Below are 55,964 nucleotides of genomic sequence, written 5' to 3' on the forward strand. Positions count from 1 at the left end.
GACCGCACTCTCTGTCTTGACCATCTCTTTACGATAAGCCCGTACCGGCGGGTCGGGAAGTGCAGAGTTCATTCCCCGGCCGATTCGGCCGGGGGCGGCCGTCTGACGCTGAGCACCACGGAACCCGCCAGGACGACGACGATCACCGCGAGACTGACCGGCGAGGGGATCTCCGGGATGCTCGGGCTGATCATCTTGTGGGACGCCTGGAGGATGAGCTTGACGCCGATGAAGGCCAGGATGATCGCCAGCCCCTTGCTCAGGTACTGGAAGCGGTCCAGGAGCCCCGCGAGCATGAAGTAGAGGGCGCGCAGGCCGAGGATGGCGAAGGCGTTGCTGGTGTAGACGATGAACGCGTCGTCGCTGACGGCGAGGACGGCCGGAACGCTGTCGACGGCGAAGATCAGGTCCGCGGCCTCGATCGCGGCGACCACGGCGAGCAGCGGGGTCGCCATCCGGATGCCGGCCTCCTTCACGAAGAACTTCGCCCCGGCGTATTCCTCGCTCACCGGCATGATCTTGCGGAGCATCCGTACGGCGAAGCTCCTGCCGGGGTCGAAGCTGTCCTCCTCGTCCCTGAGGAGTTTGTAGGCGCTGTAGAAGAGCACCGCCGCGAAGGCGAACAGCACGGCGGTGAACCGGCTGACGACGGCCACGCCGAGGGAGAGGAAGATGCCGCGGAAGACGAGGGCGCCGATGACGCCGAAGAACAGCACGCGGTGCTGATAGGCGCGGGGCACCTTGAAGTACGCGAAGATCACGGCGAAGACGAACAGGTTGTCGACCGAGAGGCTCTTCTCCAGCAGCCAGGCGGTCGTGTACTCCGTACCGGCGTCCACGCCCAGCACGACGAAGACGACCCCGCCGAAGACGAGCGCGAGCCCCACCCACAGGCCGCTCCAGGCGGCGGCCTCCTTGAAGCCGATGACGTGCGCGGTGCGGTGGGCCAGCAGGTCCACCGTCAGCGACACCACCACGGTCGCGGCGAACGCCCCCCACAACCAGAGCGGAACCTCGAGCACGGCGGACACCTCACCACGGCCCGCGGGCTGTGTGTGCGGACCCCTCTACCGCAGTGTGCGGCATCCCGCCCACCCGGGCACGCGGAGCGGCGCCTCCCCGAGGGGTACCGCCGGGGCCGGTGACCCGGCGGCCGGGGGCGGGAGCGGGTTGGGCGCGCGGGCAGTCGGACGGTTGCCGTCGGCCGAACGGCTGCGTGCCGCGTCGCACCGGGGCGCCGGGTCCGGTTTCTCCTAACATCGGCGCAATCAATCCGATGTTCAGGGGCTCCGGAGCCGGCCAGGACCGCGCCGGAGCCTCCTGCCGTGAGGAGTTCCATGTCCCGCGCCCACCGGTCCGCCACCGCGACGGCATGGCTGATCGCCTCCGCCCTGGCCCTCACGGCCGCGGCCCCCGCCCGGGCCCTCGCCGCACCCGGCTCCCCGGCCCGCCACGAGGGGCCCGCCGCCGACGGGCACCCCGGCGTCGGCCACGGCGACGGGCCCGCGCCGAGGGCCGACGAGGCAGCCACCCTCGGCGCGGAGCACGCCCGCACGCACGCACGGCTCCGGGAGGCGGTGAAGGGGACCCAGGGCTATCCGCAGGCGAAGCGCACGGCGAGCCTTGCCGGGCACCGGGAGTCCCAGCTGAAGGCGAACAAGGCCTTCCCGGCGGCGCGGTACGGCCGCTTCACACGGTTCTTCCCCTCCCCCGATTTCGGGGTCCACGTGGCCCAGCTGCCCACCGGCAAGGTGCTGCTCTTCTCGTTCGAGCGGGTGGAGGCCGACCCCACGAAGGAGACCGGCCCCACCAGCACGGTGGGCCGGACGAACGCCGGCCGCGGCTACCTCTGGGACCCGGCCAGGGGGACCGGCGCCGACGCCTTCAAGAAGGTCGCGCCGCCCGTGGTCCTGGTGCCCGACGGCGGCCACGCCCCGCGCCCGGCGCCGTTCTTCTGCGCCGGGCACGCCTACCTCCCCAACGGCATGGTCGGCGTCTTCGGCGGCAACGTCGGCGGGAAGGGCGGCAGCGGGGCGAAGCTCTCGTTCGTGTTCGACCCGTGGACCGAGCACTGGTACCGCAACCGGGACATGGCCGTCGGCCGCTGGTACCCCTCGGCCGTGACCGCCGCCGACGGCCGCCAGATCATCATGTCCGGCCAGTCCGAGCGCGGTACGGGCACCCCGACCCCGGTAGTGGAACGCTTCCCCGCGCTGAGGCACCCGGTCCCCCGGAGGCCGTTCGACATCCCGGTGGACCTCTCGGCCGAACGGCTCCGCGCCGACGCGCCGTTCCGCAACGACTACCCCCACCTGTTCTCGCTGCGGGACGGAATGATCTACGGCCTGGGGCGCGACGCCGACCAGCAGTGGCTGTTCGATCCGGTCAGGGAGGTGCGCACCGACCTCCCGCGCCGGCCCGCCGACTTCCGGGGGTACGGCTCGGCGGTACCGCTGCCGGCCGGATTCCGCGGCCCGGACTCGGTGCTGGTCCTCGGGGGCGACCCGCGCGACCCCTCCACGTACCGGCTCTCGGGCGGGCGCTGGACGACCGAGGCACCACGGGCCTTCGGCCGCACCCAGGACGACACCCTGATCCTGCCGGACGGGACGCTGCTCACCGTCAACGGCGCCCTCGACACCCGGGACTACGGCCACGGGCCCTTCAACCCCCGGGCCGACCCCAAGTACCGGCAGGTCGAACTGCGGGATGCCGGGGGGCGGTGGCGGCTCGGGCCGGCGCAGCGGCTCCCCCGCGGCTACCACTCCAACGCGCTGGTGATGCCGGACGGCCGGGTGATGGTCACCGGCGACGAGCTCCAGCAGATCGCGAACGACCCGGACATCGACGACGCGATGGACGGCAGCATCGAGCTGTACGAGCCGGCCTACCTGCACCGGGGCACGCGCCCGGCGCTCGACCGGGTCCCGGCGCGCGAGCTCGGCCACGACGAGGCCTTCGAGGTCGTCAGCTCGACCGCGGCGGACGTGACGCGGGCCGTGCTGCTGGCGCCGTCGACGGTCACACACTCGGTGAACACCAGCCAGCGCCATCTGGAGCTCCGCCGCACCGGCACCCGGGGCACGGCGATCGGGCTCCGTACCCCGCCGACGGCGGCCGATGCTCCGCCGGGGTACTACATGCTGTTCCTACTCGACGCGAAGGGCGTTCCCAGCGCCGCGAAGTGGGTGAAGCTGGGCGTCCGCTGAGGTGGCGCCGCGGAGGGGAGCCCTTCCCCGGACGGGGCGAACGCAGCCGTCTATCGGGGAGCGGCGCCGGACCGCGCGAACCGCACCACCGCGGTACGCCCGTCCGCGCGGAGCGCGCCCTCGTACGGGCCCGCCACCAGCGCGGCGTCGTACGGAGCCAGCTCCTCGGCGCCGCCGGACCCGTCGGGCCGCTCCAGCGCGGCGGACCCGTCCAGCGCCACGACCAGGAGCGTCTCGTCCGGGTGAACGGCGAGGCCGAGCCGGCCCCGTACGACGGCGGTCTGCGCCCGCACGGCGTCCCTGCGGTACATCACGTTGAAGTTCACGACCGGGCCGGCGAGCAGCCTGCAGCCGGTGTCCTCGTCGCCCGCGAAGTCCTGCGGTGCGAACCGCTCGTCCACGACGCGCCGCACCCCGCCCACCGCGAGGTCCATGCCGGCGCCCTCGGCGAGGGTGAGGGTGCGGTCGACCCCGGGGAAGGCCGAGAACGGCCCGTCGGCGGCGACCTCGGCGAGGCTGACGCGCCAGGCGAAGTCGTCGGCGCCGGCCCCCTCGGGGCGCACCGCGATCTCCCGGGTGACTCCGCCGCCGTTCTTCCATGCGGTGGCCGTACGGCCGGCCGCCCTCAGGATCCGGACCCCGCCGCCGTTGTTCATGACGCCGACCCTATCGGGCGGCGTACCGCGCCTGGGGCGCTGCTCAGGCGTCCTGCTCCATGGTGGGGCGCAGGCGTTCGAGCAGGGCGTAGAGGGTCGCGCTCTCGGCCGCGTCGAGGGTGTCGAGGGCCCCGCGCGTCGCCTGCATCTCCTCCCGCACGCGGCGGATGACCTCACGGCCCTCCTGCGTGGCGACGACGTTCTTGACGCGGCGGTCGGTGGGAGCGGGCTCCCGGCGCACCAGCCCGCGGGCCTCCAGGCGGTCGACGATCCCGGTCACGTTCGAGGCGTCGCAGACGAGCAGCGCGGCGAGGCCGCGCATCGGCAGCGGGCCGTCGAGCTGGGCGAGGACCTTGGCCTGGGTGGAGGTGAGGCCGTGGCGGGCCGCTGCGGCCGCGAAGTCGCGCCACTGGGCGGTGCCGATGGCGGCGAGGAGCTCCAGCAGTTCGAGCTTGGAGGGCGCGTACGGGGCGGGGTGGCTCATGCCTGGAGCGTACTCAGGATCATTGACATTATCAATTGTTTACTTGACCACCTTAACTGTCGACGTCTACCGTCGGCCGAGTTGCTTGATGACATCAAACATCTGCGATCTGAAGCACTTAAGCCCCACCAGCCCTAAGAGGTCCCGCCCGCCATGAGCTCCCCCTCCCCCGCCGCCACGCCGGACTCCGGGCACCGGAACGAGACGGTCATCGTCTTCGCCCTGAGCCTGGCCGCGATGGTCGTGTCGATGATGCAGACCCTGCCCGTCCCGATCCTGGGGCTCATCCGCACCGACCTCGGCACCTCCACCGCCAACGTGAGCTGGGTGACCACCGCCACCCTGCTGTCCGCGGCCGTCTTCACCCCGCTCCTGGGCCGCTTCGGCGACCAGCACGGCAAGAAGCCGACCCTGGTCGCCGTGCTCGGCGTGATGGTCGCGGGTTCGGTCGTGGCCGCCCTGGCCTCCTCCCTGCCGCTGCTGATCCTGGGCCGGGTGCTCCAGGGAGCGGCCACCGCGATCTTCCCGCTGGCCCTGTCCGTGCTGCGCGAGGAGGTCCGGCCGCAGAAGCTGCCCGGCGCCATGGCCCTGGTCAGCGGCACGCTCGCGTTCGGCAGCGGTCTGGCGCTCGTCGCCACCGGGCTGCTCACCTCGGGGGCGGACGCGGACTACCGCAACGCCTTCTGGATGGCCACCGGCTTCGCGGCCCTCGCACTGCTCGCCGTCGTCTTCCTGGTCCCCGCCACCCGCCACAAGACGGGAGGGCGCACCGACTTCCTCGGCGCCCTGACCCTGGGCATCGCCCTCCTCCTGCTCCTGCTGCCCATCTCCCAGGGGCACGAGTGGGGCTGGGCCTCCGGCCGCACGCTCGGCAGCTTCGCCGGCGCCGCGGTGATGGCCGCCGTCTGGGTGCTGACCGAGCTCAAGGTCCGCGAGCCGCTCGTGGACATGCGGATGTTCGTCCACCGCCCGGTGCTCATGGCGAACCTGGCCGGCATCCTCGTCGGCTTCGGCATGTTCGCGAACTTCCTGGGCGTCTCCTACCTCGTCCAGATGCCGCAGGCCCTCACCGGCTACGGCTTCGACGCCTCGATCCTGCGCGCCTCCGTCCAGTTCCTGCTGCCCGGCGCCATCGTCTCGCTCCTCGCTTCGCCCATCGGCGGCCAACTGGTCCGCCACCGGGGCCCGCGCGTCGCCCTGGGGCTGGCGGCGGGGCTCGGCGCCGCGGGCTTCGGCTGGCTCGCACTGGACCACCAGCACAGCGCCTCGGTGATCGGGGCCGGTCTCGTCGTCGGCGCGGCCGTCAGCTTCGGTTACGCGGCCATGCCCGCCGTGATCATGGCCAGCGTCCCGCACCACCAGAGCGGCATCGCCAACGGCATCAACTCGATCTCCCGCTCCACGGGCAGCGCGATCGGCAGTGCGATCGTGACGACGATCCTCGCCTCCAAGACCATCGAGCACCTCCCGGCGGGCGTCCCGCCGCTGCCCGCCGAATCCGGCTTCACCCTCACCTTCGGCATCGGAGCGGCCGCCTTCGCCCTGGTCGCGCTGATCAGCTGGCTCGGCCTGCGGGGCGGGCACGGAACGGTGGCCGCCGGCTCCCCCGAGGCCGCCCCGGCCGCGAAGGCCTCCGCGGCGGCCACGAGCGCGCCGGCCGCGGCCGGCTGACCCGGCTGCCGGTCCGGCGAACCGGCCGGTCCCGGCTCGCTCACCCTCACCCGGGTGCCGACCGCCCCCGCGGCCGGCGCCCGGGTGTTCCGTTCACGCGGCCCAGGGCAGGACCCGGGTGCCCTCGGTGCCGGGCACCTCCACGACGCCGTCGGCGCGCATCGCGACGTACGCCTCCGCCCCCTCGGCGGCGCGCACCCGGCGGAGGACGTCCGGAGGAAGGATCAGGGTCTGACCGGCGGAGACCCGCTCGGTGCGGCCGGCGCAGGTGACGTCCAGGACGCCGGCGGTGACGGTCCACACCTGCTCGCGGCTGACGAGGTGCTCGGGGCCGGCGGAGCCGGCCGCCATCGCCACGTGCCAGGTGCTGAGCTCCGCGCTGCCGCGGCTGGGTGCGGCGTGGCCGGTCATGGTGGCGTTGGGCGAGACGGTGACGTTCTCGGCCGTCGGACGGACGACGTGCATTGGTGACTCCCGAAGGTGGATGGATACGGCTCGGACACTGAGTAAAGAAGCTTTACTTGAGACGAGTAAAGCACATTGACCCACCTGTGCCACCCTGTGTGTGTGGAGACCGACGAAGGACCCGAACTGACCTTCCTGCTCGGGCTGGGCTTCCAGCTGGTGCTGGCCGAGTTCACCCGGCGCGTGGCCGCGGCCGGATACCCCGACCTGAGACCGGTGCACGGCATGACCTTCCAGATCCTGAAGGGCCCGGGCGCCACCGGCAGCGAGCTCGGCGAGCGGCTGGGCGTCACCAAACAGGCCGCCGGGCAGCTGGTCGACGACCTGGAGAAGCGCGGCTACGTGCGGCGCGAACCGCATCCCGCGGGCGGGCGGCGCAAGCTCGTGGTGCTGACGGACTCCGCGTACCGGCACCTCGCGGTCGCCGGGCGGATCCTGCACGAGCTGGAGGCCGAACTCGCCGGGCAGACCGATCTCGCCTCGCTGCGCCGGGAGCTCGGACGGCTGGTGGGCGCACTGACCGACGGCCGCGAGCCGCCGCCGCTGCGGCCCGTCTGGTAGCGGCCGGCCCCCGGCCCGTCCCCGCGACCCCTCCCCCCGGCCCGTCCGCAGCCCGCCGCGGTCGCCCCCGGTGGGCCACCGCCGTGCACGACGTCCACGACGTGCACGACGGACCGCGCGCACCGAAGGTGGAAGGACCGGACGCAGGCCGTGCGAGCCGGAGAAGCCGCGCGAAGGAGGCCGTACGCGTGGATCACGAGGGCTCGGGGGCACTGCGGGGGTCGTCGCCGGACGAGGTCCGGCGCGGGGCGGCGCCGGACTCCGAGCCACCGGCCGCCCCCGCCGAACCGGCCGCCCAGACCGGCGCTTCCGGGGCGCCCGGCCCCACGGCTCCGGCGATCGTCGTGATCGTGACCGGCGTGGCCGGGTCGGGCAAGTCCACGGTGGCGCGGCTGCTGGCCGAACGGCTCGGCTGGACCTATCAGGACGCCGACGTGTTCCACACCCCGGACGACCGGGCCCGGATGGCGGCCGGCGAGCCCCTGACCGACGCCGACCGGAGCCCGTGGCTGGCCGCCGTCTCCGGCTGGATCGGCCGACGGGTCGAAGCCCGGGAGCCCGCCGTCGTCGCCTGCTCCGCGCTCAAGCACGCCTACCGGGACCAGCTGGTCGCCGGACGCCCCGGTGTACGCCTCGTGCACCTGCACGGCTCGCCGGACCTCATCCGCTCCCGGCTGCTGTCGAGGCACGGCCACTTCTTCCCTCCGGCGCTGCTGGACAGCCAGTTCGCCGACCTCCAGGAGCCCGGCCCCGACGAACGCGCCTGGGTGATGGACGTCGACCGGCCGCCCGGGGCCGTGGTCTCGGCCGTCGTCGCACGGCTCGCCGCGGACGCGCCCTTCCCTCCCCCCGTACCGAGCCGCGCGCCGAACACGCCCCGCACGGCCACGGCGTCCGGGGAGCAGTGGCGGCTCCACCACGGCGCCCAGGCGGCGGTCGTGGTCGAACTGGGCGGAGGGCTGAGGCTGTACGAGGTGGACGGGCGGCCGCTGCTCGACGGATTCGCCGCCGACGAACCCGTCACCGGCGGGCGGGGCCAGCTCCTGGTGCCCTGGCCGAACCGGGTGGCGGGCGGCCGCTACCGCTTCCGCGACGAGGACCGGCAACTCGCGCTCACCGAGCCCGAGAACGGCAACGCGATCCACGGCCTCCTGCGCTGGGTGCCGTGGCGGCTGCTCGCCCGCACCGAGGACACGGTCACCGTGGGCACCACCCTGTTCCCGCAGCCCGGGTACCCCCACCGCCTGGAGGTCGCCGCCACCTACCGGCTCGGGCCCGCCGGCTTGGAGACCACCGTCACCGCCACGAACTCCGGGACCACGCCCGCGCCGTACGGCATCGGCCAGCACCCCTACCTCACCGTGGGCACGGACGTCGTGGACACCGCGCTGCTGACCGTGCCGGCCCACTACCGCCTGCGTACCGACGCACACGGCCTGCCGGCGGGGCAGGAGCCGGTCGAGGGCACGGCCCACGACTTCCGCACCGCGCGGCCCATCGGCGCGGCGCGCCTGGACACCGCGTACACGGGTCTCGCCCTGGACCGCGCCGGTCACGGCGTGGTCCGCCTGGCGCACCCGTCGGGGCGGCACGGCATCGACGTACGGCTCGACGAGGGCGTCCGGTACGTGCAGGTGTACACCGGGGACACCCTCGCCGAGCCCGGGCGGCGGCGCCGGGGCGTCGCCGTCGAACCGATGTCCTGCCCGGCCGACGCCTTCCGCACGGGCACCGCGCTCACCGTGCTGGAGCCGGGCGGGCGCCACGTCTTCCGGTGGGGGCTGACGCCGTGGGGTGCCTGGTGACCGCGGACGCCGTGCCGCCGACGCCGGGCCCCATGAGCGCCGACGCCTTCCGCGTGCTGTACGAGGAGCTGCGCGAGCGCACGCCGCGCGCCCCCGGAGACACCCGCGGCACGCTCGCCCGGCTGACGCCCGAGCGCGTGGTGGCGGCCGCCGCCGAGATCCGCTCCGGGCTCACCGTGTCGCTGGCCGCCCCCGTCGAAACGCGGACCGGACCCGACAATCCCGACCCCGCACGCCACCGGATGCTCGCCCCCACCGCCGGTGAAGTGACGGCCGACGGGCTGCACTTCGCGCGGGACCGGTTCGCGATGAACGTGCACGGGGACGCCGACAGCCACCTCGACGCGCTGTGCCACGTGCTCTTCGACGGCGAGCTCTACAACGGGCTGCCGGCGAGCAGCGTCACGCCCGACGGCGCCCGCGCGCTCTCCGTCGAGGCCGCCCGGGACGGGATCGTCGGCCGCGGCGTGCTCCTCGACGTTCCGCGGCTGCGGGGCGTCCCGTGGCTGGAGCCCGGAACCCACGTGAGCGCCGCCGACCTCACCGCCGCGGAGGCGGCGCAAGGCGTCCGGGTCCGGCCGGGGGACGTGCTCCTCGTACGGGTGGGGCACCGCCCGCGGCGCCGCGAACTCGGGGCCTGGGACGCCTCGCGGGCCCGGGCGGGCCTGCACCCCACGGCCGTACGGTTCCTGGCCGAGCGGCAGGTGGCCGTCCTGGGATCGGACGGCAACAACGACACGGCCCCCAGCGCGGTGGCCGGGATCGGCTTCCCCGTCCACGTCCTGGCGGTGCACGCCATGGGCCTGCCGCTCATGGACTACCTGCAGTTCGAGGAGCTCACCCGGGCCTGCGCCCGCGCGGACCGGTGGTCCTTCTTCTGCGTGGTCGCGCCGCTCAGGCTCCCGTCGGCCACCGGGTCCCCCGTGAACCCGATCGCCGTCCTGTGAGGCGCCGTACCGGGATCCGTGCGGTCGCCGCCCGCGGGAAGGAGGGATAGCTTCGAAGAGGTGGGGTGGCCGTCGTGAGCGGGGCGGCGCGACGGCGCGCAGCAGGAGGGCCCGCCTCCAGGGCGCGGCCCGCGAGCACGAGGACGGTGGTCGCCGTGGGCGACTCCCCGCACTACGACGTCGTCGTCATCGGTTCCGGAGCGGGCGGCGGAACGCTCGCCCACCGGCTCGCCCCGTCCGGCAAACGGGTGCTGATCCTCGAACGGGGTGACTACCTCCCCCGCGAGCGGGACAACTGGGATTCCACGGCCGTCTTCGTGAAGGGCAAGTACCGCGCCCAGGAGTTCTGGCGGGACGAGCACGGCGACACGTTCCCTCCCGAGGTCAACTACTACGTCGGCGGGAACACCAAGTTCTACGGCGCCGCCCTCTTCCGGCTGCGGCCCGAGGACTTCGGCGAGCTCCGCCACCACGACGGCCTCTCCCCCGCCTGGCCGCTCCGCTACGAGGACCTGGAGCCGTACTACAGCCAGGCCGAACACCTCTACAAAGTCCACGGTCGCCACGGGGAGGACCCCTGGGAGGGGGCGTGGAGCGCGCAGTACGCCCACCCGCCGGTCTCGCACGAGCCGCGGATCCAGCAGCTGAGCGACGACCTGGAGAAGCGGGGCCTGCACCCCTTCCACCTGCCCATCGGTGTCGACCTGCTCCAGGACGAGAACGGTCGGGCCACCAGCTCCAGCGTCTGCATCCGCTGCGACCGCGTGGACGGCTTCCCCTGCCTGGTGCGCGGCAAGTCGGACGCCCAGGTGATCTGCGTGGAGCCGGCGCTGCGGTACCCGAACGTCGAAATGATCACCAACGCGCGGGTGGTCCGGCTGGAGACCGATCCGACCGGGCGCAGTGTCAGCAGGGTCGTCACCCGGGGCGAGGACGGGAGCGAGATCCCCTACTCCGCGGACATCGTGGTCGTGGCCTGCGGGGCGGTCAACTCGGCGGCACTCCTCCTGGCCTCGGCCGACGACCGCAACCCGCGCGGGCTGGCGAACCGTTCCGACGTCGTCGGACGCCACTACATGCGCCACAACAACCTGGCGCTGATGGCCGTTTCGAAGGAACCCAACGACACGAAGTTCCAGAAGACCCTCGCCCTGCACGACTGGTACCTCGGCGCCGACGACTGGGACTTCCCGCTGGGCGGCATCCAGATGCTCGGCAAGTCGGACGCCGAGCAGATCCACGGCGAGGCTCCCCGCTGGGCGGGCGCGGTGACCCCCGACATGCCGTTCGCCGTGATGGCCCACCACGCCGTCGACTTCTGGCTGTGCGGAGAGGACCTCCCGCTCCCCGACAACCGGGTCACCCTCGACGGCGACGGCACCATCCGCCTCGTGCTCGACGAGAACAACAACACCGCCGGGCTGAAGCGGCTGCGGCACAAGCTCCAGGGCATGCTCGGACACCTGGGCATGCACGAGCACCAGCTCCTGTCGCACAGCATCTACCTGCACAAGGGCATGCCGATCGGTGCCACGGCCCACCAGGCCGGCACGGTCCGGTTCGGCGACGATCCGGCCACCTCCGCCCTGGACGTGAACTGCAAGGCCCACGACGTCGACAACCTGTACGTGGTCGACACGAGCTTCTTCCCGAGCATCGGCGCGGTGAACCCGTCCCTCACGGCGATGGCCAACGCCCTGCGGGTGGGCGACCACCTGGTCGAGCGGCTCGGCTGAGACTCGCGCGCGTGAGGGCCGCGCATTGCCCCGACCGGGCGTTGCTGCTCGGCCGTGTGGCCCAAGGGCGCCGCGAGCTGGCCGGACGATCCGCGCCGGGGGTGCTTCCGTGACCTGCGGACCGGTCGGGCCGCGATCCGGCGGACCGGATCGGACAGTCGAGGAGGCAGTCGATCGTGAGTTCCACCGAGGGCGCACCCCGGGGAGTGATCCCCGCCGGCCTGCTGAAGGGCCAGAAGGCACTGGTCACCGGTGCCAACAGCGGAATCGGCAAGGCCACGGCCATCGGCCTGGGCCGGGCCGGCGCCGACGTGGTCGTGAATTACGTGGCCGACGCGGACGAAGCCGGGAAGGTCGTCGAGGAGATCGCCTCCTTCGGTGTGCGGGCCGCCGCCTACGAGGCGGACGTGTCCCGGGAGGACCAGGTCGTGGCGATGATGGACCGGATGGTCCAGGAGTTCGGCACGATCGACATCCTGGTCGCCAACGCCGGGCTCCAGCGCGACTCCGCGTTCGAGGAGATGACGCTCGCCCAGTGGCAGAAGGTGCTGGACGTCAACCTCACGGGTCAGTTCCTCTGCGCGCGCGAGGCGACGAAGGAGTTCCTGCGGCGGGGCGTGGTCCCGGAGGTGTCCCGTTCGGCCGGGAAGATCATCTGCATGAGCTCCGTGCACCAGGTCATTCCCTGGGCGGGACACGTGAACTACGCCTCGTCCAAGGGGGGCGTGCAGATGATGATGGCGACCCTGGCCCAGGAGCTCGCCCCCCGGAAGATCCGCGTGAACGCGATCGCACCGGGAGCCATCCAGACGCCGATCAACCGGAGCGCGTGGGAGACGCCGGAGGCCCGCAAGGACCTGCTCCGACTCATCCCGTACGAGCGCATCGGAGAGCCCGAGGACATCGCCCACGCGGCCGTCGCGCTCGCCTCGGACCTCATGGACTACGTCGTGGGCACCACGCTGTACGTGGACGGCGGAATGACCCTCTACCCCGGCTTCAGCACCGGCGGCTGATCCTCCCCCGACGTCTCCAGAGCGACAAAGGAACCCATGGACACCGTGGTCCACCTGCTGGCGGCAGACACACCCTCCCAACTGCTCCCGGCCAGGGAGCTCATGGCGTTCACCCTCGCCTCCCACATCATCCTGGTGCCGCTGGGAGTGGCGCTGCCGCTGATCACCCTCGTCATGCACTACCGCGGCCTGCGCCACAACGACGCCACGGCCCTGCTGCTCGCCCGGCGCTGGTCGGCCGTGATGGCCGTGCAGTTCGCCATCGGCGTCGTCACGGGCACCGTGCTGTCGTTCGAGTTCGGCCTGCTGTGGCCCGGTCTGATGGGCCGCTGGGGCGACGTCTTCGGCATCGGCTTCGGCATCGAGGCGTGGGCGTTCTTCCTCGAAGCGGTCCTCATCGCCATCTACCTCTACGGCTGGCGCAGGCTCAAGCCCCGCACGCACTTCCTCCTCGGCCTGCCGCTGCCGGCCACCGCGCTGCTCGGCACCTTCGGCATCCTGGCCGCCAACTCGTGGATGAACACCCCCCGCGGGTTCACCCTCGACGCACAGGGCAACCCGGTCGACGTGAGCGTCTGGAAGGCCCTGTTCACCCCGATGTTCGGGCCCCAGTACTGGCACTTCGTGATGGCGATGCTGATGACCGCGGGCTTCGTCGTCTCGGGCGTGTACGCCGTCGGATGGCTCCGCGGCCGGCGGGACCGCTACCACCGGCTCGGGTTCACGGTCCCCTTCACGGTCGCCGCGGTGGCCACCCCGGTGCAGCTCTTCCTCGGCGACTCGATCGCCCGGGCGGTATTCCAGAAGCAGCCGGTGAAGTTCGCCGCCATGGAGATCGTCTGGGAGACCGACAGCCACGTCCCGGAATACCTCTTCGGCCGGCTGCACGAGGACGGTTCGGTCAGCGGTGGCATCAAGGTCCCCCAACTCGACTCCATTCTGGCCGGGTTCAGTCCGGACACCGTGGTGCAGGGGCTGTCCTCCGTGCCGGCGAGCGACCGGCCCAACGCCACCCAGGCCACGATCGCCCACTGGGCCTTCGACATCATGGTCGTGATCGGGAGCGTGCTCATCCTGCTCGTCCTGTGGTACGGCCTGGTGTGGCTGCGCCATCGTCGGCTGCCCCGCTCCAAGTGGTTCTACCGCAGCGCCGCGTGCGCCGGCGTCGGCTCCGTGATCGCCGTCGAGTGCGGCTGGATCACCACGGAGGTGGGTCGCCAGCCGTGGATCGTCTACCAGAACATGCGCGTCGCCGAGGCCGTGACGTCGACGCGCTCCACCACCCTCTGGATCATGTTCGTCCTGGTGATCCTGGTGTACCTGTGCGTGTTCGGAGCCTTCCTCATGGTCCTGTTGAAGATGCGTGACCGCTGGCGCCTGGCCGACGGGGCGGCGGACGGGCAACCGGGCGAGGCCCCGGAAGCCGTCACGCCCTACGGGCCGCGCGCCGCGGTCCCGGCCGGCCGGGACCCGTCCCCGGACGACGGCGGACCCCCTGCGACGGGGCCCGACGGCTCCGCTCCGACCGGGTCCGGTGGAGCCTGATGGCCGGCCTCGTCGCCTTCGTGCTGCTGCTGGCCGTGGCCGCGTACGCCTGCGCCGGCGGGACCGACTACGGGGCGGGCTTCTGGGACCTGACGGCCGGCGGAGCCCGGCGCGGCAGGCGCCCCCGGTGGCTGATCGACCACGCCATGGCCCCCGTGTGGGAGGTCAACAACGTCTGGCTCGTCTTCGTCCTCATCCTCATGTGGACCGGGTTCCCCGTGCTGTTCCAGACGGTGTTCACCGCACTGTGGCTCCCGCTCGCCCTGGCCGCGCTCGGCATGGTGCTGCGCGGCGCCGGGTTCGCCCTGCGCAAGCCCAGCCGCGGGCTGTCCCGACGTCGGCTGTACGGCGCCGTGTTCGCCGTCGCCTCCCTGCTCACGCCGTTCTTCCTCGGGGCGGCGGTCGGTGCCATCGCGTCCGGCCGGATCGCTCCGGGCACCGAGGCTTCGAGCGACGCGTGGGCCAGCCCCGCCTCCCTCGTGTTCGGGCTCCTCACCGTCGCCGCGACCGCGCTCCTGGGCGCCGTGTTCCTGACCGCGGACGCCACCCGCTTCGACGCACCCGACCTCGTCGGGTACTTCCGGCTCCGTGCCCTCGTCAGCCTCGGCGCGGTCGCCGGGGCGGCCGTGGCCGCGCTCATCGTCGCCCGCGCCGACGCGCCCCACGTCTGGCACGGGCTCACGCACGGTGCGGGCCTCGCCCTCGCGGTCGTCTCGGCGGTGCTCTTCGCCGCGACGGCACTGCTCGTACTGCGCTCGAAGGCCCACTGGGCCCGCTTCACCTGCGTCGGTGTCGTGGGGGCGGCGGTCTTCGCCTGGGGCTTCGCGCAGCGCCCCTACCTCATCCCCACGTCCCTGACCGTGGCGGACGCCGCGGGCGCCTCGCAGACCCTGACCTGGCTCACGGTGGTCAGCGCCGTCGCGCTGCTGCTCATCGCGCCGGCCGTCTTCCTGCTCTACTGGATGGACACCCACGGCGAGCTGGAACCCCTCACCGACGCCGACCTGCGAAGGACCGTCCCCCCGCGCGGGGATGCGTCCGACACCACCTGACAGACGGCTTCCGCCCACCCGGTGACGGCCGCCCGCCGCCGCTGCGCCGGACTTCCGCACTCGAACAGTCACCCACCGCGCCCGCGGGCCGGGGAAGGAAAGCGCCGTGAGCGAGGACGACATCCTCCTGGGCATCGCCCTGATCGTTGCCCTGGCCGCCGTCTGCCAGATCCTCGCCGGCAAACTCCGCGTCCCCGCCCTGATCCTCCTCCTGCCCGTCGGGTTCGCCGCGGGCGCCCTCACCGACATCATTCATCCCGACCAGCTGATCGGGGAGGAGTTCTCCGCCCTGGTCTCCCTGTCCGTGGCGGTGATCCTCTACGACGCCGGACTCGGCCTCGACCTGCGCAACCTGACCGGTGACACCCGCGCCATCGTGGGCAGACTGCTCCTCTTCGGTGTCGCCTTCACCTTCCTGGCGGTCTGCGCCGTCGGCCCGGCGCTGTTCGACATGTCGCTCAGGGTGGCCTCGATGGTGGGCATGATCCTCGTCGTGTCCGGGCCCACGGTCGTGGGACCCCTGCTCCAGTACGTCCGGCCGACGGACAAGGTCAGGCGCCTGCTGATCTGGGAAGGCACGCTGACCGACCCGATCGGGGCCATCCTGGGAGCGCTCGTCTTCCACGCCATCGCCACCACCCACCAGATCGACATCGGCCGCGGCTACCAGTTGGGGCAGTTCCTCATCAGCCTGGCCGTCGGCTTCGCGGGCGGAGCCGTCGGGGTCGGCCTCCTGTGGCTGACCCTGCACGTGCTCCGGCTCGGCGAAGCGCTCGGCACGCTGGCCCAGCTGGCCACGGTCATCGCGGTGTCGGCGGGGTGCGACATCATCCGCGACGACACCGGACTCATCGCAGCCATCGTCACCGGCATGGCGGCCGCCAACGTCCGGGGCTTCGACATGCCCGCCCGCCGGCCCTTCTTCGAGACGCTGGTCCAGCTGATCATCGGGCTGCTGTTCATCTCCATCTCCTCCAGCGTCACCCCGGCCTCGCTGACGCCGGTGCTCCTGCCCACGCTCGCCCTCGTGGCGGTCCTCGTGCTCGTGGTGCGCCCCCTCGTCGCCTTCGCGTCCACGCTGGGCAAGGACATGACCAAGGGGGAACGGGCGTTCACGGGATGGATGGCCCCGCGCGGCATCGTGGCGGCCTCGACCGCTGCGGCCTTCGCCGCCCCCCTCGTCCAACTGGGGCTGCCGGGAGCGTCCAAGATCCTCCCCATCACGTTCCTGGTGATCGTCTCCACGGTCGTGCTGTACGCCCTGACCGCCGGCCCCGTGGCCCGGCTGCTCGGCGTCGCGCGGCCGAACCGGACGCTGCCCCTCCTGGTGGGCGGTGCCCCGTGGGCGGTCGGACTGGGCAAGGCGCTGCGGTCGGCGGGAGTCGACGTACAGATGTGGGCGGGACTGGGCGAGGAGAGGAAGCGGATCGAGGAGGCGGGCATCACCCTCGCCAGGGGGGACCTGCTGGCGACGGCCACCAACCCCAGGGCCCGGCTCGAAGGCGTCAACGCCGTCTTCCTGCTCACCGACGACGACGACTTCAACGCGCTCGCCTCGGTGCTCGTCGAGGACAACGTCGAAGGGCCCGTCTACCGGGTGGGACCACCGCACGAGAGCCACGGCGTCGTCGCGCCCTACACCGGAGGCGCCGTCCTGTTCGGCGGGTCGCTCGTCCGGCACGTCCTGGCGGACCGGTACGAGCAGGGCGCCCGGTTCGAGGTCCGGCCCGCGGCCGAACCCCTCCCGCCGGGACACGAAGCGCTGTTCCTCGTCGGGGACGACGGCCGGCTCGACCCCGTCGACGCGACCCGCTCCGACACCCCGCCGGCGAACGGCCTCGTCGTGGTGCTGGCCCCCGCCCCCGCGGACCGGCGGCAGCCGTTCCCGGACTCGCCCTAGGCCTTCTCTTTCGGATCTTGTCGGCCGAGCCCGCGGCGTCTGGCGCCGTGCCTGGTCGTGCTGTCGGGGCGCCCGTGTACTGGACGTACTCGGTTGCCCTGGCAGTGCGGCCGGGCGCGGTGCCAGGCGTCGCGGGCCCGGCAAGATCCGAAAGAGACGGCCTAACCGGCGTCCTGGCGGGCGCGGTTCAGGGTGGCGTCCAGCGTGATGGCCGCGTCGATGAGCGCCAGGTGGGTGAACGCCTGCGGGAAGTTGCCGAGTTGCCGCCCCGTCAGGGCGATCTCCTCGGAGTACAGGCCCAGGTGGTTGGCGTACGTCATCATCTTCTCCAGTACGAGCCGGGCCTGGTCGGCCCGGCCGGCGCGGGCCAGGGCGTCGACGTACATGAAGGTGCAGAGGGAGAACGTTCCCTCGGAGCCGCGCAGGCCGTCGGGCGAGGCCTCCGGGTTGTAGCGGTAGACGAGGCTGTCGCTGACCAGTTCCCGGTCCATGGCCTCCAGGGTGGACGTCCACATCGGGTCGTCGGGGGTGATGAACCCCACCGTCGGCATCCGCAGCAGCGCGGAGTCGAGCACGTCGCTGCCGTAGTGCTGGACGAAGGCGTTGCGCGCCGGGTCCCACCCCCGCTCCAGGACCTGGTCGTAGATGCGGTCGCGCTCCGCGGTCCAGCGCCCGCTCTCCGCGGGCCGCCCGTGGGCCACGGCCAGGCGCAGCGCCCGGTCGAAGGCGACCCAGGACATCACGCGGCCGTAGGTGAAGTCCTGGCGGCCGCCGCGGGTCTCCCACAGCCCCTCGCCCGCCTGGTCCCAGTGGTCCACGAGCCAGTCGAGCAGGGTGCGCAGCGAGGTCCAGCCGCGGATGTCGAGGTGGATGCCGTGCTCGTGGGCGAAGGAGATGCTGTCGAGCGCCTCGCCGTAGATGTCCAGCTGCAGCTGGTTCGCGGCTCCGTTGCCGATCCGCACCGGCGCGGATCCCTGGTACCCCTCCCAGTGGTCCAGGACCTCCTCGTACAGGTCCGAGGAACCGTCCACCCGGTACATGATGTTCAGCGGCCCCGTGTCGCCGTCGCTGCCGGCCTTCTCCTTCACGCGGTCGCCCAGCCAGCCGATGAACGCCCGCGCCTCCTCGGTGAACCCGAGCCCCAGCAGCGCGTACACGGAGAAGGAGGCGTCCCGGATCCAGGTGAACCGGTAGTCCCAGTTGCGCTCGCCGCCCAGCTGCTCCGGAAGGCCGGCCGTGGGCGCCGCCACCATGGCGCCGGTGGGGGCGTACGTCATCAGCTTCAGGGTGATCGCGGAGCGCTCCACCATCTCGCGCCACCGCCCCGTGTACCGGGACTGCCGCAGCCACGAGCGCCAGTGGTTCCGGGTCTCGTCGAACAGCTCCTGGAACTCGGCGACGCGGATCTCGCGCGGCGGCCCCGGCGCGGCCGACATCATGACCAGGCCGCGCTGCTGACCCGCCTCCAGTGCGAGCTCGACGCGCAGGTCCTGGTCACCGGTGATCGTGTGCACCAGCCGCTCGTCCTCGGGCTCCCGGACCACGCTCAGGGTGAGCTCCAGCGCGTCCGAGGAGAACACCGCACCGTTCTCGGTGGCGTGCAGGGTGTGCGGCATGCGCCCGTAGTCGAACCTCGGGGCGATCTCGATCAGGAAGGTCATGCTGCCGCGGACGCAGCGCAGCATGCGGACCAGGCAGTGGCGGTCGGTGGCCGTCCCGCCGGTGACGGGCATGAAGTCGACGACCTCACCGGCGCCGGACTCCGTCATGAACCGCGTCACGAGGATCGCGGTGTCCGGCAGGTACAACTGCTTGGTGGTGTACGTGTCGTCCGCCGGCCTGACGGTGAAGTGCCCGCCCTTCTCCCAGTCGAGGAGGGCGCCGAAGACGCTGGGGGAATCGAAGCGCGGACAGCAGAACCAGTCGATCGTGCCGTCCGTGGTCACCAGGGCGGCGGTCTGCAGGTCACCGATGAGCCCGTGGTTCTCGATCAGCGGATAGTCAGCCATGGAAGACCCCTTCCGACCTCACCCGATCAGCCTAAGCGCGGAACTCCCGGGGGGCCTTCCGAGCGGCGCGGCCCCGGGAAGATCCGGAAGAGACGGCCTAGCATGGAGGAGTCCGAACCGGGGGCCGGGCCGCCGTGCGGGGCCGAATCCGGGGAGCCGATGATGATGTCCTGGTCGGTGCGGTTCCGTTTGCGGCAGTACACCAAGGCGAGTCTGTGGATCGTCCCGCTGATCGGACTCCTGCTGGGCGCGGCGTTCGCCGAGTGGGTCTCCGGGCTGGACGCGGGCTTCCTGCCGGGTGACTGGCGCTACTCCGCGACCACCGCGAGCGGTGTGCTCAGTGCCGTCGTCGGGGCCATGGTCGCCCTGCTGGGGTTCGTCGTGACGATCGGCGTCCTGGTCATCCAGCAGGCCACGGGAACGCTGTCGCCCCGCTACATGCGCCTGTGGTACCGGGACCGCCTGCAGAAGGCCGTGCTGGCCACCTTCACGGGGACGTTCGCGTACGCCTTCTCCCTGCTGCGCAAGATCGAGTCGGACCACGTCCCCGATGTGGGGGTGACCCTGTCCGGGGTGGCCGTGTCCGTCAGCCTGCTGCTCCTGCTCGTCTACCTCAACCGCTTCACCCACAACCTCAGACCGGTGGCCATCGCCGACCTCGTGGGGCGCATGGGGGAAAAGGTGGTGGTCCGCTCGGCGGATCACCTCCGCCGCTCCCTGGCACCGGAGGACGTCGCCCCCCTGCCGCCCGCCGGTCCGGTGACCGGCATCGAGACCGCGCGGGGCGGAGTCCTCCAGGCGTTCGACGTGGCGGGGCTCGTCGAGGCCGCCGTCCGCCACGACTGCGTCCTCGTCCTGACCTGCCACGTCGGCGACTACGTGCCTCCGGGCACCGCGCTCGTCGAGGTGTACGGGGCCGAGCGGAGTCCCGACCCGTGGCGCGTGACGGGACGCGTCGCCCTCGGAGTCGAGCGCACGATCGAGCAGGACCCCGGCTTCGCCCTGCGCATCCTCGTCGACATCGCGATCCGAGCGCTCTCCCCCGCCGTCAACGACCCCACGACCGCGGTCCAGGTGCTCAACCACATCGACTCCTTCCTGCACGCGATCGGCCGGGTCCGGCTGCGCGAGCGGTACGTGCTCGCCGACGGCCGCGGACTGCCGCGCCTGGTGGTGCCCGGCCGCGCCTGGGACGACTACCTGCAGCTCGGAGTCACCGAGATCCGCGAGTACGGATGCACCTCCCTCCAGGTGTGCAGGCGGCTGCGCGCGCTGCTCCAGGACCTCCTCCGGAGCCAGCCGTCCGAGCACCTGCCCGCGATCCGCGCGGAACTCGCCCTCCTCGACGAGGCCGTCCGGCGGGCCTTCACCGACCCCGCCCGCCTCGCCGACGCCCTCACGCCCGACCGGCAGGGCATCGGCACCGGACGGCGCCCAGGGCTCTGATCCCGCCCGACCGGACGCGACTTTCACCCCTTCGGCCGTTCAACGCTCGCGCCCGGGCCCGCCGTGCGGTGCGCTGCAAGGTGACCCCCACCGGCAGGAGAGGACGCGCCATGACGCACGAAGGCGGAGCGGCCCCCGGTCCCGAGCCCTCCGAACTGGACCGGCTCCAGTCCCGGGTGACGGCGCTGGAGGCGGAGAAGGCGGCCCGGGAGCCCCGGCACCGGTGGAGAGCGTTCTTCGCCGCCGTCCTCATCGTCGCCGGCTGCGTACTGGCCCCGCTCGCGGCGGTCTCCGCGTGGGCGTCGAGCGTGGTGGGCGACACGGACCGGTACGTCCAGACGGTCGCCCCGCTGGCCTCCGATCCGGACGTGCAGGCGGCGGCGGCCACCCGGGTCACCGACGCCGTGATGGAACACATCGACATCCCGACGCTGCTGGAGGGCGTGGCGCCGAACGACCGCCCCCTCCTGGAGAAGGCGCTCGGCAAGCTCGGGGACTCCCTCGAAGGCGCCGTGCGCAGCTTCGTGCGGGACAAGGCGCAGGACGTCATCGCCTCGGACACCTTCGACCGGATCTGGACCGATGCCAACCGCCGCATCCACGCCGCGGTGGACAAGGCCCTGACCGGGAGCGGCGGAGGGGCGGTGAAGATCAACAACGACTCGGTGACCGTGGACCTGGGCCCGGTCGTCGACCAGGTCAAACAACGCCTGGTCGACGAGGGCATGACCGCGGCCGGCAAGATCCCCGAGGTCACGACCGACTTCACGGTCCTGCGCGCGGACGACATCGGCAAGGCCAAGACCGGCTTCCGGCTGCTGCAGATCGCCGGCAACTGGCTGCCGGTGCTCTCGGTGCTCCTGATCGCCGCCGGTGTGCTCCTCTCCCGCCACCGGCGCCGCGTGCTCGTCACGGCCGCGCTCGCCTTCGCCTTCGCCACGCTCATGCTCGGTGTGGCCCTGACCGTCTTCCGCGTGGTCTACCTGAACGCGCTGCCGGACAACGTCTCTCAGCCCGCCGCGGGCAGCGTCTACGACGCCTTGACGCACTACCTCCGTACGACGGTCCGGATGGCCGTGGTCCTCGGCGTGGTGGTCGCCCTCGCCGCCTGGCTGACCGGCTCCGGCCGCTCCGCCACGGTCGTCCAGCAGCTGTGGCACTCGGGCATCGGCGCGGTCCGCGGCACGGCGGACCACGCGGGGCTGCGCACCGGCCCGGTGGGCCCGTTCGTCCGGCGCCACCGGAGCTGGATCACCTGGATCCTGGTGGCGGCGGCGGTGCTGACCGTCTTCCTGTGGAGCTATCCGACCGGCTGGGTCATCCTCGGCATCGCCCTCGTGCTCCTCCTCGTGCTGGCCCTGGTGGAGTTCCTGGCGGCCGACGGGACCGACCGGGCGGCCGCGGCGCCCCGGCGAGCGGACGGCCCCGCCCCCGGGAAGTGAACGCGCCGATGATCCTCGACCTGGCCGTGATCGGGACGGCCATCACCCTGGGTCCCCTGCACAACAGCGCGTTCATCCTGCTGCTCGCCTCGCGCCGGGGTGCCCGCAAGGGCCTGGCGTTCCTGTTGTCGTGGCTCGCCGACCTGATCGCGGTGATCGCGTGCGTGCTGCTGCTCACCGGTGGTGAACCGCCGGCCCGCCACAGCGCCCCGTCGACCGCCGCGGCGTGCGTGAAGGTCGCGCTCGGCCTGGGGCTGGTGGTGTACGGGGTACACCGGCGGCGTCGGCCGCGCCGGCCGCACGGCCCGCCGCGGTGGACCGCCCGGGTGGACGGCGCCTCACTGGCCACGGCGGCCGGGCTGGCCTGGCTGCTGCAGCCGTGGGCGCTGGTGGGGGCGGGCGCCGCCACGGTCGTCGCCGCCGACCTCTCCTCCGTCGCCGACTGGCTCGCCCTGATCTGCTACTGCCTGCTGGCCACGCTCAGCCTCGCCGCCATGCAGGCGTACACGCTCCGGTCGCCGGCGGTCGCGGGCGCCCGGCTGAACGCACTGCGGACCTGGCTGGAGCGGCACCAGGAACAGCTGATCGTCGTCCTCTCCCTGGTCGTCGGCCTGTGGCTGCTGGCGCGGGGCGGTTACGAGCTCTTCGCCTGACCTCGCATCGACCGCGCGCACCCGCCGCCGCGGCGGCGGCCCGCCTCGCCTCCGCGTACCCGACCGGTCCGAACCGTAACCTGACCGTCGCGGCGCCCCGCCGCGGGCCGGCGGCCCGGGCCGCCACGGCGCTGCGGAGGACCCGGGCGATCGTCCGTGAGGATTCGAAGCGCGAGTCCGGGGCACCTGAACGAGGCGAAAGCGCCTTGCCAGTCCACACGAGGAGGCAGCAGTGACCACCTACGTCATCACCGTGCCCGGCACGTTCCTGACGGACGTCAGCGATGCGGCGCGCAAGGATCTGGTCCGGGGGCTGTCCTCGCACCACTCCGACCTGAGCGAGACCGAGGACCTGAACCTGCTGACGCTGGGCGACGGCGGAACCTTCTCCGTCCGCCTGGAAGTCGAGGCCCACGACCGGGCCGGCGCCGAGGCCGACGCCGTCCGGCTCACCGCCGGAGCCCTGGAACAGGCCGGGTTCTCCGAGAAGGACGCAGCACTGGGCCCCCCGGCCGTCACCGGCATCGACGGCGAGTTCTGATCCGGGGGGAGCAGCCGACACTCCCTAGGATCCGGGCAGCACCGTCACCTTGAGCACGTTGCACCGGAACGCCTCTTCGACCCGGACGAGCGCCGCCGCACTCACGCCGGCGCGCTGGCCCGGGGCCAAGTCGTTGCTGACCGCGGCCCCCTCCGCGAGGCGGCTGCCGTCCGGAGCGAGGAATTCGATGCCGATGAGGAAGGTGCGGGTCCGGTCGCCGGAGTTGGTGATGGTGAGCGCCGCCGTCGGCCAGCCGTTCGCCGGATCCACCGCACACGAGGTGATCTTCACGTCCTCGACGGGTCCCCGGTCCGAGGAGGGTTCCACCACGGCCGGGGTTCGGTGGGGGGACGCATCGGGCCGGGTCGGCGCAGCGCTCTCCCCACCCGTCGCCGGTGGGTCGGTGTCTGCGCCGAGTCCGATCAGGAGGCCGACGACGGCCGCCAGGCACAGGCCGCCGAACACGCTCAGGGCCATGACGAGGCCGGTGCGCCGGCGCTTCGCGGGCGGCGGCGCGAGGGGTCCGGGCGGCGGGCCCGATCCTGGCTGCGGAGTGGGCTGCGGCACGGGACACCCCCTGGGAATCGGGTGACGCGGTCGGGCCCCCGGCCCGTACAGCCGAGCATGGCATTCGCGGGGCCTTGCCACACTTCGGCCGGGGGCGGAGCGTTCGGCTCGCTCCGTCCGTGTTCGGCGAGCGAGAGGCTCAGGCGGGGCTCGGGCCGGATACCGGGTGCTCGATCAGGGTGATGCGGTTCCCGTCCGGGTCGTGGAGGGCCGCGAAGCGCACTCGCCCCGACCCGGGCTGGACCTCCCCGGCCCGGAGTCCGCGGGCGGCCAGTTCGGCCAGGACCCGGTCCAGGTCGTCGACGCCCAGGTTGACCAGGGCGGATCCGGCGTGATCCGGAGACTCAAAGACCTGGACCCAGGCGTCCGGTGAGACGTGCCAGTCCGCGAGCCCCGGCATGGGGGTGGTGTCGGGCGACCGGCCCAGGAGCCGTTCGTACCAGGCCACCGCGGGCCCGATCTCCCGGACGGGGGCGACGGCGAGTACGTGGGTGAACGCCATGGTGTGACCGTTCCTTTCGCTGACGGGGCCGCGGGGCGCGGGGCTCTCCGCTCCCCCGGCTGCTACCCCGTCCGCCGGGAACGCACCACCGGCCGCGGCGTGTCGCTCGCGGCGGCCGGGGCCGTACGGACTGCATGGTGGGGCGCATGAAGGCTACGGACGTCATCGCCGACGGGTTCGAACGCATCCACGAGATCGTGCACGAGGCCGTCGAAGGACTCTCCGCGGAGCAGCTCGCCGCGCGGGTCGATCCGGCCGCGAACTCGGTCACCTGGCTCGTGTGGCACCTGACGCGCGTCCAGGACGACCACGTGGCGGACGCCGCCGAGCGGGAGCAGGTCTGGCTGTCCCAGGGCTGGGCGGCCCGCTTCGCGCTCGGTCTGCCCACCGGCTCCACCGGCTACGGGCACACGGCCGGGCAGGCGGGCTCGGTCCGGGTCGACTCGGGCGAGCTGCTGCTCGGGTACTTCGACGCGGTGCACGAGCAGAGCCTGGGCTTCGTCCGCGGGCTGGCCGCCGCCGACCTGGACCGGGTCGTGGACGAGCGCTGGGACCCCCCGGTGACGCTGGGCGCGCGCCTGGTCAGCGTTCTGGCGGACGACCTCCAGCACGCGGGTCAGGCAGCGTTCGTACGGGGCGTGCTGGAGCGGCGCGCGTAGGCGGCGGGCCACCCGTACGGAGTCGCCCGGAAGGCGGTACGCGCGGCGATGCGCCAGGGTCGTTGCACGGGAGGTGCACGATGGAACCGCGTGTCACAGGGTTCGTCCAGTCGTACAACCGCGAGCGGGGCTACGGGTTCATCCTCCCCCTCGGCGAGACCACACCGGTCTACGTCGAGCGGGAGGAGATAGAGGCCGAGCCGAGGGTCCTCTCCGAGGAACAGCAGGTCACCTTCGCCATCGAGCTCGGCCGGGGCCGCATGGAGGCCCGCCGCGTCAGACCCTGACCCGGCGCACGAGCACAGCCAGCGCGGCCGCCCCGAGCACCGAGAGCAGGGCGGCGACTCGCAGGACGGACTCGATGGCGGGGCCGTCGGAGGCCGCGCTCCCCGCGGACCCGCTGATCACCTCCAGCACCGTGGAGGCGACGGCGACGGCCACGGCTCCGAGCAGCACCAACGAGGTCAGGACGAGGCCGGAGGCGGCCGCTAGCCGGTTCTCGGGCACGTAGGACTGGGTGGCGACGTTGGTCAGCGCCCAGCCGAGGCCCACTCCGACGCCGACCACGGCGAAGACCGCCGTGTACAGGACGAGCGGGGTGGCCCAGGTGAGGGCCATCAGGCTGATGCCGCAGAGCAGCATCCCGGCGGCCATCACCGCTTCGGGGCGCCGGTGCTCCGCGAGGTGCCCGGACCAGTAGCTGGCGGCCCCGGCTCCGACGGACAGCGACAGGAAGACCAGTCCGGATTCGAGCGGGGACAGCCCGCGCGCCTGCTGGAGGTAGAGCGCGGAAAGGACCGCGACCAGGCAGTAGACGATGTTGGACAGCGATCCGGCCAGCGTGATGACGACGAACGGGCGGTTGCGCAGCAGCGCGAGGTCGAGGAGGGGCTCGGCCGTGCGCCGCTCCAGGCGGACGAACGCCGCCAGCAGTGCGGCGCCACCGACGAGGCAGCCCAGGGTGGCCGGTGAGGTCCAGCCCCAGTGCCCGCCCTGGTCCACCGCGATCATCACCGCGCTCAGGCCGCCCGCGAGGGCGACGACCCCCGGGACGTCGAGGCCCCGGGCGGCCTCCTCGTCCCGGGTCTCGGGCACGTAGCGCAGCATGAGTACGGCGGCGGCGAGGCAGAAGGGCACGTTCAGCAGGAACACCGCGCGCCAGCTGACGTGTTCGGCGAAGGCGCCCCCGATGAAGGGGCCGAGGGCGGTGCCGATGGCGCTGAAGGCGAGCACCGTGGCGACGGCCCGGCCCTGGCGGGCGTCGCGGAAGTAGGCGGTGACCACCGCGACGGAGACGGGGAAGATCAGGGCGGCCGTGCATCCCTGGACGACCCGGCCGGCGGTCAGCCAGGCGGTGTTCTGGGCGGCGGCGCACACGACGGACACGGCGCCGAAACCGATCAGCCCGGCGACGAGGACCCGCCTGCGCCCGAGCAGGTCCGCGGCCCGTCCGCCCGTGATCATGAGGGCGCCCAGGGCCAGCATGTAGCCACTGACCAGCCACTGGAGGTCGGTGGTGGGGGTGGCGAAGTCGCGGGCGATGACGGGCAGCATGAGGTTGAGGGCGAACCAGTCCATCTGCACCAGCAGCATGGAGATGGCGGCGGCCGCGATCACGGCCCGGTCGCGCCGGGAGAAGAGACCCCGGCGCGGGTGCGCCCCTGCGGATGCGCTCATGCCACCGCCCGCCTTCGGTCACTGCGACCATCGTGGCACCGGCCGGAGCGGGGCGCCCGGCGTGCCGGACGGGGCGGGGGCGGCTCAGCCCCGGAAGCCGTCCGGGCGCTCGGGTGAAGCGGCGGCCAGGGCCTTGGTCACGCCCTCCACGCCGTCGCGGAGCCCGTAGACGGGGGTGTCGGGCTGCTGGCGCCAGGAGTCGTCGAGCCCGCCCGCGTCGACGGTGTCGAAGCCGATCTCGTCGATCAGGGCGCGGACGGCCGTCTTCGCCGTCTCGTCGTCGCCCGCCACCGGAAGGGCCATCCGGTCGGCGGAGCCCGCGGGGCGGTGCCTCTCCACGATGTCCTGGGCGAAGGTGCCGTTGAAGGCCTTGATCACCGGGTGGCCGAGGTGGCGCTCGGTCCAGCGGCTCTCCGTCAGCCCCTCGTCCTCGACGCCGGCGATCCGGCCGTCGCGCTGCTGCGGGTAGTAGTTGCCGGTGTCGATGACGGCGAAGCCGTCGGCGGCTCCGTCGAACAGGCCCGCGGGAAGGTCCGGGATGTTCTTGAACGGAATGGTGACCACGACGATCTCCGCGCCGCGCGCCGCTTCCGCGACGGTGACGGGGGTGGCGCCGGTCTCCTCGGCGAGGGCGGTGAGCGTGGCGGGGCCGCGCGAGTTCGCCACGGACACCTCGTGCCCGAGGGCCGTGAGCCGGCGGGTGAGGTTGCCACCGATGTTGCCCGCGCCGATGATGCCGATCTTCATGAGCTCTCCAGTGCAAGGGGGTCGGTCGGGTGTCGCGCCGGTGCCAACTCCGCCGGCCGGCCGCGCATTCCGTACGGAGCGGTCCGCGCCCCGGTGCGGACGGCTCCTTCGCGCCGGTGGACGTCCGCGCCTACGGACCGGCCACCGCTCTGACCTGCCCTGCTTCCCTGCCTGGGTTGAATTTCGGCCGTTTCCCACGGCGTGCGGACCAGCCCGCCGCCGCGCCCGGGCGCGGCGGACGGGACGCGCCGACGCGGTGGGGCCGGGACCCGCCCGGGTCCCGGCCCCACCGCTCCGTCACGACTCCGCGTCCGCGCGCTCACGCACCGCGCACCACGCACCACGCACCACGCACCGGCCCGCCGATCGGCTACGCGCCGCTCGCGTCGAGCATGCCCTCGCGGGAGACGATCTTCACGCGATCGCGCCCCTGGGGCTCGCCCAGGGCCTTCTCGGCGGCGTCCAGCCGGTACCAGCCCTCCCACGTGGTGTAGCGGACGCTCCGCTCGGCGAGGAAGGACTCGACGGCCTCCGGCTCGGGCGCGGCCGGCGTGAGCAGGCGGCCCTCCGCGTGGTCCGCGAGCAGGTTCGCGACGGTCTCGTTCGCGTCGCCCTTGGTGTGGCCGATGAGGCCGATGGGGCCGCGCCGGATCCAGCCGGTGACGTACGTGGACTGCAGGTGGGAGCCCGCCTCAATCACGCGGCCGCCCTCGTCCGGGACGGTGCCGGACTCGACGTCCCAGGGGAGCTTGGGCAGCTCGTCGGAGAGGTAGCCGACCGCGCGGTACACGGACTGGACGTCCCAGTCGGTGAAGGTGCCGGTGCCCTTGACGTTGCCGGTGCCGTCCAGCTCGGTGCGCTCGGTGCGCAGCCCGACGACCTTGCCGTCCTCGCCGAGCACCTCGGTGGGCGACTCGAAGAAGTGCAGGAAGAGCTTGTGCTGCCGGTCGCCGATGTCGCGGATCGCCCAGTTCTCCAGGGTCTTGGCGACCATGTCGGCCTGCTTGTTGGCGCGGCGCGTGGCGATCGAGCCGTCGTCGTAGTCGATGTCCTCGGGGTTGACGATGACCTCGATGTTGGGCGAGTGGTCCAGTTCGCGCAGCTCCATCGGGCTGAACTTGGCCTGGGCCGGGCCGCGGCGGCCGAAGACGTGCACCTCGAGCGCCTTGTTCGCCCGGAGGCCCTCGTAGACGTTCGCCGGGATCTCCGTCGGCAGCAGCTCGTCCGCGGTCTTGGCGAGGATGCGCGCGACGTCGAGCGCGACGTTGCCGACGCCGAGCACGGCGACCTTCTCGGCCTCCAGCGGCCAGGTGCGCGGTACGTCCGGGTGCCCGTCGTACCAGGACACGAAGTCGGCGGCGCCGTAGGAGCCCTCCAGGTCCACGCCGGGGATGGTGAGCACCCGGTCGGCGGTGGCGCCGGTGGAGAAGACGACGGCGTCGTAGAACGAGTGCAGCTCGTCGAGGCTGATGTCGTTCGGGTAGTCGACGTTGCCGAAGAGGCGGACCTGCGGCTTGTCGAGGACCTGGTGCAGGGCGGTGATGATCCCCTTGATCCGCGGGTGGTCGGGGGCCACGCCGTACCGGATCAGGCCGAAGGGAGCGGGCATCCGCTCGAAGATGTCGATGGACACACCGGGCTCGACGGCGGCCTCGGACTTCAGCAGCGCATCGGCGGCGTAGATTCCGGCGGGGCCGGCTCCGACGATGGCTACCCGCAGAGGGCGAGGCATGGCAAGGGTTCCCTTCGAGCGACGGCAAGGTCAATCAAGGGGAACCCTAAACTAAGGCAATCCTAAGTCGGCACCCGGTGTCACTTTATGGCCCCATAATCAAATCTTATGACCCCTCCAAGCCCGCCTTGGGTCTCCGGCACGGCGCGCCGCCCGAACCGGCTCCCGTTCCGACCCGGGGTACCGCACCCACCGAACTCGCTGGTCAGCGGGCACGCCACCTGACAGACTGAGACCGCTTGATCACCCCCAGGAGGACATATGGCAGACGAAACCGACACCCCCAAGGACGAGACTCCGGCCGACGAGGCCAAGCGCAAGTTCCGGGAGGCCCTGGAGCGCAACGCCGCGAATGCCCAGTCCCAGGAGTCGCACCAGAGCCGCGCGAAGGTTCAGGGCTCCAGCAGCGGCCCCGGCGGCAAGAACAAGAAGGTCCGCCGCAAGACCGGCTGACCCTCGGACCCGAGGAGCTCAGTCTCGCCGCCCGGGCGGCGGGACCGGGCCACTCCGCCCGGACCGGCCATTGGGCCACACGGGTGAGTGGGGATAACCCCGGGCACTGGATGCCGTTGATCAGCGCGTCCCGCCGAGGGCAGCCATCACGCGACAGTGCGACACGAAGGAATCCCCCACATGTTCAAGAAGTTCATGGCCACCGCCGCGGTCACCGCCTCCGTCCTGGGCGCGGGCGCCGCAGCTGCGTCCCCGGCGATGGCGATCGGCAACGACAACGGCATCAACACCGTCAACGGCAACGGTTCCGCGCAGGTCTACGGCAACCAGGAGACCGCGGGCGCGATGAGCCCGCAGCTCGGTGCGATCCAGGGCTCCCTGAACAAGCTCTGCGTGGGTCTCCCTGCCAAGGTCAACGCCCAGTCCCTGGTGGCGATCATCGCCAACGTCGGCGTCCAGGACGTCAACGTGCTGGCCAACCCGCAGAACCAGCAGTGCGCCGAGAACTCGACCCAGGCGAAGGGCGACGACTCCGCCTCGCACATCGCCAGCAACATCCCGATCCTCTCGGGCAACGCCTCCGCCGGCAGCTGATCCCGGCAGCTCCACCCGTTCCCACCTGCTCTTCACCCCGCCTCCGTGCCGACGTGTCCCGCTTCCGTCGGCGCGGAGGCATGTACATCGCCACACAATCTCCTTGGTCTAGACCTTGACAGGTCCAGACCACTTTCGCTTCAGTTGCGGTAGCTGTCGCCCCCACGGCAACTCCCCCCACTGAAGGAGCAGTTACGTGATACGTGCGCTTCGCCGCCGCGCCCTCTCCCTGGCCGCCGCCGCAGCCGTCACTCTGGGCCTCGCCATCGCCCTCCCCTCGACCCCCGCCGCCGCGGCCCCCGCCTGTGCGGGTGCCTGGTCCTCCTCCGCCGTCTACACGAACGGCAACAGCGCCTCGCACGGAGGCCGCAACTGGCAGGCCAAGTGGTGGACGCAGGGCGAGACGCCCGGCACCACCGGCCAGTGGGGCGTCTGGTCCGACCAGGGCGCCTGCGGTGGCGGCGGCGGTCAGGACCCCGACCCGGACCCCTCGGGATTCGTGGTCTCACGCGCCCAGTTCGACCAGATGTTCCCGAGCCGGAACCCCTTCTACACCTATGACGGCCTGGTCGCGGCGCTGTCCGCGTACCCCGGCTTCGCCAAGACCGGCGACGACACGGTGAAGCGACGGGAGGCCGCCGCCTTCCTCGCCAACGTCTCGCACGAGACGGGCGGGCTGGTGCACATCGTCGAGCAGAACACCGCGAACTACCCCCACTACTGCGACGCGACCCAGCCGTACGGCTGTCCGGCCGGCCAGGCCGCCTACTACGGCCGCGGCCCCATCCAGCTGTCGTGGAACTTCAACTACAAGGCCGCCGGTGACGCCCTCGGCATCAACCTGCTCGCCAACCCGTACCTCGTCGAGCAGGACCCGGCGGTCGCCATGAAGACGGCGCTCTGGTACTGGAACACGCAGAACGGCCCGGGCACGATGACCGCCCACGCCGCCATCGTCAACGGCGCGGGCTTCGGCGAGACGATCCGGTCGATCAACGGCGCTCTGGAGTGCAACGGCGGCAACCCCGCCCAGGTCCAGAGCCGCATCTCGAAGTACCAGAGCTTCACCCAGCTGCTGGGAACGACCCCCGGCAACAACCTCGGCTGCTGATCCCGCACCGGCCCGCGGCGCCGCACGGCGCGCCGCGGGCCGTTCGCGCACGGCGCCGGCTCCGGGCCGGTCGCCGGACCGTGACTACTGGCCCAGGCCTCCGGCGGCCAGGGCCGCCGCCAGTTGGGCCCGCGAGCGGACGTCGAGCTTCTGGTAGATGCGGGTCAGCCGCGCCTCCACCGTCTTGACGCTGAGGAAGAGCTTCGCCGCGGCCTCCTGGTTGCTCGCGCCCCGGCTGACGAGCACCGCCAGTCGGGTCTCGCCCTCCGTCAGCGCCCCGACCGTGGCCGCCGGACCCCCTTCGCAGGCGGCGGGTTCCCGGGCGAGTCCGGCCCAGGGAACGGCCCCCGCGAGGTCGAAGACCTCGGCCGCCGCGGCGAGCGCCGCTCGGGCCGGGGCGCGCCGCCGGCGGCGGCGTTCCACCCGGGCCAGGGCGAGCAGCGTACGGCCGCGCTCCAGCGGGAGTTCCAGGGTCGCGAACCGCCGGGCGGTGGTCTCCAGGAGGGTGACGGCGCCCTCCGCGTCGCCCTGCGCGGACAGGCACAGCCCCCGGGCCCGGTCGAGGGCGGCGACGACCCCGGTCCGGCCGAGGCCGACGGCGACGGGGCGTACGCAGCCGATGAGGCGGGCCGCCTCGTCCGGGGCGTCGGCGGCGACGAGCGCTTCGGCGAGCTCCCCGTGCCAGCGCAGGATCGAGGGGTCCACCACCTGCTGGGCGGCCTCCAGGTCGGCGACCCGGCGCAGGGTGGCCACCGCCTTCGTCGCCTCTCCGGTGGCGAGTTCGACCAGCCCGAGCGCGTGCAGGCTGCGGGACAGGAAGACCTGGTCGTGTTCCTCCTGCGAGGCCTGGATGCCGCGGCGGGCGTAGCCGGCGGCGCGGGCGAAGCTCCCGCCGGCCGCCTCCGCCATCGCGGCGACGTACCAGGCGGGGCCCGGTGAGAGGCCCGCCTCGATGGTCAGCTCCAGGGCGCGGCGGGCACGGGCGGAGGCGGCCGCGCAGCGGCCGCTGCGCAGTTCGACCTCGGTGAGGCTGCGGAGCACCTCGAACACGTCCTCCGCCGAGCCGGTGCGCCGGACGGCGGGCAGCAGGACCATCAGCTGGCGGCGGGCGTCGGTGAGCCGGTCGTCGAAGAGGGCGTGGCGGACCGCGAGGTACTGCGGCGCGTTGCGCATGCCCAGCGGCACCTCGGGCGCGGGCAGGGCGAGCGCTTCGGCGAGGATCGCCTCGGCGCCCGGGTCCCCGAGGATGCGGCCCATCCGGGCCCGTACGGTCAGGGCCATGGCCTCGGCGACCTGGTCGCCGCCGAGCGCGGCGAGGGCGCCGGCCGCGGCGGCGGCGTCGCGGGAGCGGACCGGGTCGCCGTCGCTCAGGTTGTGCTTCCAGGCGATCCGCAGCTGGACGGCGGCCCGCAGCGCGGGGTCCCCGGCGGCGTCGTCCATGGCGTGCGCGAACGTCTCCTCCAGCGCGCCGAGGTCCTGCCCGGCCGCGTCGATCACGGCGAGCCGGGCGCGGACCCGGTCGGCGGGCGAGGCGTCGCGGGCCAGGACGGCCCGGGTGGCGCGCCGGGCGAGGTCGGCGCGGCCGGCCCATCCCGCGTCCTCGGCGGCCGCGACGAGCCGGGCCAGTCCCTCGCCGGCCAGGTGGGGCGGCGTGCGTTCCGCCGCCAGGAGGCCGAGTTCGGCGGCGAGGGCCCGCTGCCCCCGGCGGCGGCAGGCCGCGGCGGCCTCGGTGACCTCGGCGGCGAGCCACTGGTCGGGGGTGTCCACGGCCAGCGCACGGTGGCGCACGGCCTGGACGGGGTCGTCCACGGCCTCGGCCAGGGCGGCGTGTCCGGCGGCCCGTTCGGGCCAGCCCGCGTCGGCGGCGAGCGCGGTGGGCAGGGCGCCCGCGGTGAACTCGACCGTGCCGTCCTCCCCCACCCGTACGAGCGCGGCCCGTTCCGCCTCGGCCAGTTCGGACTCGGCGTCGGGGCGTCCGGCGCGGCGCAGCAGGGCCGTGGTGGGGCGGGCCGCGAGGGCGGCGAGGAGCAGGGTGCGGCGGGCCTGGGCGGGGGCCTCCGCGAGGAGGCGGCGGGCCACCTCGCGGGCCTGCCCGGACACGGGGAGGGGGTCGGCGTGGTGGGCGCTCGCGTCGCGGGCCTCGGCGGCTTCGGCGAGGGAGTGGCCGAGGGCGAGGGCCAGGCGGGGGTTGCCACCGCTGGCCTGGTGGATGCGGCCGGCGAGGCGGGCGGGCAGGCCGTGGCGCACCAGCAGTTCCGCGACCTCGTCGGCGCCGAGCGGGGGCACCCGGATCGCGGGGGTGCCGGGGCCGCAGAGCGGTTCGCCGACCGGCGCCCCGCCGTGGACGCATTCGGCCACCAGGACGCGGACCCCGGGCGGGGTCAGGCGCAGCGCGAAGCGGAGCAGGTCGGTGCTCTCCGCGTCGAGCCACTGGGCGTTGTCGAGGACGAGGAGGACGGGGTTCCGGGCGGCGAGCGTACGGAGCACCTCGACGACGGCCAGGCGCAGCGCGACGTGGTCACGGCCGGTGCGGGGGGCGTCGGCCTCGCGGCGCAGCAGGGCGATGGCGGTGCGCTGGGGTCCCGAGAGGCGCTCCAGGCCGGCGCCGGGCACGGAGGCCAGGAGGGCGGCGGCCGAGGCCTCGGGTATCCACCGGTCGGCGGCGTCGGGGGCGAGGCGCAGCACCGTTTCGCGCCGCCCTTCCGCGGCGGCCGCTACGGCGCGCACCACCTCCGTCTTGCCCGCTCCGGCGGGTCCGGTGAGCAGGGCCCGGCCGTGCGTGGTCAGCGCGCGGTCCACCGCCTTAATCAGTTCACCGTGTCCCACGCCCGCCTCAGCGCGCCCCGTCGCCGCCCCCACGCACCGCCACCAGCCTTCCGCGTCACCGCTTCTGTGCCTTTCCTGTGAGACGCGACAATACGAGGTCGGATGCCGGGCTGACCCGGATTGTGACGCAGAAATCAGTCAGTGCGCGGGAAAGCCCTCCGGACCTGCCGATACGCGGTGTATTGGCAGGTCCGGAGGGGCGGCTTGGTCCGTACTATCGGCCCGTCAGCGCGGGTTGGGGGCCGGAAGCGGCGCCGGACCCCGGCCGGACCTAGAAGGTGAGGTTCCAGGCGTCGACGGTGCCGGTGTCGCCGTTGGCGTTGTCGTTGACGCGGAGCTTCCAGGTGCCGTTGGCGGTCTCGGTGGCGGCGTTGACGGTGTAGGTCTGGTTGATGTTGTCGGCGCTGCCCCCGGTGCGGTTGTGGAGGGTGTAGGCGGTGCCGTCGGGGGCGATGAGGTCGATCTTGAGGTCGCCGGTGTAGGTGTGGGCGATGGTGACGCCGGCCTTCAGGGTGGCGGGGGCGTTGCCGGTGATGCCGGTGACGGTGATGGGGCTTTCGACGGTGGTGTTGTCGTTGATGGGGTAGTCGGTGGTGTTCTGGAAGGTGGGGGTGGTGGGCGTGGTGGTGACGGCGTTGACGGTGGCGGTGGCGTCGGCGAGGCCGGTGCCGCAGCCGCCGGTGCAGGTTCCGGCCAGGGGGCGGGTGTTGTTCTTGATGGCCGCTTCGATCTGGGCGGGGGTCAGGGCGGGCTTGGCGGAGACGAGCAGGGCGGCGAGGCCGGCGATGTGGGGGGCGGCCATGCTGGTGCCCTGGTACGGCTTGTAGTTCTCGGCGGCGGGGGTGGTGGTGCCGGCGTTCAGGGTGGAGAGGATGCCGTTTTCGGGGGTGGTGACGGTGCCGGGGGTGTCGGTGGCGCGGCGGGTCTCGCCGCCGGGGGCGGCGACGTCGATGGAGCTGCCGTAGTTGGAGTAGAAGGAGCGGTCGCCGGTGCGGTTGCTGGCTGCGACGTTGATGACGTTGTTGCAGCTGGCGGGGGAGAATCCGGCGGCGTCGGCGTTGCTGTTGCCGGCGGCGACGACGACGGTGGTGCCGCGGGTGACGGCGGCGTTGATGGCGTTCTGGTAGCCGGCGGAGCAGGTTCCGCTGCCGCCGAGGCTCATGTTGATGACCTTGGCGGGGGCGGCGTTGGCGGGGACGCCGGGGACGGTGCCGCCGGAGGCCCAGGTGATGGCGTCGATGATGTCGGAGGTCGCGCCGCCGCACTTTCCGAGGACGCGGACGGGCTGGATCTTGGCGTGGTGGGCGATGCCGGCGATGCCCTTGTTGTTGCCGGTGGCGGCGGCGATGGTGCCGGCGACGTGGGTGCCGTGCCAAGAGGAGTCACTGGCTTTGGCGGTGGGGCCGCATTCCGCTGCGGCGCTCCAGTCGCCCTGGTCGGCGGGGTTGTTGTCGCGGCCGTTGCCGTCGCGGGCGGCGGTGGCGCTGCTGATGAAGTCGTAGCCGGCGACGGTGTTGGCGGCGAGGTCGCTGTGGGCGACGTAGCCGGTGTCGATGACGGCGACGGTGACGCCGGTTCCGGTGGTCTTGTCCCAGGCGGCGGGGACGTTCATGCCGGCGGTGGGCTCGAAGAGGTCCCACTGCTTGCCGTAGTCGGTGTCGTTGGGGGTGGCGGCGAGGGCATAGGCGCGGGTGTCGGGTTCGACGTAGGCGACGTCCGGGTCGGCGCGGAACTGGGCGATGACATCGGCGGCGTCGGCGGGTGCGGTGGCCTGGCCGAGGCTGACGAGGGCGGCTCCGGTGCCCAGGCGGCGGTCGAACTTCGCCTTCTTGCCGGCTTTTCTGCTCTTGGCGGCCGCGTCGGTGGCGGCGGCGGTGTTGGAACTGGCTTCGCTGGCGGAGGGCTTGTATCCGACGATGAGGTTCTCCACCGGCACCGCGCCGGCCGCCGCACCGGCCGCACCGGGGGCGGGGGTGTCGGCGGCGGCCGCGCCGGTGGTGGCGGTGACGGCCAGGAGGGTGGCGGAGAGTGCCACGGCCGATATGAGCCTGCGTCTCGTTGCGTGCACGGTGTTCCCTTTCGCGGGCCGTTTCCGGGCAGGCCGGAGCGGCCGGTCGGTGCATGTGGGAGGTGGGTGACGGTGGGGACCGGGGCGGGGTGGTCGGTCCCGTCCCGGTCTCCGCCGTGTGCCGTGTCGTCCCGTCCGCCCGCCCGGGTGGGCGTCGCACGGCGGTCGGGACGGGGCGGTACCGGTGGTTTCCCCTCCTGGTGGGGGGTGGTCGCGGTTCCACGCGGGGTGTGGGGTGGTGTGGGGCCGCGGGTTCCAGCAGAGGGGGTTCGCCGGTGGGCAGACAGTAGGCAACGCGGAGATGAACCCGGTAGGGGGAAAACCCTTGTCCGACCCCCTCGCCACCCCCACCACCACCCGCGGGAAGAGGGCTCGGCGCAGGTCAGCGGGCAGGCGCTGAGGCCGCCGGGCGCCGGGGCCGTCCCCTGCGGACCGCCCCGGCGGCGCCCGTCAGGGCTTGGCGAGCCTGCGGAAGTACGTCCAGCTGGTCTCGTTCGGCTCGGTCCACCGCTCCGGCGCGTGGGCGTACTCGGGGTGGTGGGCGGCGATGTACTCCCGCGTCCGCTCGGGCACCTCCGCGTACGCGCCCAGCTTGCGGCCCCGGCAGTGGAACGCGAGGCCCCCCGGGCGCTGTCCCTGCTCCATCCACGGCAGGTACGGGGACATCCGCATCCAGGACATCGTCGCGGGAACGCTCGCCGCGTCGGGATCCGGCCCTGCGTCCGCGTCGAGGACGCTCGCGGGCGCGAAGAACTGGAACAGCTCCAGCGCGCGGTAGGTGTCGTCCGCCGAGTTGGCCGGGAACTCCGCGACGGGCAGCGGCGAGGGGTAGGCCAGCGGGATCTCCAGGCTGAAGCAGACCTGGTCGCCGAGGGTGGTCACGGGGATCGGGAAGGGCCGCAGCCTCTGGTTGGCCGGGTCGTTCCAGACGTGGACCACCGGCTTGTCCTCCCAGGTCTCCAGGATCTCCCGGGAGAGCGGGTCCAGGTAGAACGCGGCCTCCCGGGTGAGCAGCCGGTACCCGCCGCCCTCTTCGTCCTCCGTGAGGCGGGCCGCGTTGATCCCCTCGAAGCCGAACACGCGCCGGTACGGCTCGCCGGGCGCCCAGGAGTACACGTCTCCGGTCCACCAGAAGAACACCTCGGCGCCGTCGAGCGAGGCACGGGTACGGACGAAGGCACGCAAAAGCTCGGACGGTGTCATACGCCGTACTCTGCGCGGTCGCGCCCCGGGGCGGCAAGCGGCCGTACGGACAACCGGGCCGCGGGCACGGCGCGTTCCGGGCGGACGCGCGGCGCACGCCCTTCGCGGTGGTGCCCGTCCCCTGCGGCCGCGCGCGGTGGCGCCCGTCCCGCCGGGCGGTAATCGGCGTGCCCGGGTGGGCGGTTCCCGCGTAGCGTGCCGCAGCGTGGACGTACGACGCTCCGAACACCAGCTCCGGCAGATCGCCGAGGTCCTCGACACGACCCGCGCGCTCGGCGTCCCGCTGTGGCTGCGCGGGGGCTGGGCCGTGGACTTCTTCCTCGGGGCCGTCACCCGCGACCACGGGGACATCGACTGGTTCGCCCGGGCGGACGACGCCGGGGTCCTGGCGGAGGGCCTGCTCCGGCTCGGCTACCGGCCGGTGCCCGGGCCGCCGCCCGAGCTGCAGCTCGACTTCGCCAAGGACGGTCTGGAGAGCAGCTTCACGCTCCTGGCCCGGGACGCCTCCGGCCGCCCGGTGGTCGCGGGCGGCCCCTGGGCGGGGGCTCCGTGGCCCGCGGGGATGCTGGACGGCGGATTCGGGCGGATCGGCACGCTCCGCTGTCCGGTCGTCAGTGTGCGCGCCCAGATCGAGATCAAGCGGATGACCCCGGTCTGGGATCCCGCCCGTCCGCGGCGGAGCAAGGACGCCGCGGACATCGCCCTTCTGGAAGCGGCCCTGCGGATACGCGGCGGCGGCTGACCGCGGGGCTCAGGCGCCGCCCATGCGCGCGATCTCGCGGGTGGCCCTGGGCGAGTGGACCCCGCGGTTGAGGGTCTGGGCCCGGCGCAGTTCCGCGGTCGCCTCGGCGCCGCGGCCGGCGAAGCGGTAGAGGCGGGCCCGCTCCACGTGGGTCAGCATGATCGCCCGCTCCTGCTGGGCCGGCCGGGCCGCGAGGGAGTCGTCCAGGGCCGCGTGGGCCGCATCGTGGTCGCCGAGCAGGCCCAGGACCACGGCGCGCTTGAAGTGCAGGGCGGCCGGCCGGTAGGTGTGGAAGGGGTCCGCGTCCGCGCGGGCCCCGCCCTGCAGGCGGTCCGCGGTCGCCAGCCAGGCGAGCGCCGGGTCCCGCCGGCCCAGGGCCGCCTCGACGTGGGCGGCCTGGGCCGCGACGAACGCCTGGACCATGGCGGGGGTGCGCGGCGCGACCTCCAGCGCCTGCCGGACGTAGGAGAGCGCGACGGCGGTCTGGTCCTGGTCGAGGGAGTCCTGGCTGAGCAGGCGCAGCGCGACCGCCCGGGTGGAGGGCTCGCCAGCCAGTTCGGCGAGGGAGGCCGCGCGGCCGAGACACCGGCGGGACGCGGCGAAGGAGCACTGGTCGGCGTAACTGCGGGCCAGGAGCAGTACGGTGCGCGCCGCGTGGCCCAGTTCGAGCGGGGTCAGGGCGTCCTCTCCCCCGGAGCTGAGCACCGCGTGGAAGGTGCTCTGGAGGTAGGCGAGGAGGACGGGGGCGGTGGCGTCGCCGCCGAGGGCGTCCACCTGCCCCGTGAAGAAGTCCTCGGCGGCCCGGCGCAGTCCGGTGCGCGGGAACTCCGGGGCGTACGCCCCGGGGGCGGCAGCGGGCCGGTCGCGCTGCTCCGGGACCCGGTGGTCCTCCCGCTCCGGCGCATGGTGGCCGTCGGCCTCCGGGGCCTGGCGGCCGACAGGCTCCGGCCGGTGGCGGCGGGGCGGCTGCAGTCCCGGAACTCCGGCCAGCAGCTTCGCCGCGGCGGTGGCGGGCCCGGCCGGTGCGGTGTGCCCCATCCCGATGTCCTCGGGGCCGACGGGACGGCCGAGCCGCTCCGAGAGGATCTCGCACAGCAGGCCGGGGACGGGATCCCGCGGCGTGCTGCCGCGCAGCCAGTGGGCGACGGCGGTGCGGTCGTAGGCGGTGGTGAGGCCGGCCGCCCGGGCCCTGGTGTTGAGCCGGCGGGCCAGGGCCTCGTAGGTCCAGCCGGTCTCGCGGATCACGCGGTGCAGGAGGGGGTTGGAAGGTGGCATGCCGGGGATTCCTTCCTCGCGACGGGGGTGCGCTCGAGAAGGGGTTGCTTTTACGTACAAACCGCCATCCGGGATGAAAAGTTGCGGGGCCGGAGCCCGCCGAACGGGCGCCAGGTTGACGCGGGTGGCGCCACCCGCGACCGTGACCGCCATGGGGAACGCGCGCCTACTGCTCACTCTCGTCGTCTGCCTGGTCCTGGGCGGAGGGCTCACCGCCGCCGTGCTGGGGGCCTCGCGGGCGGGTGGTCCGCACGCGGGCCCGGCGGCCGGCGGTCCCGCGCCCTCCGACTACGTGGACATCGGCGCGGTCGCGCCGGGTTCCGCGCCCCGCGACCTGCCACCGTCCGGGCCGGACGCCTCGGCCGGCTCGGTCGTGGTGGAGTGCGGGCGCAACGAGGAGGGCCACTACAACGAGGACAACCTCGTGGTCTCGCCGGGACTGGTGTCCGGCGCCCATCACACCCACGCGTACGTGGGGAACCTGTCCACGGACGCGATGTCCACCGACGACTCCCTGGCCGCGGCCGCCACGTCCTGCCGGGGCGGCGACCGTTCCACGTACTACTGGCCCGTGCTGCGCAGGCAGGACCGTCCCGGCGCACGCCCGCACGAGGGTTCGGCCGGGCACGGCAACACGGGCGAGATCGTCGCGGAGGCCTCGGTCCGGGTGGAGTTCCGCGGCAGCCCGGTGAGCAAGGTCGTGCCGATGCCCCGCTTCCTGCGCGGGATGACGGGCGACGCCGTGGCGTTCACGGCGGCGAGCGATGCCGACGTACGGGCCCGCTGGGGGTGCTCGGGCTCCCCCGACCGCGCCACCACCCGCTATCCGCGCTGCCCGGCCGGCGAGCTGGTGACCCGCACGCTCGTCTTCCCCAGTTGCTGGAACGGCCTGGAGACCGCGAGCGCCGGGCACCGTTCGCACCTGTTGTTCCCGTCGGGCGGCGGGGTCTGCCCGACGGGCACCTTCCCGGTGCCCGAGCTGCGCGTCTCCCTGGCGTACGAGGTCGCCGCGGGCGTGCCCGTCGCCCTCGACTCCTTTCCCGAACAGCGGCACAGTCCCCGGACGGACCACGGCATGTTCGTGAACGCGATGACCGAGGCGCAGATGGCCGCGGTCGTCGCCTGCCTCAACTCCGGCCGGGCCTGCCGCACCTGAGTGACGCAGGTCACCTGAACCCGGGGCGGCCGCGCAGCGTGTTCCGACCGCACCAGCCAGCAAGGAAAGACGGAGAGGGTGAGATGGCCGGACCACTGTGGCCCCGCACTCGGCGGGGCTCGACCGATGAGGCACTGATCAAGTCGGTGTACGAGGAGCACGGCCACGCCCTGCTCGCGTACGCCACCCGGCTGACGGGTGACCGGGCCGCCGCCGAGGACATCGTCCAGGAGACGCTCATCCGGGCCTGGCGGCACTCCGAGGTCCTGGTGAACGGGAAGGGTTCGGTGCGGGGCTGGCTGCTGACGGTGGCCCGCAACATCATCACCGACCGGTACCGCGCCAAGGCCGCGAGGCCGCCCGAGGTCTCCGGGGCCGCCGCCGCTCCCCCGGTGGAGATGGACCACGCGGACGCCGTCGTGGACACCATGACGGTCCTGGGCGCCCTGGACCAGCTCTCCCCGGAACACAGGGACGTACTGACGGAGTTGTACTACCGGCAGCTGAGCGTCGCCGAGGCGGCGGACAGCCTCGGCATACCGGCGGGCACCGTCAAGTCGCGTTCGCACTACGCGCTCAAGGCCCTGCGCGAGGTCTTCAGGGACAACAGCGCCAGGGAGCACGGCTCCAGAGAAGGAAATCGATCGGGCAGGCCGCCCCAGCAGCCGGCCGGACTGCGTGAGGTGGTGGCATGAACCGGCAGCGGCACGAGGAGGAACTGCTCGGCCCGTACGTGCTCGGCGTCCTGGACCCCGAGGAGAACCGCCGGGTCGAAGAACACATCGGCGGCTGCGTGCACTGCCGTGAGGAGGTGACCGCGTTGCGCGAAATGGAGGCGGCACTGGGCGAGGTGCCCGAGGAGGCGTTCCTGGACGGGCCGCCGCACGGCGGTGACCTGATGCTCCAGCGCACCCTGCGGCAGATGCGCGGGGAACAGGCGGCCGACCGGCGTCGGCGCGTGGGTCTGGCCGGACTGGCCGCGGCGGCTTCGCTGGCCGCGGTGTTCTGGGCGGGCGCCCAGCTCGGCGGCAGTGATTCCGGACCGGTGGCGCTGCCCCTGCCGCCGTCCGCGTCGGTGTCGTCGTCGCCTTCGGCGCCGGTGGCCGGGACCAGGCTGGGCTCGGCGACCGATCCGGCCTCGGGGGTGCGGATGACCGTACAGATGACACCCGCGGTGAAGTGGGTGCGCGTGCGCGCCGCGGTCACCGGGGTGCCGCCCGGTGAGCGGTGCCGGCTGATCGTGGTCTCCAAGGACGGCAAGCGCACCACCGCGGGCAGTTGGGTCGTGGGAGGCCAGGAGAAGGGCGAGGGCAAGGGCGCGGCGCTGGACGGTTCGGCGGCCGTGGACCCGGCGGACGTCAAGTCCGTCCAGGTCGAGAACGAGTCGGGCCGGACCTTCGTGTCCGTACCGGTGTGACGGCCCCCCGGCTTCCGGGCCGGGGACGTGACAGAGCCCGGGAGCATGTCCAGCTCCCGGGCTCCTGCTTGCCACCCATTTCGCACACCGGCTGCGTTTAAGGGCCGCGGATCATTCTTAGACCGACGTGTTCTGCCTTTGAACTACCGCGCCACGAGGAGAGGCGCAGAGGGGACTTGAACCCCCATCCGTCGGTGACCGTCCGCGCCCGGTCGATCCGGTGTTCGGCGGCGAATACTGAGACTGGAGCGAGAATCTGAGATTTACGGGACCGCCTCTGCCAGGCTTGGGCCACCCCGGCGCGCAGTGCCGGGAGAGGGATTCGAACCCCCAACTGTCGTCCCTTTTCAGCTTCAACATCAGTTTCAGCTTGCGCTCTCGCGCACCCCCCGCTCCAGCGGGGGGCGATCATGGGGCTACCGGAACAGGTAGCCGAAGACCGCGTCGCCGACCCGCTGGTCGGTGACCTCGGTGTTGTTGGCCTCCTCGCGGGCGAACTTCACGGCCTGCTGGAGCTTCTCCACGCGGTCGAGCAGCTCGTTGACCCGGCGGGCCGGGAGCGCTCCGGAGAACTTCACGGTCGTCCAGTAGCCGACCGGGACGTCCTCGTAGTAGACCTCGACCTGCGCCGGGTGCTTGTCCGTCGCCTCGGCCTTGACGTGGTTGCGCGGCACCTTCTTGGTACGGATGGTGCGCACCGGCTCCGTCTTCCAGGAGTCGGTGGACGGGTCCAGGTTCCAGGACTCGGACGCGTCGAGCACGGGCAGCTTCCGCACGAAGGTGTGCAGGTCGGTGAGCTGCTTCTCCAGGAAGAGCAGGTAGGGCACGGGCACCTGCGGCAGCAGGACGTTACCGTCGACGACGACGTCCGCGGCGGCCGTGCGGTTCGCCCAGTCCTTGGTGGCCGTCACGTCGAACAGGCGCGTCAGCGTCCCCGCGGTCGCGCGCAGCGCGTCCTCCGCCTTGACCTGCACCCGGGTGGACTCGGGCGGCAGCTGCTCGCCCTCCTCGTCCTTGGGCTGGTAGGTGCGGGAGATCCCGGCCAGCAAGGCGGGCTTCTGGACGTCGTGGTGAGCCTGGGTCAGCTCCTGGAGGGACTTGGACTTGACGCCCTTTTCCACTGCGATTATCTGATTCAGCTTCGGCACGTGATCAACCTAGCAGTCCACCGCGGCGGCCCTCATCCGGTTTTTCCCCGCCCTCTTCGCAGCCCTGCGCAGCCCTGCGCAGCCCTGCGCAGCCCTGCGCAGCCCTGCGCAGCCGCCTCGTCGCGCGACGAGGCGGCTGTCCGGCGCGTCAGACCGCGGGCGCGGTGAGGCGCACCGGAAGGTCGAAGAGGTCGTTCTGAGTGAGGATCGGCTTGTTGCGCAGCTCCTCGGGGGCGACCGCGAGGGTCAGGTCCGGGAACCGGGCGTACAGGGCCGGCAGGGCGACCAGCGCCTCCAGGCGGGAGAGGGCGGCGCCCGGGCAGACGTGCGGACCGTGGCCGAAGGAGATGTGGCGGTTGGGGGTGCGGGTGACGTCGAACTCCCCCGCGCTCGCGCCGTGCTGCTCCTCGTCGCGCCCGATGGCGCCGAAGGAGACGATGAGCCCCTCGCCCTTGGGCAGTACGCGGTCACCGACCTCGACGTCCTCGGCGGCGAACCGGATCAGCACGTGCGAGGTGGGGGTGGACCAGCGCAGGGTCTCCTCGATGACGTTCTCCCACGGCACCTCGCCCTTGAGCACCAGGGCGCGCTGCTCGGGGTGGCTCTGGAGGGCGACGACGGCGTTCACGATCAGGCTGATCGTGGTCTCGTGGCCGGCCGCGACCATCAGCTGGAGGGTGTTGGTGATCTCCTCGGTGCTGAGGTGGTCGCCGTCCTCGGAGGCGGCGATCAGGGCACTGGTGAGGTCGTCGCCGGGGTTCTCCCGCTTGGACTCCACGATCCGCGAGAACAGCGCGCCGAGGTCCGCCATCATCTGCGGCACCTCCTCGGGGAGGGTCTGCGTGGAAAAGAACTTCTCGAACAGCGCCTTGAGCCGCGGGTGTTCGGCTTCGTCCACGCCCATGAGCCGGCTGATGACGTTCATCGGCAGCGGGTACGCGAAGTGCAGCTTGAGGTCGACCGTCTCGCCGGACGGCAGGGCGTCCAGGGTGTCGAGCATCTCCGTCGTCAGTTCCTCGATGCCGGCCCTCAGCTTCTCCACCCGGCGGACGGTGAGCGCCTGCGCGACCAGGGTGCGCAGCCGCCGGTGCTCGTCGCCGTCCACGGTCAGCATGGAGCGGCCGGGGTTGGCGAGGCCGATGAGGGGCCAGTCCACGGGTATCTCGCCGCGCTGCCAGGCACCCCACGCGTTGATGTCCTTGACCACTCTGGAGTCGGTCAGGAGTCTCTTCGCCTCCGCGTGCCGGGTGACGGCGTACACGCCGACCCCGCCGGGCAGGACGACCGGTACGAGCGGGCCGGCCGCGCGCAGCGCCGCGCTCTCCGCGTCGAGGTCGGCGACGAAGGGGTCGAGGGTGATGGCGGCGGGGCCGGAGTGGTCGATCGGGCACGTCATCGGCTGGCTCCAAGGGCGGGGGTCGGGGTGTAGGTGACGGGCAGTTCGGTCAGACCGCGCAGCCAGGGCGAAGGGCGGCGGGCCAGAGCGGAGGCCGGCACGGCGAGGTCCACGTCGGGCAGCCGGTCGAGGAGGACCTCGATGCCGGTGCGGGCGATGACCTCGGCGACCTCCTGGGCGGGGAACGGGCAGCGGTGCTCGCCGTGCCCGAAGGAGAAGAAGGCGTTGTTGCCGCCGGTCAGGGCGCCCGCGTCGGTGCGTACGTGCGGGTCGGAATTGGCCGCGGCCAGTCCGAGCAGGACGAGGTCGCCGCGGGCGATGCGGCGGCCGCCGAGGTTGGTGTCGCGCGAGGTCCAGCGGCCCGCCACGTTCTGCGTGGGGGTGTCCTCCCACAGCACCTCGTTCATGGCCTCGCCGACGCTGTGCCGGCCGCCCGCGAGGGAGGCCGCGAAGCGGTCGTCGGTGAGCATCAGGCGCAGCGAGTTCCCGATCCAGTCGGCGGTCGGCTGGTGGCCGGCGGCCATCATCACCATCAGGTCCTGGGCGATCTCGTCCACGGTGAAGCCGGCCGTGTTCGCGAGCATCCGGGAGGCGACGTCGTGGCCGGGCTCCGCCTGCTTGGCGGCGAGCAGCCCGTACATGGACTCGCCGAGGTGGCGCTGGCCGTCCAGGGCGCCCTCCCGCCCGTTGATCATGTCGTTCATGGCGGTGACGAGGCCGGGTCCCTGGGCGTCGGAGAAGCCGTAGATCCGGGCGAGGACACGCAGCGGCAGGAGCATCGCGTACTCGCCGACGATGTCGCACGCACCCTTGCCGCACAGGGTGTCGATCAGTTCGTCGGCGAACCGCTCGGCGTGGCCCTTGAGTTCGAAGGGGTCCACGGATTCGAGGGCGTCGGAGATGACGGCCGCCCGCTCGCGGTGGCGTTCGCCGACGGTGTAGAGGATGGAGGGCTGCTTGCGGCCGATCATGGGGAGCAGCGGCCAGTCGGCGGGGATGCGGTCCCACTGGTTCCACAGGTCGGAGTCGCGGGAGAAGAGCACCGGGTCGCTGGTGACCTGGTGCAGTTCCCGGTAGCCGAGGACGAGCCAGGCCGGTATGTCGCCGTCGAGGACGACCGGAGCGACGGCGCCGTGGTCGCGGCGCATCTCCCGGTAGAGCTCGACGGGGTCGGTCTGGAACCGGGGGCCGCCGAGGGGGACGGCCTGCGGGTCGTGGGCGGCGGGGCAGGTCACGGGGTGGGCTCCGGGGTCTTCGGCTGGTTGGTCAGAACGGCCGTCTGGAGGTGCTGGACGAGGGAGATCAGGACGTGCTTGCCGGACTCGCGGGAGCGGGCGTCGCAGAACACCAGCGGGACCTCGTCGGGCAGGTCGAGGGCGGCCCGGATCTCGTCCGTGGTGTGGGCGGGCCCGCCGAAGTCGTTGCAGGCCACGATGAAGGGGGTGCCGTGGTGTTCGAGCCGGTCGATGGCGTACCAGGAGTCGGCGAGCCGGCGCGTGTCGACGAGGACGACGGCGCCGAGGGTGCCGGAGAAGAGCCGGTCCCACAGGAACCAGAACCGCTCCTGGCCGGGCGCGCCGAAGAGGTAGAGCACGTTGCGGGCGTCGAGGGTGATGCGGCCGAAGTCGAACGCCACGGTGGTGGCGGTCTTGGCGGCGATCCCGGCGGTGTCGTCGACGGCCTCGCCGGCCTTGGTCATGGTCTCTTCGGTGTTCAGCGGGCGGATCTCGCTGACCGAGCGGACCATGGTGGTCTTGCCGACGCCGAAGCCGCCGACGATGACGATCTTCAGACCGTTGTCGGCGGTGCTCTGCAGGGTCTGGCGGGTTTCGCGCTGATCAGAGATTGCGGAGTCCAACGAGCACCTGCTCCAGGATGTCGGGGTCGGGAAGGTGGTACGCCGAACGCGGGTGCCGGGCGCTGATCTTGCCGGTGCCGAGCAGGTCGGCGAGGAGGATGCGCACGATCGACACCGGCAGCGCCAGCTCGGCCGCGATCTCGACCAGAGCCGTCGGGAACTGGCTCATGCGCAGGATCGCGGCGTGCTCGGACTGCATCCCGGGGGTCGGGTCGCATTCGGCGACGACCAGGGTGACCAGGTCGAAGGCGTCGGATCCGGCGCGGCTGCGGCCCCCGGTGAGGGTGTAGAGCCGGTCCGGGGACTCGTCCCGGCCCGGCCTGCTCGTGCTCCTGCTCATCCCCGGGGCCGGGCGATGAGGTGCTCGCCGAGCTGTTCGACCAGTTCGGACATGTTGTGGCCGACGAGGCCCGCGTCGGCGTCCTCGTCGGCGACGAGTGCGAGGTGCGCGCCCTCGCCCGCTTCCACGATGAAGAGGATGCCGCCGTAGAACTCGGCCATGGCGGAGCGGACTCCGCCGGTCCCGTCACCGAACTCGATGGACGCGCCGTGCGAGAGGCTCTGGATGCCGGCGGCGATCGCGGCGAGCTGGTCGGCCTGGTCGACGGAGAGCTCCGGCGTGCGGCACAGCTTGAGGCCGTCGCGGGAGAGCACGAGGCCGTGGCGCGCGCCGGGGGTCCGCTCGAGGAGCCCTTCCAGGAGCCAGCTGAGCGTCTCGTCGGTGGTGGAGCCGGTCATTCCGTTTTGCCTTCCGGGTGCGTGGGGTTCGGGGACGGCGCGGGCGCCGCGGACGGTTCGGGCGCCGCCGGGTGCTCGGGAGCCGCGGACGGTTCGGGCGCCGCGCCGGCGCCGCGTACCGCCTGGCGGAAGCTGCCGAAGCGGGCGGCCGACCGGGAGGCACCGGTGGGTGCGCCGGATGCCGGTCCGCTCGTCCGGGCCGCCGCGCCGGCGGCGTCGGGGCCCTCGGGGTGGGCGGCGGCCAGGGTGCGGCCGCGCTTGCGCTGGGGCAGGCCGTTGTCGCCGGACTGCGGGGCCCCGCCGGAGGATCCGGCGGGTGCGCCGTCCTCGGCCGCCCGGGTACGGACTCCCGCGCGCTCCGCGGTGGCGGGCTCGGCGGGGGTCTCGTGCACGGCCTCGGGCTCCGCCGCCGGGGCTCCGGCGGGCAGCGCGGCCGGGGCCGTACGGCCGGCGGGCAGGGCGGCGGCGCGGGCGGCGTCCGCCTCGGGGCCGCTCTCGGCCTCGGACGGGGTACGGCTGATCAGCTCCTGCGGCAGCATCATCAGCGCGCCGGTACCGCCGCGCGCCGAGGGCCGGAAGGAGACCGTCAGCCCGTGCTTGCGGGCCAGGCGGCCGACCACGGCGAGACCGAGGCGGGTCCCGGAGAGCCCGGCGAGGTCCAGCGACTCGGCGGTCACGGCCTGCTGGGCGCGGCGCAGCTGGACCTCGCTCATGACCAGGCCGCTGTCCTCGACCGTGATGATGATCCCGGCCGGGACCTCCTCCACGTAGACGTGGACCTCGGCGGTCGGCGGGGAGAAGTTCGCGGCGTTGTCGAGCAGTTCGGCGAGGGCGTGCATGACGCCCTCGGCGGCGTGCCCGGCGACGGCGGCGTCGCTGGTGGAGTGCAGCCGCACCCGCTGGTATCCGCCGATGCGGCCCATGGCGCCGCGCAGGATGGACTCCATGACGATCGGCTTCGCCCAGCGGCGGCCCGAACGGGCTCCGGTGAGCACGGCGATGGAGTCGGCCAGGCGGCCCGCCTGCGCGGTGCGGTGGTCGAGGTGGAGCAGGTCGCCGAGGACGTCCTCGTCCGCGTGGCGGTGCTCCATGTCGCGGAGGTCGGCCAGCATGCCGGTGGCAAGGGCCTGCATCCGGCCGGCCGCGTTGGCGGCGGCCGCCATGGCGGCCGCCCGGCCGGACTGGGCGCGGCGCAGCTCGTTGCCGAGCCGCTCGCGGGAGGCGCTCTGGGCGGCGGTCAGCCGGTCCAGTTCGGTGGCGTGGGCGGCGACCAGGCCGTCCACCTGCGCCGCGTGGGCGCCTATCAGCCCCTGGAGTTCGGCGGCGTGAGCGCCGGCGAGGCGGCCGCGCTCGGCGTGGTGGTTGGCCGCGTCGCGCGAGGTGTCGGCGGTCAGCCGGGCTATGTACGCGTCGCGGGAGGTGATCTCACCGGTGAGACCGGAGACCTGGCCGCGCAGCCGCCGGGCGGTGCGCGCCGACCAGGTCACGGCGAAGGCCGCGATGGCGAGGAGCAGCACACCGGATCCGGAGAACCAGGCGAGGGGCACGCGGACGGACGACGGGGCCGCGGCCACCGCCGCCGTGGAGAGCGCTCCGCCTGCCGCTGCGGTGATCAGCAGGGCGAGGGCGGAGGGGCGAAGGGGGGAGGGCGGCGCCGTCATCAATCAAAGCCTCATACCGGGCGTAAATGGAGGAGAGGGTTCCTGTGAGTAACGAGAGTCAACTATAGGTGAGTTATTGATCGTTTTGGAAAGTTCCTGGCGGGTTTCACATTGAGTAGTGACCTTTTTGGTCAATTTCCTTATATTTTGAGGCGAGTTATGGAGGGGCCCGGTACTGACGACGAACCGGCGATGCGCCGCGTCCGCGCCACCGGAAGGTGACTGTGCCTCAGGTCCGGCACATCGCCACTCCGGAAGGCCCGCCGGGCGGCGTACCTTCGCACACGCGGACCGATCAGCACATTGCGGTTCATGACATCCTGTGACGTCACAACTCGCCGGACGGAATCGGCGGACGTCCGGGGAATACGGGGAAGGTCCATGAGGCTCTGCTTCCTGGTGGAGGAGCACTACCGCCGCGACGGCATGCCGAACGAGGTGATCCGGCAACTGACCGACTGGGGGCACCGGGTCGACATCGTGCGGCCGGGTGGTTCGCTGCTGCGGATGACCGAGGTGGTGCGGACCGGCGCGCACGACGCGTGGGTGCTCAAGACCGTGTCCGGCGGTCCGGGGCTGACCCTGCTCGAAGCGGCCGCCGCCGCGGGCATGACGACGGTCAACGACGCCCGCTCGATCCGCGGCGTACGGGACAAGGCGCTGGCGGCGGCGATCGGGCACGACCGCGGGCTCCCGCTGCCCACGACGTACGCGGCGGCCGCCCCGGAGCTGCTCGGGGAGATACCGGCGTCGGAGTACCCCCTGGTCGTCAAACCCGCGGACGGGAGTTCCGGCCGGTCCGTGCACCTGCTGTCCTCGCCCGACCGGCTGGCGGCGATGCTCCCCGAGCTCGCGGGCGAGGGCATGCTCATCGCGCAGCCGTACGTGCCCAATGCGGGCGTCGACATCAAGGTGTACGCGGTCGGCGGGGAGCTGTTCGCGACCGAGCGCTGCTCCCCGCTGCACCCCGACCCCTCGGTGCGCGAGCGACGCGTACCGCTGTCGGCGGAGGTCGCGGCGATCGCCGTTCAGGTGGGAGCGGTGTACGGGCTCGACCTGTACGGCGTGGACGTGCTCCTGGGCCCCGACGGGCCGGTGGTCGTCGACGTGAACGACTTCCCGAGCTTCCGTCAGGTCCCGGACGCGGCCGCGCGGGTCGCCCGGGCCGTCCTCGGGCTGGCACGCACCGGCGGAACGACCACGTCCCCCGCCCCCGCGGCGCCGGCGTACCCGGTCCGGCCCGTCACCATCCCGGCGCAGGCCTCCGTACGGGCGGGCGACGGCGCGTGAGGATCGGCCTGATCACCCCGGAGCCCGGACATCCCCTGCTGGCGGCGGCGAGCGCGCTGCTGACCGGGGCCGGACACGTCGTCGAGGCGCTCGATCCGCGCACCGGCGCCGCCCCGCCGCGTTCCGTGGCCGACGCGTACCTCTTGAAGTCGCGGACCCCGCGGGCGCTGACCCTGGCCCGGGAGCTGGAGGAACGCGGCGCCGTCGTGGTCAACTCCGCCGCGGCGACCGCGCGGTGCCAGGACCGGACCGGGATGGCGGAGACCGCCCTGCGGGCCGGACTTCCCTTCGCGGCCACCCGTACGGTCGGTCCCCTGGGGCGGTGGGCGTCCAGCCGCGTCCTGACCTCGCCCGTGGTGGTCAAGAGCCGGCACAGCCGGCGGGGCGACCTGGTGGCCCGGGTCGACGACCGCGCGGGGCTGGACGCGCTGGCGGCCCGGTGGGCCGACGAGCCGGTGGTGGTACAGGACTTCGCGGCCAACAACGGATGGGACCACAAGCTGTGGGCCGTCGGCGACCGGGTCTTCGCGGCCCTGCGGCGCTCCGAGCTCTCCGCCGGCGGCCGCGGCCCGACCCGTCCGGTCGCCCCGGACGAAGTCCCGGCGGGCTGGGCCGCGCTGGTCCGCGCGGCCGGTGAGGCGTTCGCACTCGACGTGTACGGCGTGGACATCGTCGACGCGGGGGGTTCGCCGCTGATCGTGGACGTGAACGCCTTCCCGGGCATCCGGGATCAGGCGGGCGCCCCCGAGGCCCTGGCCGCCCTCGTCCTGGCACGGGCCGGCGACGGGCGGCCCGCCGGCGGGTGACGGGCGGCCCGTCGGCGGGTGACCGGGCGGCGTGACTCCGTTCGTGCCGTCGCCGCGCACACCGGCCGGTGGTGACGCCCGTCTTCCGCCGGCGCCTCGACCTGCCCGTACGGGGCTGCCGGGCCGGGACAGGACAGGACAGGCCCGGACGGGGGAACGCGCGGGGCGAAACGCCCCCGGGGCGGTGTCGGGGCGCGGCCCTGGCGGGGGCGCGGTGAGGATCGGGGCATGGGCGTCGTCCTGCCGGTCCTCTTCGCGCTGTTCGCGGCGTTCAGCAACGCGCTGGCCACCGTGCTCCAGCGGCGGGCCGCGCTCACCGTGCCGCAGAGCGACGGGTTCCGCTTCGGCCTGATCCTCGACCTGCTGCGCCGGCCGCTGTGGATCGGCGGGATCCTGGCCGTGATCGCCGCCGGGGCCGGGCAGGCCGTCGCCCTCGCCACCGGGCCCATGGCCCTCGTACAGCCGCTGTTCGTTCTGGAACTGCCGCTCGCGCTCCTGATCGCCTCGCTCGTCGCGCGGCAGCGGCTGCCCGGGGCGCTGTGGCTGGCCGTCGCGGGGGTGGTGGTCGGGCTCGGGGTCACGCTGGCGGCCGCCTCGCCGTCGGGGAACCGTACGGACGCACCGCTCGACCGGTGGGTCCTCGCCCTCGTGGCGTGCGCGGTCGCGGTGGGCGGCCTGGCCGTGGCGGGTCTGCGCCGGCCGCCGGGCCGGGCCCGGGCCGGCTGCCTGGGAGCGGCCACCGCCGTGTGCTACGCGCTCACCGCCGCCCTGATGAAGTCGGCCGTGCACGTCCTCGACGACGGGGGCCTCGGGGCGTTCCTGACGACCTGGGAGACGTACGCGTTCGGCGCGAGCGGCATCTGCGCCCTGCTGCTCCTGGAACACGCCATGCAGGGCGGACCGCTGGTCGCCTCACAGCCGGCGCTGACCCTCGGCGACGCGAGCGTCAGCGTCGCCCTCGGCGTCGTGTTGTACGGGGAGCACCTGCGGGCCCAGTGGTGGCTGCTCCCCCAACTGCTGGGCGTCGCCCTGATCTGCGCCGGGGTCCTCGCCCTGGCCCGGGCCGGGGACGGCGCGCCGTAGGAGCGCCACCGCCGTCCCCTCGCCGGGGAATCCCCCTGGTGTTCCGGTCCGACGCCGCCCGGACGGCGGCTCTCCCGCAGCCTGCCATCGACGGCCGGAGCGGACGAGCGTCACGCCGGCTGCGGCCGGGCCCTCCGAGACGGAGGTACGTCCACGGCAGAGGTAGCGTGCGGGCAGTCGGGCAGTCGGGCTGAGCGGAAGGCGGTGTGCATGCGCGCGGTGGTGTTCGAACGGTTCGGCGAGCGGGCCGAGGTCAAGGAGGTCCCGGACCCGGCTCCGTCCGCGGGCGGAGTCGTGGTGCGGGTGGAGGCCACGGGACTGTGCCGCAGCGACTGGCACGGGTGGATGGGCCACGACCCGGACATCGTGCTGCCGCACGTACCCGGGCACGAACTCGCCGGTGTGGTGGAGGCGGTGGGGGCGGGCGTCACGGGGTGGCGGGCCGGGGACCGGGTGACCGCACCGTTCGTCTGCGCCTGCGGGAGGTGCGCCGAATGCGCGGCCGGTCAGCACCAGGTGTGCGAGCGGCAGACCCAGCCCGGGTTCACGCACTGGGGGTCCTTCGCCGAGTACGTGGCCCTGGACCACGCCGACGTGAACCTGGTGGCCGTACCGGAGGGGCTCGCGTACACGACGGCGGCCGGGCTGGGGTGCCGCTTCGCGACGGCGTACCGGGCCGTGGTCGCGCAGGGGCGCGCGGCGGTGGGCGAGTGGGTCGCGGTGCACGGTTGCGGCGGGGTGGGCCTGTCGGCGGTGATGATCGCGGCCGCGGCCGGCGCGCGGGTGGTCGCGGTGGACACCTCGCCGGAAGCGCTGGACCTGGCACGGCGGTTCGGCGCGGCGCACGCCGTGCGCGTGGCCGCCGGTGACGGCGGAGACGGCGGAGAGCGCGGTGCCAGCGGTGACGGCGGTGACGGCAGCGGCGATGTGGCTGCCGGTGACGTGGCCGCGGCGGTGCGGGAGCTGACCGGCGGGGGTGCCCACCTCTCGCTCGACGCCCTGGGGTCGCCCGCCACGGCGGCGGCCTCGGTGGCCGGGTTGCGGCGGCGGGGGCGGCACGTACAGGTCGGACTGCTCCCGGCGGCGGCCGGGGGCACGGTGCTGCCGATGGAGCGGGTCATCGGCTGGGAGCTGGAGATCCTGGGGAGCCACGGCATGGCGGCGCACGCGTACCCGCCGATGATGGAACTGGTCCGATCCGGGGTACTGCGCCCGGACCTGCTGGTCACCTCGGTGATCCCGCTCGACGCGGCCCCGGACGCCCTCGCGGCGATGGGATCGGCGGCGGGCCGCGGGGTCACGGTCATCCAACCCAGCTCCTGACGCACACCGCGTCGCTTCGGTCCGCGCCGATCGGCTCGGGGCGGGGCGGGGCGGGCGCTCCGCTCGGGGCGGGGCGGGCGCTCCGGGCGCGGAGCAGGGCCGGCGCAGAACGGCGAGGTCGGGCGGACCCACCCCGGCGCGTCGGCCCGGCCGGGTCGGATACCACCGTTCAGCGGGGTCGGGCAGCGCCACCGATGCGAGCCCCCGGGCGGGGCTCGCAGAGGGCGGCGCCGGCCGCCGCCTGACCGGACGTACCGAGACCAGTTCGCGGCCGGCCCGCGCCGTAGCCGCGCACGGCGCTCCGCCACAGCCCTGGCGACGGGGTTCACCCTGACGGTGCGGACGCGGCCGTGCGGGCGGGAGACGGCCTCGCCGGACAGAGCCGCCGACCGCCGGCCTGACGGGCCGGGTTCCTTCAAGGGCAGCGGGCTCGGCAGAACAGGTCCACCGGCTCGGGAAGGCAGCGACCAGGAGCCCGGGCTGGCGCCAGTACCGCGGCAGGCCGGGCAGCTCGGGCGGCACCACCGGCCGACCTGACGGGCCGGTGGTGCCGAACGGAGGCGGGGTCGGGCGGAGCCGATGAGCCGGCTGAAGACCTCACCGCGCTCGACCCCGGCCCGAACCGGGCCACCGGCGCCGGCACCGGCACAACCACTCGCCCGGACACGATCCGCCCCGTCCGGGCAAGGCTCACCCGGACCCGGGCCCGGAGCGAGACATCAAGGCGTACGGGGGCCAGGTCTGCGCGGTCGCCCCGGCGGCACCGCACCGACGGAGCTGATACCGGGCGTCCCGGACACGACCGCTGCTTGCCCGGCAGGCGCTCGGCCCCCGCCGGCTCCAGAGCTTCCCCGTCGCGGAGCCGGGCGGTCGGGGACGCGTTGGCCCACCGCCCGGGGTCACGTCCGCATCCTTCCGTGCCGCGGGCCAATAGCCTCGCGGGGGTCCGGCCCGACGGGTAGGTCGGCGGCTCCGCCCGGTCTGACCAGGGGCGCTCCGCCCGGTTCCGTGACTCCGTCCAAGCCGGCCGGGGCGGTCGTGGAGGGGCGCGTGGCCTTGTGCCGGGGCCGACTGCTGCGGAAACGAGCCGTCCTGCCGCAGCGCGGTGCCGCCTGCGCCGGCGGCCCCTACGGCACCCGCACGGAAGGTCGAGCGGCCGCCCGGCGTTGCGGATGCCCCCGGGCCGCACCTCGCGCGCGTCCACGGGCCCCCGTCCGGCCCCGGCGCCCTACGACGATCGCGGCACGGCGCGGCCGGACGGTCACGGCGGTGGGTCCGAGGGCACTCTCCCCCGCCCGCGGCTCCGTCGCCGCCACGGAAGTCGGGATGTCGATGGTCTTGTCGGCGACGCAAACGCATCGCTACAGTCTCGTTTACACGTGTAACCCACGTGTTTCCCCACCTCTCCCCGAATCCGCCGGCCGCCCGGCCGTCCCACCTCGCGAAGGACCCTCATGACGCAATCCCCTCCGGTCGGGTTCGACCTCGCCGACATGACCTGGCCGCCCCCGCCCTACCAGTCCCCCGTCCCGCCCGTGACGGCCGCCGATGGAGTCCGCCGCTTCGACGGGGTCACGTACGCCACCACCCCCGGCTACCGGCCCCGGCTGCTCGACGTCCAGGTGCCCGCCGGCGAGGGCCCCTTCCCGGCCGTCGTCTGGATCCACGGCGGCGGCTGGCTGGAGGGCGACCGGCGTTACCCGCCGCCGACCGTGCCCGCCGCCCTGCTGCACGGCTCCGTACTCGCCGCCGGGCTGGCCCTCGTCTCCATCGACTACCGGCACAGCCTCGAAGCCCCCTTCCCCGCCCAGCTCCACGACGTGAAGGCCGCCCTCCGCTACGTCCGCGCCTTCGCCGGCACCCTCGGCATCGACCCCGCACGGATCGGCGTCTGGGGCGAGTCGGCAGGCGGCCACCTCGCCGCGCTCGCCGGAGTCACCGGCCCCGACAGCACGGACGGAGCGCGCCTGGAGGGTACGGAGGGGATCGGCGCCGGGGACACCGGCGTCCTGGCCGTCGTCGACTGGTACGGCGTGTCCGACCTGGTCGCCCTCGCCGACCACCCCATGCCGCCAATGCCGTCGGGCGGCGCGTTCCCCGACCCGTACGAGGCCCTGCTCGGCGGCACCGAGGCCGAGCGTCCGGCGCTGGCGCGGGCCGCGAGCCCGGTCACGTACGCCGCGCCGGCGCACGGCGGGGGCGACGCCCCGCCCCCGTTCCTCCTCGTCCACGGGACCCACGACGGCCTGGTCCCGTACAGCCAGAGCGAGGTGCTCGCCGAGGCGCTGCGCGGCGCCGGGGGCGACGTGACGCTGCGGCCCGTGGAAGGGGCGGACCACATCTTCCTGGGCGCGCCGGACATCCATCCGATCGTCGCGGAGAGCGTCGCGTTCCTGGCCGCCCACCTCGGCGCCGGGACCTGACCGACCGCCCGGACGCCCGGACGCCTACCACCCGGACGTACGCCGCCCGAGCACACGCCGCCAGGGGGGCGCGGTCCGTCCCGCGCCCCCTGCATCCCCCTTCCTGCCTCACCTCCTCCCGCCATCCGCCCAGCTCACCCGGACCCGCGCACAAGACCGCGGGCGCGAAAGGCAGTTCATGTCCTGGAATCCGGTCACTCCGCCCGACGGTCCCGCCCCGCGCGGCCCCGGCCGCGGCGCGCTCCTGTTCGGCCTCGTCCTGCTGGGTCTGGCCGGACTTGCCGCCCTCGTCGTGCGCTCGGACCTGGCGGACCCCCCGTTCCAGGCGCTCGACGACCGGTGGCTGGGCTGGATGGGCGGCCCGCACGACG

General features: G+C 73.4%; 51 protein-coding genes (2 of these 51 cut by a window edge). 29 read left to right on the forward strand and 22 right to left on the reverse strand.

Features of this window, described 5'->3' with window-relative positions; translation table 11 throughout:
• Both ACZ6S8_RS19625 and ACZ6S8_RS19630 read right to left on the reverse strand, forming a co-directional pair.
• On the reverse strand, positions 1-24 hold the 5' end (the start) of the coding sequence (locus ACZ6S8_RS19625) for a hypothetical protein (RefSeq protein WP_469457341.1). The gene continues 165 nt to the left of window position 1, outside the view; only the first 24 of its 189 coding nucleotides appear in the window; the start codon lies at positions 22-24; its stop codon lies off the left edge, out of view.
• Between the two features lie 44 nt (positions 25-68).
• On the reverse strand, positions 69-1,022 hold the full coding sequence (locus ACZ6S8_RS19630; protein WP_469457343.1) for a TerC family protein: 954 nt from the start codon (positions 1,020-1,022) through the stop codon (positions 69-71).
• Between the two features lie 315 nt (positions 1,023-1,337).
• Here ACZ6S8_RS19630 and ACZ6S8_RS19635 point away from each other — a divergent pair, with 315 nt between their 5' ends.
• On the forward strand, positions 1,338-3,209 hold the full coding sequence (locus ACZ6S8_RS19635) for a glyoxal oxidase (protein ID WP_469457345.1): 1,872 nt from the start codon (positions 1,338-1,340) through the stop codon (positions 3,207-3,209).
• A gap of 50 nt (positions 3,210-3,259) precedes the next feature.
• Here the strand turns inward: ACZ6S8_RS19635 and ACZ6S8_RS19640 are convergent, their stop codons facing one another.
• Positions 3,260-3,865 (reverse strand): HutD/Ves family protein, encoded by a 606-nt coding sequence (locus ACZ6S8_RS19640; protein ID WP_469457346.1) that lies wholly within the window; start codon positions 3,863-3,865, stop codon positions 3,260-3,262.
• A 43-nt stretch (positions 3,866-3,908) separates the two neighbouring features.
• Complete coding sequence (locus ACZ6S8_RS19645) at positions 3,909-4,349, reverse strand: MarR family winged helix-turn-helix transcriptional regulator (RefSeq protein ID WP_469457348.1); 441 nt, start codon at positions 4,347-4,349, stop codon at positions 3,909-3,911.
• Positions 4,350-4,502: 153 nt separating this feature from the next.
• On the opposite strand from ACZ6S8_RS19645, the gene ACZ6S8_RS19650 reads away from it, so the two are divergent.
• Positions 4,503-6,020: an MFS transporter gene (locus ACZ6S8_RS19650; RefSeq protein ID WP_469457350.1), complete on the forward strand. Its 1,518-nt coding sequence runs from the start codon at positions 4,503-4,505 to the stop codon at positions 6,018-6,020.
• A gap of 93 nt (positions 6,021-6,113) precedes the next feature.
• Here the strand turns inward: ACZ6S8_RS19650 and ACZ6S8_RS19655 are convergent, their stop codons facing one another.
• Complete coding sequence (locus ACZ6S8_RS19655; protein WP_469457352.1) at positions 6,114-6,485, reverse strand: cupin domain-containing protein; 372 nt, start codon at positions 6,483-6,485, stop codon at positions 6,114-6,116.
• Positions 6,486-6,587: 102 nt separating this feature from the next.
• Here ACZ6S8_RS19655 and ACZ6S8_RS19660 point away from each other — a divergent pair, with 102 nt between their 5' ends.
• The 8 genes from ACZ6S8_RS19660 (at position 6,588) to ACZ6S8_RS19695 (ending at position 17,047) form a co-directional block, all read left to right on the forward strand.
• Positions 6,588-7,046, forward strand: coding sequence for a MarR family winged helix-turn-helix transcriptional regulator (locus tag ACZ6S8_RS19660; RefSeq protein ID WP_469457354.1), 459 nt, complete (start codon positions 6,588-6,590; stop codon positions 7,044-7,046).
• A gap of 188 nt (positions 7,047-7,234) precedes the next feature.
• Entirely contained in the window at positions 7,235-8,851 is a 1,617-nt protein-coding gene (locus ACZ6S8_RS19665; protein ID WP_469457356.1) for a gluconokinase, GntK/IdnK-type, read from the forward strand.
• Between the two features lie 32 nt (positions 8,852-8,883).
• Entirely contained in the window at positions 8,884-9,798 is a 915-nt protein-coding gene (locus ACZ6S8_RS19670; RefSeq protein ID WP_469457358.1) for a cyclase family protein, read from the forward strand.
• Positions 9,799-9,953: 155 nt separating this feature from the next.
• Positions 9,954-11,534, forward strand: coding sequence for a GMC oxidoreductase (locus tag ACZ6S8_RS19675; RefSeq protein WP_469457360.1), 1,581 nt, complete (start codon positions 9,954-9,956; stop codon positions 11,532-11,534).
• A gap of 176 nt (positions 11,535-11,710) precedes the next feature.
• Positions 11,711-12,550 carry an SDR family oxidoreductase gene (locus ACZ6S8_RS19680; protein WP_469457361.1) on the forward strand — a complete coding sequence of 280 codons (840 nt, stop codon included), beginning with the start codon at positions 11,711-11,713 and terminating at the stop codon, positions 12,548-12,550.
• A gap of 36 nt (positions 12,551-12,586) precedes the next feature.
• Complete coding sequence (locus tag ACZ6S8_RS19685) at positions 12,587-14,095, forward strand: cytochrome ubiquinol oxidase subunit I (protein ID WP_469457362.1); 1,509 nt, start codon at positions 12,587-12,589, stop codon at positions 14,093-14,095.
• Positions 14,095-15,147, forward strand: coding sequence for a cytochrome d ubiquinol oxidase subunit II (locus ACZ6S8_RS19690; RefSeq protein WP_469457363.1), 1,053 nt, complete (start codon positions 14,095-14,097; stop codon positions 15,145-15,147). The genes ACZ6S8_RS19685 and ACZ6S8_RS19690 overlap by 1 nt, the downstream gene beginning before the upstream one ends.
• Positions 15,148-15,253: 106 nt before the next feature.
• On the forward strand, positions 15,254-17,047 hold the full coding sequence (locus ACZ6S8_RS19695; protein ID WP_469457365.1) for a cation:proton antiporter: 1,794 nt from the start codon (positions 15,254-15,256) through the stop codon (positions 17,045-17,047).
• 161 nt (positions 17,048-17,208) lie between these two features.
• On the opposite strand, the gene ACZ6S8_RS19700 is transcribed toward ACZ6S8_RS19695, so the two are convergent.
• Positions 17,209-19,056, reverse strand: coding sequence for a glycoside hydrolase family 15 protein (locus tag ACZ6S8_RS19700; protein WP_469457367.1), 1,848 nt, complete (start codon positions 19,054-19,056; stop codon positions 17,209-17,211).
• Between the two features lie 102 nt (positions 19,057-19,158).
• Here ACZ6S8_RS19700 and ACZ6S8_RS19705 point away from each other — a divergent pair, with 102 nt between their 5' ends.
• The 4 genes from ACZ6S8_RS19705 (at position 19,159) to ACZ6S8_RS19720 (ending at position 23,138) form a co-directional block, all read left to right on the forward strand.
• Entirely contained in the window at positions 19,159-20,502 is a 1,344-nt protein-coding gene (locus tag ACZ6S8_RS19705) for a DUF2254 domain-containing protein (protein ID WP_469457369.1), read from the forward strand.
• 110 nt (positions 20,503-20,612) lie between these two features.
• Positions 20,613-21,944, forward strand: a complete 1,332-nt coding sequence (locus ACZ6S8_RS19710) for a hypothetical protein (RefSeq protein ID WP_469457371.1) — start codon at positions 20,613-20,615, stop codon at positions 21,942-21,944.
• A gap of 8 nt (positions 21,945-21,952) precedes the next feature.
• Positions 21,953-22,597, forward strand: a complete 645-nt coding sequence (locus ACZ6S8_RS19715) for a GAP family protein (RefSeq protein ID WP_469457373.1) — start codon at positions 21,953-21,955, stop codon at positions 22,595-22,597.
• Between the two features lie 232 nt (positions 22,598-22,829).
• Complete coding sequence (locus ACZ6S8_RS19720; protein ID WP_469457374.1) at positions 22,830-23,138, forward strand: hypothetical protein; 309 nt, start codon at positions 22,830-22,832, stop codon at positions 23,136-23,138.
• A gap of 24 nt (positions 23,139-23,162) precedes the next feature.
• Here ACZ6S8_RS19720 and ACZ6S8_RS19725 read toward each other — a convergent pair whose 3' ends face one another.
• Positions 23,163-23,705, reverse strand: a complete 543-nt coding sequence (locus tag ACZ6S8_RS19725) for a hypothetical protein (protein WP_469457376.1) — start codon at positions 23,703-23,705, stop codon at positions 23,163-23,165.
• Between the two features lie 139 nt (positions 23,706-23,844).
• Positions 23,845-24,207, reverse strand: a complete 363-nt coding sequence (locus ACZ6S8_RS19730) for a VOC family protein (RefSeq protein ID WP_469457378.1) — start codon at positions 24,205-24,207, stop codon at positions 23,845-23,847.
• Positions 24,208-24,353: 146 nt separating this feature from the next.
• Between ACZ6S8_RS19730 and ACZ6S8_RS19735 the strand changes: the two genes are divergently transcribed.
• Both ACZ6S8_RS19735 and ACZ6S8_RS19740 read left to right on the forward strand, forming a co-directional pair.
• A complete protein-coding gene (locus ACZ6S8_RS19735) occupies positions 24,354-24,866 on the forward strand; it encodes a mycothiol transferase (protein ID WP_469457380.1) in 513 nt (170 codons plus the stop codon).
• A gap of 80 nt (positions 24,867-24,946) precedes the next feature.
• Positions 24,947-25,153, forward strand: coding sequence for a cold-shock protein (locus ACZ6S8_RS19740; protein WP_383932506.1), 207 nt, complete (start codon positions 24,947-24,949; stop codon positions 25,151-25,153).
• On the opposite strand, the gene ACZ6S8_RS19745 is transcribed toward ACZ6S8_RS19740, so the two are convergent.
• From ACZ6S8_RS19745 to ACZ6S8_RS19755, 3 genes are all read right to left on the reverse strand, one after another.
• On the reverse strand, positions 25,143-26,543 hold the full coding sequence (locus ACZ6S8_RS19745; protein WP_469457383.1) for an MFS transporter: 1,401 nt from the start codon (positions 26,541-26,543) through the stop codon (positions 25,143-25,145). The two genes, ACZ6S8_RS19740 and ACZ6S8_RS19745, sit on opposite strands and share 11 nt — an antisense overlap.
• A gap of 84 nt (positions 26,544-26,627) precedes the next feature.
• Positions 26,628-27,290 carry an NADPH-dependent F420 reductase gene (locus ACZ6S8_RS19750; protein ID WP_469457385.1) on the reverse strand — a complete coding sequence of 221 codons (663 nt, stop codon included), beginning with the start codon at positions 27,288-27,290 and terminating at the stop codon, positions 26,628-26,630.
• A gap of 370 nt (positions 27,291-27,660) precedes the next feature.
• Positions 27,661-29,022: an FAD-dependent oxidoreductase gene (locus tag ACZ6S8_RS19755; RefSeq protein ID WP_469457387.1), complete on the reverse strand. Its 1,362-nt coding sequence runs from the start codon at positions 29,020-29,022 to the stop codon at positions 27,661-27,663.
• Between the two features lie 261 nt (positions 29,023-29,283).
• On the opposite strand from ACZ6S8_RS19755, the gene ACZ6S8_RS19760 reads away from it, so the two are divergent.
• From ACZ6S8_RS19760 to ACZ6S8_RS19770, 3 genes are all read left to right on the forward strand, one after another.
• Positions 29,284-29,475 carry a DUF5302 domain-containing protein gene (locus tag ACZ6S8_RS19760; RefSeq protein WP_469457388.1) on the forward strand — a complete coding sequence of 64 codons (192 nt, stop codon included), beginning with the start codon at positions 29,284-29,286 and terminating at the stop codon, positions 29,473-29,475.
• A gap of 180 nt (positions 29,476-29,655) precedes the next feature.
• A complete protein-coding gene (locus ACZ6S8_RS19765; protein WP_469457391.1) occupies positions 29,656-30,069 on the forward strand; it encodes a rodlin in 414 nt (137 codons plus the stop codon).
• Positions 30,070-30,265: 196 nt separating this feature from the next.
• Positions 30,266-31,180 carry a glycoside hydrolase family 19 protein gene (locus ACZ6S8_RS19770; RefSeq protein WP_469457392.1) on the forward strand — a complete coding sequence of 305 codons (915 nt, stop codon included), beginning with the start codon at positions 30,266-30,268 and terminating at the stop codon, positions 31,178-31,180.
• A gap of 84 nt (positions 31,181-31,264) precedes the next feature.
• On the opposite strand, the gene ACZ6S8_RS19775 is transcribed toward ACZ6S8_RS19770, so the two are convergent.
• The 3 genes from ACZ6S8_RS19775 to ACZ6S8_RS19785 form a co-directional block, all read right to left on the reverse strand.
• Positions 31,265-34,006 carry a helix-turn-helix transcriptional regulator gene (locus tag ACZ6S8_RS19775; RefSeq protein ID WP_469457394.1) on the reverse strand — a complete coding sequence of 914 codons (2,742 nt, stop codon included), beginning with the start codon at positions 34,004-34,006 and terminating at the stop codon, positions 31,265-31,267.
• A 271-nt stretch (positions 34,007-34,277) separates the two neighbouring features.
• The gene (locus ACZ6S8_RS19780) at positions 34,278-36,041 is read right to left on the reverse strand and encodes a S8 family peptidase (protein WP_469457396.1); all 1,764 of its coding nucleotides are present in this window, start codon (positions 36,039-36,041) and stop codon (positions 34,278-34,280) included.
• Positions 36,042-36,524: 483 nt separating this feature from the next.
• Positions 36,525-37,277 (reverse strand): DUF1838 family protein, encoded by a 753-nt coding sequence (locus ACZ6S8_RS19785; RefSeq protein ID WP_469457398.1) that lies wholly within the window; start codon positions 37,275-37,277, stop codon positions 36,525-36,527.
• Positions 37,278-37,482: 205 nt separating this feature from the next.
• On the opposite strand from ACZ6S8_RS19785, the gene ACZ6S8_RS19790 reads away from it, so the two are divergent.
• Complete coding sequence (locus ACZ6S8_RS19790) at positions 37,483-38,019, forward strand: nucleotidyltransferase domain-containing protein (protein WP_469457400.1); 537 nt, start codon at positions 37,483-37,485, stop codon at positions 38,017-38,019.
• A 9-nt stretch (positions 38,020-38,028) separates the two neighbouring features.
• Here ACZ6S8_RS19790 and ACZ6S8_RS19795 read toward each other — a convergent pair whose 3' ends face one another.
• The gene (locus ACZ6S8_RS19795; RefSeq protein WP_469457402.1) at positions 38,029-39,294 is read right to left on the reverse strand and encodes a hypothetical protein; all 1,266 of its coding nucleotides are present in this window, start codon (positions 39,292-39,294) and stop codon (positions 38,029-38,031) included.
• Positions 39,295-39,445: 151 nt separating this feature from the next.
• Here ACZ6S8_RS19795 and ACZ6S8_RS19800 point away from each other — a divergent pair, with 151 nt between their 5' ends.
• The 3 genes from ACZ6S8_RS19800 to ACZ6S8_RS19810 all read left to right on the forward strand — a co-directional run bounded on the left by ACZ6S8_RS19800 (position 39,446) and on the right by ACZ6S8_RS19810 (position 41,867).
• Positions 39,446-40,450 carry a DUF1996 domain-containing protein gene (locus ACZ6S8_RS19800; RefSeq protein WP_469457404.1) on the forward strand — a complete coding sequence of 335 codons (1,005 nt, stop codon included), beginning with the start codon at positions 39,446-39,448 and terminating at the stop codon, positions 40,448-40,450.
• 83 nt (positions 40,451-40,533) lie between these two features.
• Positions 40,534-41,145 carry a sigma-70 family RNA polymerase sigma factor gene (locus ACZ6S8_RS19805; protein WP_267725683.1) on the forward strand — a complete coding sequence of 204 codons (612 nt, stop codon included), beginning with the start codon at positions 40,534-40,536 and terminating at the stop codon, positions 41,143-41,145.
• Positions 41,142-41,867, forward strand: a complete 726-nt coding sequence (locus ACZ6S8_RS19810; RefSeq protein ID WP_469457406.1) for an anti-sigma factor family protein — start codon at positions 41,142-41,144, stop codon at positions 41,865-41,867. The genes ACZ6S8_RS19805 and ACZ6S8_RS19810 overlap by 4 nt, the downstream gene beginning before the upstream one ends.
• Positions 41,868-42,283: 416 nt before the next feature.
• On the opposite strand, the gene ACZ6S8_RS19815 is transcribed toward ACZ6S8_RS19810, so the two are convergent.
• The 7 genes from ACZ6S8_RS19815 to ACZ6S8_RS19845 form a co-directional block, all read right to left on the reverse strand.
• Positions 42,284-43,015 carry a DUF7873 family protein gene (locus tag ACZ6S8_RS19815; protein ID WP_469457408.1) on the reverse strand — a complete coding sequence of 244 codons (732 nt, stop codon included), beginning with the start codon at positions 43,013-43,015 and terminating at the stop codon, positions 42,284-42,286.
• Positions 43,016-43,163: 148 nt separating this feature from the next.
• The gene (locus tag ACZ6S8_RS19820) at positions 43,164-44,411 is read right to left on the reverse strand and encodes a cytochrome P450 family protein (protein WP_469457410.1); all 1,248 of its coding nucleotides are present in this window, start codon (positions 44,409-44,411) and stop codon (positions 43,164-43,166) included.
• Positions 44,408-45,646, reverse strand: a complete 1,239-nt coding sequence (locus ACZ6S8_RS19825) for a cytochrome P450 (protein ID WP_469457411.1) — start codon at positions 45,644-45,646, stop codon at positions 44,408-44,410. The genes ACZ6S8_RS19820 and ACZ6S8_RS19825 overlap by 4 nt, the downstream gene beginning before the upstream one ends.
• Positions 45,643-46,269, reverse strand: a complete 627-nt coding sequence (locus tag ACZ6S8_RS19830) for a GTP-binding protein (protein ID WP_469457413.1) — start codon at positions 46,267-46,269, stop codon at positions 45,643-45,645. The genes ACZ6S8_RS19825 and ACZ6S8_RS19830 overlap by 4 nt, the downstream gene beginning before the upstream one ends.
• Positions 46,250-46,609: a DUF742 domain-containing protein gene (locus ACZ6S8_RS19835; protein ID WP_469457414.1), complete on the reverse strand. Its 360-nt coding sequence runs from the start codon at positions 46,607-46,609 to the stop codon at positions 46,250-46,252. Before ACZ6S8_RS19835 ends, ACZ6S8_RS19830 begins: the two co-directional genes overlap by 20 nt.
• Entirely contained in the window at positions 46,606-47,007 is a 402-nt protein-coding gene (locus ACZ6S8_RS19840; RefSeq protein WP_267725660.1) for a roadblock/LC7 domain-containing protein, read from the reverse strand. The genes ACZ6S8_RS19835 and ACZ6S8_RS19840 overlap by 4 nt, the downstream gene beginning before the upstream one ends.
• Positions 47,004-48,668, reverse strand: coding sequence for a sensor histidine kinase (locus ACZ6S8_RS19845; RefSeq protein ID WP_469457416.1), 1,665 nt, complete (start codon positions 48,666-48,668; stop codon positions 47,004-47,006). The genes ACZ6S8_RS19840 and ACZ6S8_RS19845 overlap by 4 nt, the downstream gene beginning before the upstream one ends.
• A 381-nt stretch (positions 48,669-49,049) precedes the next feature.
• Between ACZ6S8_RS19845 and ACZ6S8_RS19850 the strand changes: the two genes are divergently transcribed.
• The 6 genes from ACZ6S8_RS19850 to ACZ6S8_RS19875 form a co-directional block, all read left to right on the forward strand.
• Positions 49,050-49,958 (forward strand): ATP-grasp domain-containing protein, encoded by a 909-nt coding sequence (locus tag ACZ6S8_RS19850; RefSeq protein WP_469457418.1) that lies wholly within the window; start codon positions 49,050-49,052, stop codon positions 49,956-49,958.
• Positions 49,955-50,764 (forward strand): ATP-grasp domain-containing protein, encoded by an 810-nt coding sequence (locus ACZ6S8_RS19855; protein WP_469457420.1) that lies wholly within the window; start codon positions 49,955-49,957, stop codon positions 50,762-50,764. The genes ACZ6S8_RS19850 and ACZ6S8_RS19855 overlap by 4 nt, the downstream gene beginning before the upstream one ends.
• A gap of 228 nt (positions 50,765-50,992) precedes the next feature.
• On the forward strand, positions 50,993-51,847 hold the full coding sequence (locus ACZ6S8_RS19860; RefSeq protein ID WP_469457422.1) for a DMT family transporter: 855 nt from the start codon (positions 50,993-50,995) through the stop codon (positions 51,845-51,847).
• A gap of 210 nt (positions 51,848-52,057) precedes the next feature.
• A complete protein-coding gene (locus tag ACZ6S8_RS19865) occupies positions 52,058-53,170 on the forward strand; it encodes a zinc-dependent alcohol dehydrogenase family protein (RefSeq protein ID WP_469457424.1) in 1,113 nt (370 codons plus the stop codon).
• A 1,454-nt stretch (positions 53,171-54,624) separates the two neighbouring features.
• The gene (locus tag ACZ6S8_RS19870; protein WP_469457425.1) at positions 54,625-55,593 is read left to right on the forward strand and encodes an alpha/beta hydrolase fold domain-containing protein; all 969 of its coding nucleotides are present in this window, start codon (positions 54,625-54,627) and stop codon (positions 55,591-55,593) included.
• A 178-nt stretch (positions 55,594-55,771) separates the two neighbouring features.
• Positions 55,772-55,964 carry the start of a phosphatase PAP2 family protein gene (locus tag ACZ6S8_RS19875; RefSeq protein ID WP_469457426.1) on the forward strand. The gene runs 587 nt beyond the window's last position, so 193 of the gene's 780 nt are visible here — the first part of the coding sequence; the start codon lies at positions 55,772-55,774; its stop codon lies off the right edge, out of view.

This window comes from Streptomyces sp. NPDC048461, assembly GCF_055587105.1.

What these genes read in the sequence shown, in the direction of transcription:
- ACZ6S8_RS19650 (WP_469457350.1), top strand. Translation starts at nt 4,503, where the DNA reads ATGAGCTCCCCCTCCCCCGCCGCCACGCCGGACTCCGGGCACCGGAAC.
- ACZ6S8_RS19760 (WP_469457388.1), top strand. Translation starts at nt 29,284, where the DNA reads ATGGCAGACGAAACCGACACCCCCAAGGACGAGACTCCGGCCGACGAG.
- ACZ6S8_RS19745 (WP_469457383.1), bottom strand. Translation starts at nt 26,543, where the DNA reads ATGAGCGCATCCGCAGGGGCGCACCCGCGCCGGGGTCTCTTCTCCCGG.
- ACZ6S8_RS19730 (WP_469457378.1), bottom strand. Translation starts at nt 24,207, where the DNA reads ATGGCGTTCACCCACGTACTCGCCGTCGCCCCCGTCCGGGAGATCGGG.
- ACZ6S8_RS19645 (WP_469457348.1), bottom strand. Translation starts at nt 4,349, where the DNA reads ATGAGCCACCCCGCCCCGTACGCGCCCTCCAAGCTCGAACTGCTGGAG.
- ACZ6S8_RS19805 (WP_267725683.1), top strand. Translation starts at nt 40,534, where the DNA reads ATGGCCGGACCACTGTGGCCCCGCACTCGGCGGGGCTCGACCGATGAG.
- ACZ6S8_RS19870 (WP_469457425.1), top strand. Translation starts at nt 54,625, where the DNA reads ATGACGCAATCCCCTCCGGTCGGGTTCGACCTCGCCGACATGACCTGG.
- ACZ6S8_RS19690 (WP_469457363.1), top strand. Translation starts at nt 14,095, where the DNA reads ATGGCCGGCCTCGTCGCCTTCGTGCTGCTGCTGGCCGTGGCCGCGTAC.
- ACZ6S8_RS19785 (WP_469457398.1), bottom strand. Translation starts at nt 37,277, where the DNA reads ATGACACCGTCCGAGCTTTTGCGTGCCTTCGTCCGTACCCGTGCCTCG.
- ACZ6S8_RS19795 (WP_469457402.1), bottom strand. Translation starts at nt 39,294, where the DNA reads ATGCCACCTTCCAACCCCCTCCTGCACCGCGTGATCCGCGAGACCGGC.
- ACZ6S8_RS19670 (WP_469457358.1), top strand. Translation starts at nt 8,884, where the DNA reads ATGAGCGCCGACGCCTTCCGCGTGCTGTACGAGGAGCTGCGCGAGCGC.
- ACZ6S8_RS19800 (WP_469457404.1), top strand. Translation starts at nt 39,446, where the DNA reads ATGGGGAACGCGCGCCTACTGCTCACTCTCGTCGTCTGCCTGGTCCTG.
- ACZ6S8_RS19735 (WP_469457380.1), top strand. Translation starts at nt 24,354, where the DNA reads ATGAAGGCTACGGACGTCATCGCCGACGGGTTCGAACGCATCCACGAG.
- ACZ6S8_RS19715 (WP_469457373.1), top strand. Translation starts at nt 21,953, where the DNA reads ATGATCCTCGACCTGGCCGTGATCGGGACGGCCATCACCCTGGGTCCC.
- ACZ6S8_RS19835 (WP_469457414.1), bottom strand. Translation starts at nt 46,609, where the DNA reads ATGAGCAGGAGCACGAGCAGGCCGGGCCGGGACGAGTCCCCGGACCGG.
- ACZ6S8_RS19740 (WP_383932506.1), top strand. Translation starts at nt 24,947, where the DNA reads ATGGAACCGCGTGTCACAGGGTTCGTCCAGTCGTACAACCGCGAGCGG.
- ACZ6S8_RS19705 (WP_469457369.1), top strand. Translation starts at nt 19,159, where the DNA reads ATGGAGGAGTCCGAACCGGGGGCCGGGCCGCCGTGCGGGGCCGAATCC.
- ACZ6S8_RS19765 (WP_469457391.1), top strand. Translation starts at nt 29,656, where the DNA reads ATGTTCAAGAAGTTCATGGCCACCGCCGCGGTCACCGCCTCCGTCCTG.
- ACZ6S8_RS19685 (WP_469457362.1), top strand. Translation starts at nt 12,587, where the DNA reads ATGGACACCGTGGTCCACCTGCTGGCGGCAGACACACCCTCCCAACTG.
- ACZ6S8_RS19655 (WP_469457352.1), bottom strand. Translation starts at nt 6,485, where the DNA reads ATGCACGTCGTCCGTCCGACGGCCGAGAACGTCACCGTCTCGCCCAAC.
- ACZ6S8_RS19635 (WP_469457345.1), top strand. Translation starts at nt 1,338, where the DNA reads ATGTCCCGCGCCCACCGGTCCGCCACCGCGACGGCATGGCTGATCGCC.
- ACZ6S8_RS19820 (WP_469457410.1), bottom strand. Translation starts at nt 44,411, where the DNA reads ATGACGTGCCCGATCGACCACTCCGGCCCCGCCGCCATCACCCTCGAC.
- ACZ6S8_RS19755 (WP_469457387.1), bottom strand. Translation starts at nt 29,022, where the DNA reads ATGCCTCGCCCTCTGCGGGTAGCCATCGTCGGAGCCGGCCCCGCCGGA.
- ACZ6S8_RS19845 (WP_469457416.1), bottom strand. Translation starts at nt 48,668, where the DNA reads ATGACGGCGCCGCCCTCCCCCCTTCGCCCCTCCGCCCTCGCCCTGCTG.
- ACZ6S8_RS19700 (WP_469457367.1), bottom strand. Translation starts at nt 19,056, where the DNA reads ATGGCTGACTATCCGCTGATCGAGAACCACGGGCTCATCGGTGACCTG.
- ACZ6S8_RS19640 (WP_469457346.1), bottom strand. Translation starts at nt 3,865, where the DNA reads ATGAACAACGGCGGCGGGGTCCGGATCCTGAGGGCGGCCGGCCGTACG.
- ACZ6S8_RS19710 (WP_469457371.1), top strand. Translation starts at nt 20,613, where the DNA reads ATGACGCACGAAGGCGGAGCGGCCCCCGGTCCCGAGCCCTCCGAACTG.
- ACZ6S8_RS19850 (WP_469457418.1), top strand. Translation starts at nt 49,050, where the DNA reads ATGAGGCTCTGCTTCCTGGTGGAGGAGCACTACCGCCGCGACGGCATG.
- ACZ6S8_RS19840 (WP_267725660.1), bottom strand. Translation starts at nt 47,007, where the DNA reads ATGACCGGCTCCACCACCGACGAGACGCTCAGCTGGCTCCTGGAAGGG.
- ACZ6S8_RS19750 (WP_469457385.1), bottom strand. Translation starts at nt 27,290, where the DNA reads ATGAAGATCGGCATCATCGGCGCGGGCAACATCGGTGGCAACCTCACC.
- ACZ6S8_RS19865 (WP_469457424.1), top strand. Translation starts at nt 52,058, where the DNA reads ATGCGCGCGGTGGTGTTCGAACGGTTCGGCGAGCGGGCCGAGGTCAAG.
- ACZ6S8_RS19860 (WP_469457422.1), top strand. Translation starts at nt 50,993, where the DNA reads ATGGGCGTCGTCCTGCCGGTCCTCTTCGCGCTGTTCGCGGCGTTCAGC.
- ACZ6S8_RS19810 (WP_469457406.1), top strand. Translation starts at nt 41,142, where the DNA reads ATGAACCGGCAGCGGCACGAGGAGGAACTGCTCGGCCCGTACGTGCTC.